Source organism: Azospirillum himalayense (assembly GCF_042657465.1).
GTDB lineage: Bacteria > Pseudomonadota > Alphaproteobacteria > Azospirillales > Azospirillaceae > Azospirillum > Azospirillum himalayense.
In genome coordinates, this window is the sequence record NZ_JBHSLC010000110.1 from 1 (window position 1) to 54263 (window position 54263).

58 protein-coding genes, 1 tRNA gene and 1 pseudogene (1 of these 60 running past the window's edge) are annotated in these 54263 nt (G+C 65.5%); 34 read left to right on the plus strand and 26 right to left on the minus strand.

What is annotated here, in order from left to right; translation table 11 throughout:
* Window positions 1-316 (minus strand): annotated as a pseudogene (locus tag ACFPMG_RS29080) (hypothetical protein); the annotation flags it as partial.
* Window positions 317-647: 331 nt separating this feature from the next.
* Here ACFPMG_RS29080 and ACFPMG_RS29085 point away from each other — a divergent pair.
* The 6 genes from ACFPMG_RS29085 (at window position 648) to ACFPMG_RS29110 (ending at window position 6004) form a co-directional block, all read left to right on the plus strand.
* Window positions 648-1490, plus strand: a complete 843-nt coding sequence (locus ACFPMG_RS29085; protein WP_376998728.1) for an N-acetylmuramidase domain-containing protein — start codon at window positions 648-650, stop codon at window positions 1488-1490.
* Between the two features lie 247 nt (window positions 1491-1737).
* Window positions 1738-2280, plus strand: coding sequence for a Panacea domain-containing protein (locus ACFPMG_RS29090; protein ID WP_376998730.1), 543 nt, complete (start codon window positions 1738-1740; stop codon window positions 2278-2280).
* 1018 nt (window positions 2281-3298) lie between these two features.
* Window positions 3299-3739: a hypothetical protein gene (locus ACFPMG_RS29095; RefSeq protein ID WP_376998732.1), complete on the plus strand. Its 441-nt coding sequence runs from the start codon at window positions 3299-3301 to the stop codon at window positions 3737-3739.
* 434 nt (window positions 3740-4173) lie between these two features.
* Window positions 4174-4707 (plus strand): hypothetical protein, encoded by a 534-nt coding sequence (locus ACFPMG_RS29100; RefSeq protein WP_376998734.1) that lies wholly within the window; start codon window positions 4174-4176, stop codon window positions 4705-4707.
* A gap of 8 nt (window positions 4708-4715) precedes the next feature.
* Window positions 4716-5228 (plus strand): YgjV family protein, encoded by a 513-nt coding sequence (locus ACFPMG_RS29105; protein WP_376998736.1) that lies wholly within the window; start codon window positions 4716-4718, stop codon window positions 5226-5228.
* Between the two features lie 47 nt (window positions 5229-5275).
* The gene (locus ACFPMG_RS29110; RefSeq protein ID WP_376998869.1) at window positions 5276-6004 is read left to right on the plus strand and encodes a hypothetical protein; all 729 of its coding nucleotides are present in this window, start codon (window positions 5276-5278) and stop codon (window positions 6002-6004) included.
* A gap of 17 nt (window positions 6005-6021) precedes the next feature.
* Here ACFPMG_RS29110 and ACFPMG_RS29115 read toward each other — a convergent pair whose 3' ends face one another.
* From ACFPMG_RS29115 to ACFPMG_RS29130, 4 genes are read right to left on the minus strand one after another with little or no spacing between them, the layout of a single operon-like run.
* Entirely contained in the window at window positions 6022-6528 is a 507-nt protein-coding gene (locus ACFPMG_RS29115) for a hypothetical protein (RefSeq protein ID WP_376998738.1), read from the minus strand.
* The gene (locus ACFPMG_RS29120; protein ID WP_376998740.1) at window positions 6528-7403 is read right to left on the minus strand and encodes a hypothetical protein; all 876 of its coding nucleotides are present in this window, start codon (window positions 7401-7403) and stop codon (window positions 6528-6530) included. The genes ACFPMG_RS29115 and ACFPMG_RS29120 overlap by 1 nt, the downstream gene beginning before the upstream one ends.
* The gene (locus tag ACFPMG_RS29125) at window positions 7403-8335 is read right to left on the minus strand and encodes a hypothetical protein (protein WP_376998742.1); all 933 of its coding nucleotides are present in this window, start codon (window positions 8333-8335) and stop codon (window positions 7403-7405) included. Before ACFPMG_RS29125 ends, ACFPMG_RS29120 begins: the two co-directional genes overlap by 1 nt.
* A gap of 16 nt (window positions 8336-8351) precedes the next feature.
* Window positions 8352-9107: a phage antirepressor N-terminal domain-containing protein gene (locus tag ACFPMG_RS29130; protein ID WP_376998744.1), complete on the minus strand. Its 756-nt coding sequence runs from the start codon at window positions 9105-9107 to the stop codon at window positions 8352-8354.
* A gap of 288 nt (window positions 9108-9395) precedes the next feature.
* On the opposite strand from ACFPMG_RS29130, the gene ACFPMG_RS29135 reads away from it, so the two are divergent.
* A complete protein-coding gene (locus tag ACFPMG_RS29135; RefSeq protein WP_376998746.1) occupies window positions 9396-9659 on the plus strand; it encodes a helix-turn-helix domain-containing protein in 264 nt (87 codons plus the stop codon).
* Between the two features lie 43 nt (window positions 9660-9702).
* Here the strand turns inward: ACFPMG_RS29135 and ACFPMG_RS29140 are convergent, their stop codons facing one another.
* The 3 genes from ACFPMG_RS29140 to ACFPMG_RS29150 form a co-directional block, all read right to left on the minus strand.
* The gene (locus ACFPMG_RS29140) at window positions 9703-10173 is read right to left on the minus strand and encodes a glycine-rich domain-containing protein (RefSeq protein WP_376998747.1); all 471 of its coding nucleotides are present in this window, start codon (window positions 10171-10173) and stop codon (window positions 9703-9705) included.
* Window positions 10170-11240 carry a helix-turn-helix transcriptional regulator gene (locus tag ACFPMG_RS29145; protein WP_376998749.1) on the minus strand — a complete coding sequence of 357 codons (1071 nt, stop codon included), beginning with the start codon at window positions 11238-11240 and terminating at the stop codon, window positions 10170-10172. Before ACFPMG_RS29145 ends, ACFPMG_RS29140 begins: the two co-directional genes overlap by 4 nt.
* A gap of 327 nt (window positions 11241-11567) precedes the next feature.
* A complete protein-coding gene (locus ACFPMG_RS29150; protein WP_376998751.1) occupies window positions 11568-12446 on the minus strand; it encodes a DMT family transporter in 879 nt (292 codons plus the stop codon).
* A 173-nt stretch (window positions 12447-12619) separates the two neighbouring features.
* On the opposite strand from ACFPMG_RS29150, the gene ACFPMG_RS29155 reads away from it, so the two are divergent.
* From ACFPMG_RS29155 to ACFPMG_RS29175, 4 genes are all read left to right on the plus strand, one after another.
* Window positions 12620-13126, plus strand: a complete 507-nt coding sequence (locus ACFPMG_RS29155) for a hypothetical protein (RefSeq protein ID WP_376998753.1) — start codon at window positions 12620-12622, stop codon at window positions 13124-13126.
* A gap of 152 nt (window positions 13127-13278) precedes the next feature.
* Window positions 13279-13683, plus strand: a complete 405-nt coding sequence (locus ACFPMG_RS29160; protein ID WP_376998755.1) for a LexA family protein — start codon at window positions 13279-13281, stop codon at window positions 13681-13683.
* A gap of 5 nt (window positions 13684-13688) precedes the next feature.
* Window positions 13689-14600 (plus strand): Y-family DNA polymerase, encoded by a 912-nt coding sequence (locus tag ACFPMG_RS35445; RefSeq protein ID WP_465252039.1) that lies wholly within the window; start codon window positions 13689-13691, stop codon window positions 14598-14600.
* Window positions 14601-15045: 445 nt separating this feature from the next.
* The gene (locus ACFPMG_RS29175; RefSeq protein ID WP_376998757.1) at window positions 15046-16137 is read left to right on the plus strand and encodes an ImmA/IrrE family metallo-endopeptidase; all 1092 of its coding nucleotides are present in this window, start codon (window positions 15046-15048) and stop codon (window positions 16135-16137) included.
* Between the two features lie 84 nt (window positions 16138-16221).
* Here ACFPMG_RS29175 and ACFPMG_RS29180 read toward each other — a convergent pair whose 3' ends face one another.
* From ACFPMG_RS29180 to ACFPMG_RS29210, 7 genes are all read right to left on the minus strand, one after another.
* Complete coding sequence (locus tag ACFPMG_RS29180) at window positions 16222-17157, minus strand: alpha-glutamyl/putrescinyl thymine pyrophosphorylase clade 3 protein (RefSeq protein ID WP_376998759.1); 936 nt, start codon at window positions 17155-17157, stop codon at window positions 16222-16224.
* Window positions 17154-18179, minus strand: a complete 1026-nt coding sequence (locus tag ACFPMG_RS29185) for a thymidylate synthase (RefSeq protein WP_376998761.1) — start codon at window positions 18177-18179, stop codon at window positions 17154-17156. Before ACFPMG_RS29185 ends, ACFPMG_RS29180 begins: the two co-directional genes overlap by 4 nt.
* A 911-nt stretch (window positions 18180-19090) precedes the next feature.
* Window positions 19091-19165 (minus strand) — tRNA-Gln (locus tag ACFPMG_RS29190).
* A 79-nt stretch (window positions 19166-19244) separates the two neighbouring features.
* Window positions 19245-21344 (minus strand): hypothetical protein, encoded by a 2100-nt coding sequence (locus ACFPMG_RS29195; RefSeq protein ID WP_376998763.1) that lies wholly within the window; start codon window positions 21342-21344, stop codon window positions 19245-19247.
* Window positions 21341-24076, minus strand: coding sequence for a DUF4159 domain-containing protein (locus tag ACFPMG_RS29200; RefSeq protein WP_376998765.1), 2736 nt, complete (start codon window positions 24074-24076; stop codon window positions 21341-21343). Before ACFPMG_RS29200 ends, ACFPMG_RS29195 begins: the two co-directional genes overlap by 4 nt.
* Window positions 24077-24244: 168 nt before the next feature.
* Window positions 24245-25144, minus strand: coding sequence for a DUF58 domain-containing protein (locus tag ACFPMG_RS29205; protein WP_014198437.1), 900 nt, complete (start codon window positions 25142-25144; stop codon window positions 24245-24247).
* A gap of 10 nt (window positions 25145-25154) precedes the next feature.
* Window positions 25155-26198 (minus strand): AAA family ATPase, encoded by a 1044-nt coding sequence (locus ACFPMG_RS29210; protein WP_376998767.1) that lies wholly within the window; start codon window positions 26196-26198, stop codon window positions 25155-25157.
* Between the two features lie 189 nt (window positions 26199-26387).
* On the opposite strand from ACFPMG_RS29210, the gene ACFPMG_RS29215 reads away from it, so the two are divergent.
* The 4 genes from ACFPMG_RS29215 to ACFPMG_RS29230 are packed head-to-tail and all read left to right on the plus strand — an operon-like array spanning window position 26388 to window position 29277.
* On the plus strand, window positions 26388-26984 hold the full coding sequence (locus ACFPMG_RS29215; protein WP_376998769.1) for a DUF1285 domain-containing protein: 597 nt from the start codon (window positions 26388-26390) through the stop codon (window positions 26982-26984).
* Entirely contained in the window at window positions 26981-27655 is a 675-nt protein-coding gene (locus tag ACFPMG_RS29220; protein WP_376998771.1) for a CoA pyrophosphatase, read from the plus strand. The genes ACFPMG_RS29215 and ACFPMG_RS29220 overlap by 4 nt, the downstream gene beginning before the upstream one ends.
* Window positions 27656-27668: 13 nt before the next feature.
* The gene (locus tag ACFPMG_RS29225; protein WP_376998773.1) at window positions 27669-27959 is read left to right on the plus strand and encodes a DUF6111 family protein; all 291 of its coding nucleotides are present in this window, start codon (window positions 27669-27671) and stop codon (window positions 27957-27959) included.
* A gap of 25 nt (window positions 27960-27984) precedes the next feature.
* Window positions 27985-29277: a CCA tRNA nucleotidyltransferase gene (locus ACFPMG_RS29230; protein ID WP_376998775.1), complete on the plus strand. Its 1293-nt coding sequence runs from the start codon at window positions 27985-27987 to the stop codon at window positions 29275-29277.
* A 163-nt stretch (window positions 29278-29440) separates the two neighbouring features.
* Here ACFPMG_RS29230 and hemF read toward each other — a convergent pair whose 3' ends face one another.
* Both hemF and ACFPMG_RS29240 read right to left on the minus strand, forming a co-directional pair.
* Complete coding sequence (gene hemF / locus ACFPMG_RS29235) at window positions 29441-30328, minus strand: oxygen-dependent coproporphyrinogen oxidase (protein ID WP_376998777.1); 888 nt, start codon at window positions 30326-30328, stop codon at window positions 29441-29443.
* 20 nt (window positions 30329-30348) lie between these two features.
* Complete coding sequence (locus ACFPMG_RS29240) at window positions 30349-30822, minus strand: tRNA (cytidine(34)-2'-O)-methyltransferase (RefSeq protein ID WP_376998779.1); 474 nt, start codon at window positions 30820-30822, stop codon at window positions 30349-30351.
* Window positions 30823-31078: 256 nt separating this feature from the next.
* On the opposite strand from ACFPMG_RS29240, the gene petA reads away from it, so the two are divergent.
* The 4 genes from petA to ACFPMG_RS29260 all read left to right on the plus strand — a co-directional run bounded on the left by petA (window position 31079) and on the right by ACFPMG_RS29260 (window position 34380).
* On the plus strand, window positions 31079-31648 hold the full coding sequence (petA, locus tag ACFPMG_RS29245) for a ubiquinol-cytochrome c reductase iron-sulfur subunit (RefSeq protein ID WP_014198445.1): 570 nt from the start codon (window positions 31079-31081) through the stop codon (window positions 31646-31648).
* A 29-nt stretch (window positions 31649-31677) separates the two neighbouring features.
* Window positions 31678-32946 (plus strand): cytochrome b, encoded by a 1269-nt coding sequence (locus ACFPMG_RS29250; RefSeq protein ID WP_376998781.1) that lies wholly within the window; start codon window positions 31678-31680, stop codon window positions 32944-32946.
* Window positions 32946-33710, plus strand: a complete 765-nt coding sequence (locus ACFPMG_RS29255) for a cytochrome c1 (RefSeq protein ID WP_035676897.1) — start codon at window positions 32946-32948, stop codon at window positions 33708-33710. The genes ACFPMG_RS29250 and ACFPMG_RS29255 overlap by 1 nt, the downstream gene beginning before the upstream one ends.
* A gap of 118 nt (window positions 33711-33828) precedes the next feature.
* The gene (locus ACFPMG_RS29260) at window positions 33829-34380 is read left to right on the plus strand and encodes a DUF924 family protein (protein WP_376998783.1); all 552 of its coding nucleotides are present in this window, start codon (window positions 33829-33831) and stop codon (window positions 34378-34380) included.
* Here ACFPMG_RS29260 and ACFPMG_RS29265 read toward each other — a convergent pair.
* A complete protein-coding gene (locus tag ACFPMG_RS29265) occupies window positions 34355-34909 on the minus strand; it encodes a response regulator (protein ID WP_376998785.1) in 555 nt (184 codons plus the stop codon). The two genes, ACFPMG_RS29260 and ACFPMG_RS29265, sit on opposite strands and share 26 nt — an antisense overlap.
* Before the next feature lie 183 nt (window positions 34910-35092).
* Between ACFPMG_RS29265 and ACFPMG_RS29270 the strand changes: the two genes are divergently transcribed.
* Window positions 35093-35497, plus strand: coding sequence for a DUF423 domain-containing protein (locus ACFPMG_RS29270; RefSeq protein ID WP_376998787.1), 405 nt, complete (start codon window positions 35093-35095; stop codon window positions 35495-35497).
* Between the two features lie 18 nt (window positions 35498-35515).
* Here the strand turns inward: ACFPMG_RS29270 and ACFPMG_RS29275 are convergent, their stop codons facing one another.
* Window positions 35516-35875 (minus strand): ArsR/SmtB family transcription factor, encoded by a 360-nt coding sequence (locus ACFPMG_RS29275; protein WP_376998789.1) that lies wholly within the window; start codon window positions 35873-35875, stop codon window positions 35516-35518.
* 255 nt (window positions 35876-36130) lie between these two features.
* Here ACFPMG_RS29275 and ACFPMG_RS29280 point away from each other — a divergent pair, with 255 nt between their 5' ends.
* The 7 genes from ACFPMG_RS29280 (at window position 36131) to ACFPMG_RS29310 (ending at window position 42684) form a co-directional block, all read left to right on the plus strand.
* Entirely contained in the window at window positions 36131-36358 is a 228-nt protein-coding gene (locus tag ACFPMG_RS29280; protein WP_376998792.1) for a sulfurtransferase TusA family protein, read from the plus strand.
* Window positions 36359-36526: 168 nt separating this feature from the next.
* Window positions 36527-37456, plus strand: coding sequence for a histone deacetylase family protein (locus ACFPMG_RS29285; RefSeq protein ID WP_376998794.1), 930 nt, complete (start codon window positions 36527-36529; stop codon window positions 37454-37456).
* Between the two features lie 156 nt (window positions 37457-37612).
* The gene (locus ACFPMG_RS29290) at window positions 37613-37867 is read left to right on the plus strand and encodes an exodeoxyribonuclease VII small subunit (protein ID WP_149167076.1); all 255 of its coding nucleotides are present in this window, start codon (window positions 37613-37615) and stop codon (window positions 37865-37867) included.
* A 25-nt stretch (window positions 37868-37892) separates the two neighbouring features.
* The gene (locus tag ACFPMG_RS29295) at window positions 37893-38759 is read left to right on the plus strand and encodes a polyprenyl synthetase family protein (protein ID WP_376998875.1); all 867 of its coding nucleotides are present in this window, start codon (window positions 37893-37895) and stop codon (window positions 38757-38759) included.
* An 18-nt stretch (window positions 38760-38777) separates the two neighbouring features.
* Complete coding sequence (dxs, locus tag ACFPMG_RS29300) at window positions 38778-40694, plus strand: 1-deoxy-D-xylulose-5-phosphate synthase (RefSeq protein WP_376998797.1); 1917 nt, start codon at window positions 38778-38780, stop codon at window positions 40692-40694.
* A gap of 335 nt (window positions 40695-41029) precedes the next feature.
* Window positions 41030-41851 carry a sensor histidine kinase gene (locus ACFPMG_RS29305; protein WP_376998799.1) on the plus strand — a complete coding sequence of 274 codons (822 nt, stop codon included), beginning with the start codon at window positions 41030-41032 and terminating at the stop codon, window positions 41849-41851.
* An 89-nt stretch (window positions 41852-41940) separates the two neighbouring features.
* Window positions 41941-42684 carry a TlyA family RNA methyltransferase gene (locus tag ACFPMG_RS29310; protein ID WP_376998801.1) on the plus strand — a complete coding sequence of 248 codons (744 nt, stop codon included), beginning with the start codon at window positions 41941-41943 and terminating at the stop codon, window positions 42682-42684.
* A 6-nt stretch (window positions 42685-42690) separates the two neighbouring features.
* Here ACFPMG_RS29310 and ACFPMG_RS29315 read toward each other — a convergent pair whose 3' ends face one another.
* The 4 genes from ACFPMG_RS29315 to ACFPMG_RS29330 form a co-directional block, all read right to left on the minus strand.
* Window positions 42691-42939 (minus strand): DUF4167 domain-containing protein, encoded by a 249-nt coding sequence (locus ACFPMG_RS29315; protein ID WP_376998803.1) that lies wholly within the window; start codon window positions 42937-42939, stop codon window positions 42691-42693.
* Between the two features lie 62 nt (window positions 42940-43001).
* Window positions 43002-43310 (minus strand): hypothetical protein, encoded by a 309-nt coding sequence (locus ACFPMG_RS29320; RefSeq protein ID WP_376998805.1) that lies wholly within the window; start codon window positions 43308-43310, stop codon window positions 43002-43004.
* A gap of 153 nt (window positions 43311-43463) precedes the next feature.
* Entirely contained in the window at window positions 43464-44255 is a 792-nt protein-coding gene (locus tag ACFPMG_RS29325) for an SDR family oxidoreductase (RefSeq protein WP_376998807.1), read from the minus strand.
* On the minus strand, window positions 44252-44578 hold the full coding sequence (locus ACFPMG_RS29330) for a nuclear transport factor 2 family protein (RefSeq protein ID WP_376998809.1): 327 nt from the start codon (window positions 44576-44578) through the stop codon (window positions 44252-44254). Before ACFPMG_RS29330 ends, ACFPMG_RS29325 begins: the two co-directional genes overlap by 4 nt.
* Window positions 44579-44633: 55 nt before the next feature.
* Between ACFPMG_RS29330 and ACFPMG_RS29335 the strand changes: the two genes are divergently transcribed.
* Entirely contained in the window at window positions 44634-45071 is a 438-nt protein-coding gene (locus tag ACFPMG_RS29335) for a winged helix-turn-helix transcriptional regulator (RefSeq protein WP_376998812.1), read from the plus strand.
* 44 nt (window positions 45072-45115) lie between these two features.
* Here the strand turns inward: ACFPMG_RS29335 and ACFPMG_RS29340 are convergent, their stop codons facing one another.
* Window positions 45116-45610 carry a hypothetical protein gene (locus ACFPMG_RS29340; RefSeq protein ID WP_376998814.1) on the minus strand — a complete coding sequence of 165 codons (495 nt, stop codon included), beginning with the start codon at window positions 45608-45610 and terminating at the stop codon, window positions 45116-45118.
* A 377-nt stretch (window positions 45611-45987) separates the two neighbouring features.
* Between ACFPMG_RS29340 and ACFPMG_RS29345 the strand changes: the two genes are divergently transcribed.
* The 4 genes from ACFPMG_RS29345 to ACFPMG_RS29360 all read left to right on the plus strand — a co-directional run bounded on the left by ACFPMG_RS29345 (window position 45988) and on the right by ACFPMG_RS29360 (window position 50128).
* On the plus strand, window positions 45988-47487 hold the full coding sequence (locus ACFPMG_RS29345; RefSeq protein ID WP_376998816.1) for a sensor histidine kinase: 1500 nt from the start codon (window positions 45988-45990) through the stop codon (window positions 47485-47487).
* A gap of 22 nt (window positions 47488-47509) precedes the next feature.
* Window positions 47510-47926, plus strand: coding sequence for a response regulator (locus tag ACFPMG_RS29350; protein WP_376998819.1), 417 nt, complete (start codon window positions 47510-47512; stop codon window positions 47924-47926).
* The gene (locus ACFPMG_RS29355; protein ID WP_376998821.1) at window positions 47923-48963 is read left to right on the plus strand and encodes a sensor histidine kinase; all 1041 of its coding nucleotides are present in this window, start codon (window positions 47923-47925) and stop codon (window positions 48961-48963) included. Before ACFPMG_RS29350 ends, ACFPMG_RS29355 begins: the two co-directional genes overlap by 4 nt.
* Before the next feature lie 574 nt (window positions 48964-49537).
* Window positions 49538-50128, plus strand: a complete 591-nt coding sequence (locus ACFPMG_RS29360; RefSeq protein ID WP_376998823.1) for a DUF2087 domain-containing protein — start codon at window positions 49538-49540, stop codon at window positions 50126-50128.
* A 33-nt stretch (window positions 50129-50161) separates the two neighbouring features.
* On the opposite strand, the gene ACFPMG_RS29365 is transcribed toward ACFPMG_RS29360, so the two are convergent.
* Together ACFPMG_RS29365 and ACFPMG_RS29370 are read right to left on the minus strand one after the other, a co-directional pair.
* Window positions 50162-50890 carry an aspartate/glutamate racemase family protein gene (locus ACFPMG_RS29365; protein ID WP_376998825.1) on the minus strand — a complete coding sequence of 243 codons (729 nt, stop codon included), beginning with the start codon at window positions 50888-50890 and terminating at the stop codon, window positions 50162-50164.
* A 61-nt stretch (window positions 50891-50951) separates the two neighbouring features.
* A complete protein-coding gene (locus ACFPMG_RS29370; RefSeq protein ID WP_014198533.1) occupies window positions 50952-52400 on the minus strand; it encodes a helix-turn-helix domain-containing protein in 1449 nt (482 codons plus the stop codon).
* Window positions 52401-52619: 219 nt separating this feature from the next.
* Here ACFPMG_RS29370 and ACFPMG_RS29375 point away from each other — a divergent pair, with 219 nt between their 5' ends.
* Both ACFPMG_RS29375 and ACFPMG_RS29380 read left to right on the plus strand, forming a co-directional pair.
* Window positions 52620-54152 (plus strand): acyl-CoA carboxylase subunit beta, encoded by a 1533-nt coding sequence (locus ACFPMG_RS29375; RefSeq protein WP_376998827.1) that lies wholly within the window; start codon window positions 52620-52622, stop codon window positions 54150-54152.
* Between the two features lie 23 nt (window positions 54153-54175).
* Window positions 54176-54263 carry the 5' end (the start) of an acetyl-CoA carboxylase biotin carboxylase subunit gene (locus ACFPMG_RS29380; RefSeq protein ID WP_376998877.1) on the plus strand. Its footprint extends 1913 nt past the window's final position, so only the first 88 of its 2001 coding nucleotides appear in the window; the start codon lies at window positions 54176-54178; its stop codon lies beyond the right edge, outside the window.

A 54263-nucleotide genomic window follows, 5' to 3' on the forward strand; every position in this document is an offset into this window, starting at 1 on the left:
CATTGCTTTGGCTATCGGAAACCTTGCTAAAATTTATGTTAGCTACATTACTCCAAGCATGAAGAGCATTTTCAGCGAGAGCAATCTGTGAAGTACTTAGTCGGGTCCATTGATTAAACTCTTTACCTGATCCATAATCTTGTGAGTTTGTGGAATAATAGCCTATTCCGCCATTTTCTCCTGGAAAACTGTAGGTTAGATTAACCCCCGTGCCAACCGAGCCCCCCCATTTTGTTCCGCTCAACAGGGCATCAATCCCGATCGCGCCCGAATTATATGTTCTTGACGAAGGGCTATACGAGGTGGGGCTAGGCATCGTCACTCTCCGCCGTATGAGTTTGCGCAAAAAGCATCGCTCATAGCGTCCATTTGATAACTGGAAAATTTCAAATACAATACAGTGTTACTTAATATTGTAGCTTCGAAGCTGACCGTTGCCGAACTAAGATGAAGCTGCGGGGGTGGTATCCCTCTCCTGCTGTGCCGTGAGTCGCTGAACCGCCCCCCTTTCGGAGCCCAGCGCGCCGACAAAAGAATGGCGGCCACAGAGAGCCGCCAAGGTTCAGCTAACTCCCTGCCCTGGAAGGCAGATCGGACAACGCTAAACGCGGCGGTTCCTTAAAACAATTCCAAAGAGGAAGCATCCCATGCCCAACGTGCCCTCCGGCGCGGCTGAAGCCGTGCGCCTGCCCACCGTCGTCGGCGCCGCGCGCCCGCTCGGCCCCACCGACATCGCCACCGCTGCCGCCGCCCTCGGTGTCGAGGAGGCGGCCTATCGCGCCGTCCTGATCGTGGAGACCGGCGGCCGCAGCGCCTACCGGCCCGATGGCCGCATGCCGATCCTGTTCGAGGCCCACGTTGCCTACCGCCTCAACGGCGGCGTGACCGTGCCTGGTCTGGCGGAGATGCGGTGGGACCGCAGCCTCTACTCCAGCACGGCGGCCGGCGAATACGACCGGCTCAACCGGGCCTGCCAGCACCGCGCCATCGGGCCTGCGGTCGCCCTGAAGGCAGCGTCCTGGGGGATGCCGCAGATCCTGGGCAGCAACCACGCCATGTGCGGCTTCGGAGACGTCGAGAGCTTCGTCCGGGCCATGGCGGACAGCGCCGTCGCCCAGCTCGTCGCCTTCAACGCCTTCGTCACCGCCCGCGGGCTGCTGCCGGCCCTGCGGGGCAAGCGCTGGAGCGAGTTCGCCCGCGGCTACAACGGGACGGGCTTCCGGGAGAACGCCTACGACGAGAAGCTGGCCGCCGCCTACCAGCGGGTTCGCGCCACCTCGGGAGACGGCGTGCTCGGGATCGGCGATGTCGGGCCGGACGTGGCCGCCCTACAGCGGGCGCTCCAGCGATGCGGATTCCCGTCCATTGTCGAGGACGGCGACTTCGGCAGGCGGACAGCCAACGCGGTGGAGCAGGTCCAAGCCGTGCACCGGCTGCCGGTCACCGGGCGGGTGGATGTGCGGACGGCTATCGCGCTGGGGCTGGTATGAGGGAGGGGGGGGGGCAGGATCACCTTCGCTCGATTCGCTTGCACTTTCCAGAGAAGCGCCGCCGAAAACGCGAGGGATGCCGTCCCTCGCGTCAATCGAATGTTCTCAAAAGGTTTACTCTGTTGTGGCTGAAATGCCTCATACTCAACACCTTTTCCTCCTTATCAGGGGCGGCGCAACAATATGTGTAGACAAAGCATTCTCGCCATTCCTGGACAGTCTTCCGCTGGTATGCTCAAATTCGGACATGACCGATATGATCCGAGCAGCGACTGATCGCCTGATCCAACTGAGCTACGAGGCGGGGAAACCTCTTTCGCCTCTGCCGCTTCAGAAGTTGCTGTATTTTGTCGAGGGCTGGCATCTCGCGATAACGGGTGCGCCTTTGTTTGATGAAGAGTTTCAGGCGTGGGCGAACGGTCCAGCTCTACCAAGTGTGTATCGAAGGATGAAGCACTTTGGCCAGGGCGACATTCCGGACTCTATAGTAGATACTCAGCCTGAGCATGTTCTTGCGCCACGAGTCATAGATCTGATTGAACAGGTCTATCGTACATATGGCGGAATGGAACCAGGAACGCTGGTCGGAATGACGCACATTCCAGGTGCGCCATGGGAGCAAGTACGCTCTGAAGCCAACGTTCCGCGCCTTCGCTACTGTGACGATCACATTGACGCTGAGCGTATGCAGGCGTGGTTTCGAGCGGTTATGGATGAAGGCCTGCAGCCTGACAATCAAGAGGTCATCGACGCGAGCCCCGAAGAAATTCGAGCTTGGGCGCATGCATAATCGTGGCTGGATCGCACGTTATCAATATTTCTGACGCTCTTCGGCGTGAGCTTAAAGCTGCAGATCAGCAGATTGCCGGTCTTTGGGACATGGTGTCTGCTGCTAAGCGATTCTATGAAGGCGTTAATCTTGGAGAGGATTATACGCGTAGGATTGTTGTGTACGCGCCAAAAGCTCGACGTGGGCCGTTGGAGCCTATTCCATTCGCCACAAGAATGGTTGTGCATTTTGTGCTGTATCCAGCTTACGCAACAATTGTAGGTGTTCATTTCCCTGAGCGAGGGAAGTTGTTCGGTGATCGCCCGCCGGACCCTGATGAATGTGCACTCTTCTGATAGAGCGACCCGCCGCGCATCGCCGCGCGCATATTTCGTGCCCGATTCCGTAAAAACCAGCGCCGTCGGCGTGGGCAAATCCGCCGAAACGTCAACAGCGCGCGGGTTTGTCAACCACGCCTCGAAATGTCAACCAGCCGCCCGGCATCCCGCCCGGCGGCTTTTCCTTTTCCAGAGCCCCCATGACCGAGATCCATAGCCCGAAGCCGCTACAAGCCAATTCTGTCACTAGGTTTACGCCACATTCTACGGTGTCAAGAAGGAGCGGCCGGGGCTGGTGAAATTCCGGAGAGAAAGGGGCAGTCTGCCCGATCAATAGGAAGCCCAGATAGTGATTAATACCACACTCAACTTCGGTGCCCACATCCTCGTCGAGCCAGAAAACATCTAGTCACTGCGCTTCCCAGAATCTGGCTGCCTAGATTAAGGCGCAGCCAGGTTGGCTCGGACCGCTCTGGCTGCGTTACCCAGTTCTGATCCGTCAGTTCTATGGCTTCGGGCCCCTCATCTCGACAAGAGCGTAGCCACTAGTCACGCAGTGAGCCACGTTCTGTTGATTGGGGCGAGCTGTAACACTTATGCAAACTTCACCTTTTTCATTAAACCCAGCGGAAGCAGGCCCAATGTTGCCATATCCTCCGCTGCATGTGTGCTGGGTCATAACGAATTCCGGTGGCTTGTTTGTGAATTTCCATTTGTCGGCAAACTTTTTGACTGGAGATAATTCAGGAGCAGCAAAGCACTGGCTAGAACTCAATGCTATTGTTCGTCCCTGTTCGGCTCTATTGTTTGCATATCTCTCGTTCATATCCGCAGTTATAATCGGGGTTCTAACGGTCTCGATAACTTCTCTTGGTTTCGGCTTTTTAGCTGTTTTGACGGGCTCAGTAGTTGTGCTCGACGGTGCTGGCGGTGTAGTGCTGGGATTTGCAGCCGTTGAAGGAGTGCTCACTATCGTACTGTCCGATGATTGGCCGCTTGGCAGTGGTGCGCAGGCAGTCATACTAATTGCGGCAATCACTCCTGACGCAAAATTTGCCCTGAAGCTCATTGATGCTTCCCTTTCAGGAAAGTTGTGTTTCATGAAGCAAAAACGCCACCTTAGCGAGATTGTGTGGTATTAGCAGCGACAGTAGTGACGTTTCTCTTTGTTTTACAGCTTCGCAAGATAATAATTGCTGAGCAATGTCATTCTTAGGTTGAGTGCGATAAAATGCTCTGCGGCCACTGATATACGGTGGGCCTCTGCCTTGGGCCGCGCCGTCTCCCACCAGGACGCTACACGTATCGGATCTGATCCTGCGTCAGGAAGCCCTGGACCATGAGCCTGCTGCTGTACTGGGGCTTGGGCATGCCGGGCTCCATTGACCTGTGCACCCGGTCAGGATGCGCCTGACGCGCCATCCTGACAATCCGTCCACCCGACCGCCCAATCGGCTTTACCGGTCCAGCCTGTAAAGCGTGTCGTCGATTCCAGCCTGAAAAGTAAAGCGTCACCCACCAGCCGCCCGGCCCCGCCGAGGCGGCTTTTTTCATGCCCGAAGGAGGGGCATCCATCATGCTGCCACTGCTCATCCCCATCATCACCGCCCTGGCCCCGGTGCTGCTGCCCGAGGTCGCCAAGGTCGCTCTCGGCTCCGGCGAGACCGCCCAGAAGGTCGGCGAGGCCGCGGTGTCCGTCGTCTCCGCCGTGACCGGCCTGCCGATCGAGACCCCGGCGGATGCCGAGCGGGCCGTCGCCACGGTGCAGACCGATCCGGCGAAACTGGCCGAACTGTACCGCCAGCAGGGCGATCAGGTCGTGGCGCTGCTGCGGCTGGACAACGAGGACCGGGCCGACGCCCGCGCCCAGACCGTCCAGCTTGCCCAGGCCGGCAGCCGCATCTCCTGGGGCGCACCCATCGTCTCGACCATCGTCCTGGTGACGTTCGGCGCAGTGCTGTACCGGGTGCTAAGCCAGCCGGCCGGCGAGATCGACCAGAACGCCACGCTGATGCTCGGCGCCCTGACCACCATGGCGTCGGCGGTGGTGTCCTATTGGGTCGGCTCGTCCGCCGGCAGTGCGGCGAAGGACAAGCTGCTGCGGAAGTGAGGGGTGCCATGACCGTTCCTCACCTCTCCGACCTCGCCGGGGCCGCCGGGTTCGTCCTGGTGGCCCTCTGGCCCTGGCTGTCCGGTCGGCGCGCTCTGCTGGCCGGACAGGGCGCCTCGGCCGCAGTGTTCGCGCTGCATTACCTACTGATCGGGGCCGGGACCGGTGCGGCGATGTCCGGCCTGTCCGTCGTGCAGGTCGCCACCGCCTGGTCTGATGACCGGCCGCGGTGGTGCCGGGCGCTCTATACCGCCACGGTGCCGGCGCTCGCGGTGCTGGCCTCCTCGACTTGGGCAGGCTGGCCATCGGCCTGCGCGGCGGCTGGGATGGCCCTCGCCACCGCGGCGCGCTGGTGCCGGTCGGCGATCCTGCTGCGCGCGCTGTTCCTAGTGTCCGGGGCCTGCTGGGTCGCGCACGACCTACTGACCGGCTCGACCTTCGGGTTGGCCGCCGACCTGCTGTGCATGGCGGGGCTGGCCTATGGCGCGCTGCGCGACCGCTCGGTGGTTGCGTTACCTTAAAAGATATACCACCCTCATAACGCTACGGAGATTATACCGTGAACGCCATGTTCCCGGCACGCACTGCCGTGCCTGACTTCCGCCTTGTCGAAACCCTGCCGCTGGGCACCGGCCCGCTCGTCCCGGCGCTGGGCTCTGCGCGAGACCGTCTCTGCGGCGATCTGGTCGCCCGCGGCGCGACGCCGATCCTGTGCGAGTCCTGGCCGGACCTGCAGGCGCTGAACGCCCGCCATCGCGAGAGCTGGTTCCCGATGCTGCCCAAGCCGGCCAGTGCTCCAGCCTTCTGGCTTGGGCTGGTCGACAGCGAAGGGGAGGTGGTCGCCACGCACGCCGTGGTGTTGGTCGACTGCGCCTCCTCCAGCTTCGGCGAACGGCTGGGGGACATGTCGGCGCTGCACGATCCCGGATCGGCGCCGGCGGACGAATGGGCCTTCGTCGCCAGCGAGGCCGCGCACGACACCCGCGGGTCGGTGGCCTGGATCGTCGCCGGCTGGACCCGCCCCGACTGGCGCGGCGCCAGCCTGTTCCACCGGCTCGGCGAGCTGGTGCGGCTTGTCGCCCTGGCCCGCTGGAACCCGAAATGGGTGGTTGGGCTGGTCGATCCGGAGACGGTGCCGGTGTGGAGCGGGCGGGGCGGTGGCCGGCGTCGGCTGGAGGAGCGGCCCGGCATCCTCTATCACCAAAACGGCGTCGGGCGGCTCCCGCTGCACTTCATGCGGTTGAGCCGCCACGCCGTGTACATGGATCTCGGTATCTGCGGCGGCCCGTCCTGGTGAGGGAGGCCGCTGCCAGATCAATGTAGGGTCTGCACATCGATGGCCGACAGCACCGCCCGCCGTCCGCGATCCGCCCACCCGAATAGCGCCTGGGTGTAGACGAAGGGCCGCCCCACACCGGACACCGCAATCCTGTTGAACAGGGCCTCGCCCGCACCAATGGCCTCGGCATACTCCAGCCCGATTCGGTGGGCGTAATCGGCATGCGGGTCAGCGGCCTCGGGCTGGCCGATCATGGACCGGCTCCAGCCCATGCCGAGAACCTGCACCGTCGGCGCGCCGATCCGGCGGAACAGCAGCGGCGTCTCCGCCTCCATTGCCGCCAGCACCGTGCAGCGGTCGAACAGGCCACGCCGCTCCAGCCAATCAAACAGGTCGGCGCTGAGGCGGCGCCGGCGCCGGCATTCCGCGGCGATGTCCTGTTGCCAGTCCGCGGCCGCGCGCAGGGTCAAGCGCTCGACGTGGATCTCGGTGTGGATGGGGCGCGGTGCGCCCCGATCCGTGTGGAACTGCAGGATGGACATCACGCAGCCTCCATCATCTTGAGCGCCGCCGTCATCCCGGCCCGGAAAGCGTCGGGAGAGCAGCCGGCCGCGCTGGCTCCCGCCTCCACCATGGCGTCGGTGATGACGGTGGGGACGGAGGGCGCGGTGCGGGGGATGGCCCGATCCGCGAGGCTGGCGATGGCCGTGCCGAATTCGTCCGCCTCGGTCACGACGAGCGCCTCGCCGGTCAGCAGCGCCTTCAGCTCGGGCACCGCCCGCAGCGCATCGGTGACCAGACCGAAGATCAGCGCATCCTCCTCTTTCCTGGCGGACTCCACCGGGGGCGGAACCGGCAGGGCGCCGGGCTTGCTGTCCGGGTGGCAGGCCACCGGGTGTTCGGCCCAGAGCAGCAGCGCCTTGGCGGCCATGCCCAGCGTTGGGTTCCCGTCGTAGGTCGCGATCTTCAGGGCGAGACGGTAAGCCTCCTCGCACGAGTCGATCAGGTCGGCGTCGTCTTGTCCTTCGGTGCCGATGGTCGCTTCCAGCTCCAGCCAGCGGCGGACGTTGGCGAGGAGCTGGTCACGGCCGGCGCCGCCGTCCTGCTGCTCGACCTGCTGCGCCAGCAGGTCCCGGAGGCGTGTAAGCGCCTCAACCTCGATTTCGGTTCCGCCGATGCCGGTATGTGGGCAGAGCAGCCGGTCCAGCACCGCCACGGCATCCGCCAGGGTGGCCGGCTCGGCGGTGAGGATCGTGCACAAAAGATCGCTCCATTCCGCAGACAGTCGGGCGCGCTCGGCATTGGCGTCGGGGCTCTCGCTACCCTTCAGGTTGTTTTGTGCATCGATCAGGGCGGCGGTCCGTGCGGTAGCCTCAGTGAAAGTCAGGCCAATGCCGGGGATCATGGTGGAGTGCATCAGCAATCCTCCCCGGCACTGGTGGTGGGCAGCGGCGAGCCCTTCGGCTTGGAAGCCTGCTTAGTACGGACCGCTTCCACCTCGGCGCCGCGGAAATCTGCCCCCTCCAGCAGCAGCGCTATCTGCCGTTCCGGACCGGCGGTAAACGCGGCGTTGGCTGGGCGGCGCTTCTCCTCGCGCCACCAGTTCAGCACCCGATCAACATCGGCGAGGCGGGTGGCTTTTTCGCGAAGCGCGATGTTCTCCGTCTCAACCTGTGCGGCGCGAGCCTCAGCGGCGGTTCGCTGGGCGGCCAACTCAGCGACGCGCTGCTTCGCGGCTTCGGTGGGATCGACCGGCAACCCCACCCCCGGCTGCACGATGCTCAGCAGCTTCCGCGCCACCTCGATCAGGTCGCCCAGCTCGGCGAGATTCTGTTTCGCCATCGGTCCGACGCTGGAGAAAGCCGGCGTCTCGTCCACGATGCTCTGCATCTTGTCCAGGATGACGGTGATGTCCGTCGCCGCGTTAGCCGCGTGCGTGCCAGCCTGGATCGTCCATGCCGCCTGCGCAGCGGCAAGGGCGATTGCGCTATCTGCCATCCGGTACAGGTCATGTTCCGAGAACATGTCGGCCGGCAGCTTCACCTCCGGCCAAATGGACGGATGCGGCATTCGCATCCAGCAGTGAATCCTCTCGTCTTTATCAAGCGGCTGCAAGCTCGGGAACTGCAACCACTCTCCATCCTTCCGGAACGCGGCGATGGCATTGCACCCGCCCGTCCAGAGGAGAATCACATTGTCCTCGTCGACCGGCGGTTTGCCCTTGATGAAGACGAGGCCGCACCGGGCGAGGAAGTCGATGAGAGGCTTCATCGCGAAGGGCTGGGGTTGCGCATCGGCGTGCGGCGGCATCTCCCCGCGCCCGGCGGGGGTGTTGTCGATCTTGTTCATGGATTCCCCCGCTCGTTCAGTGGAAGGCTTCGCCGGTCTCAGTGCCGGCCCGGTAGGTCTCGCCCTTTACGATCCGCCAGACGCACATGCGGGATAGGACGTGCTTGGCGGCGAGCGCACGGATCGTCGTCTTGCCGGAGTGGTACTCGGCGCGGATGGCCTCCGCCTCAGCGGGGGTGACCGTCCGCCCGACGCCGTTGGCGGGCTTGTCGGTCGTGACCGGGTGCGGCAGCGGGGAGTTGGCCCACAGTTCCTTCGCGGCACTGGCTCCGAAGACGTGCCGGGCTTCGCTGATCAGGGTCAGCCAGAGATGGGCTTCACCCTGGGGGAGGTCGGAAAGGGAGGGGTTGGGGGCGGGAGCCGCGTCATCTTCAGCGACCTTCCCGAAGAAGTGCGCGAACAGCACGTCGGCGCATTCCTCCTGGTAGCGGATGATCCGCGCCCGTGTGTCCGGGTTCGGCACCTTGTTCGGCTGGATCGTCGCCAGCCAGAAGTTTAAGCGGGTGAGGGGCAGGGCGGTCGTAGCCTGGGAGCCGCCTGCGGAAGGTATGGAGATTTCCTCCACACCTTTGCTCAACACGGGGTGCGCCTTCAGCTTGGCGTGCTGGCCCTTCCAGTCCAGCCCCATCCCTTCGACCACCGGCTTCATCACCACTAGCGTGGTGGCCGGGCTGTCTCCTTCTGAGGCGATGAGGGTGGCTCCGTAGAACTCCACGGCGACCAACGGGGCGGCGCGCGATGCACTTTCTCCGCGCGCCTCCGTGAGTATCATGGTATTAACGGGGGTAATCTTCATGGATTGAGAAGTCCCATGGGGGTTGATGCTTGGGTGGTTGCTGCCACCCGGCTGATGAGCGCTCGACCCTTGCCGGGGTCGGGCGCTTTTCGTTTCGACTGTCCATGCGGTGGTGTTGACGCGGTTAGCTCCGCGAGACGCTCCAGTGCTCATTTTCAACCGCTTTCCGCTGGCCCATCTGGCTTTCAGATGATAGAAAAAGTATTACGGGTAGCCGGAATTGTCAACCATTTCGGCTCATTCATATTCTAAAAAGGTTTATGCATGCTTACGGCTTCACAGGTGCGGGCCGCGCGAGGCCTAATTGATTGGTCGCAGAAGCGCCTTCAGGAAGAAACCGGGTTGTCGGCGACAACCATAAAGAGGATGGAAAATGACGTAATCGGACCGGGAAAGAGTACGGCCGATAATGTCGAGAAAGTTATGTCAGTTCTGCGCGCCGCAGGTGTGGAATTTCTTGACGATGGGGAGCCTTCTAAAGCCGGAGGTCCTGGCGTGCGCTTGCGCATGACCTCAAGTTCTACTTAGTTGGAACGGATGCCCCGGCCACTCGCGCAGCCGGGGCGATGCTTCAGGCGCGGGCAGACTGCCGAACCAGCGGCCATTCGGGATCTTCGCCTGGCTCGCGGCGCCAGCAATCGGCACCAGCCATCGGATGATCCGCATAGGGATCGACTGGCATCTCGTGCCCATAGCTGACCAGCTTGCGCGTCATCGCATAGGCCGCCTCATAATCCGGCGTGCCGTAGACGCCCGGCGTGTGGTCTACGATCTGACCCAGCGCGACCATGCAGTCTTCGAAGTACACCCGCGGGCGCAGCATGTGGGCGTGCCACACCTTGTCCACCAGCTTCGATGGGACGATGGTCTCCGTCGGGTAGGCAGCCACGGCGATAAGGAACGACCGATAGCGCTCGACCGCCGCCGCGGCCTCGTCCTTCGCCATGCCGCCGCGCACGAGGTCATCGACCAGAATGTCCAGGTTCATGGCGTTGATTGCCTGGACCTTGCTCAAGGTATCCATCACTTTCACCATTTTCATGATTTGCCGCGCGTCCGGGCGGCTCCGGTGATTGCCGCCAGCACCGCTACCCAGCGGGCAAGACCCGTCTGACTGCGATGGGCGAGCTGTCCGTCATCAAGCTTTCGCAAGATAGACTTGACCTGCATTCGGCCAGTGTTGGGGGCCTTCCCCGATTCCCTAGCGATGTCGTCGTTCGTTAAGCCGTTACCGATCTGTGCCGCGAGGGTTGATTCCGCTGGCGTAAGTCCGAAGTCGCGGCGGAGTACGCTGGCGACGGACCCAACATCGAGGCGGGCGGGCGCTACGATGATGACGGCTGTTTTTGATCCCCTCGCACCATGGGAGATCGAAAATGTGTGGGGGTGTGGAGAGTCCGTCGACCGAAGATGCATGGCCACGGTCGGCGCCTCCAACTTGTTCATGCAGGCAAGTGTGACCAGCCGATTGAATTCACTGCATTCTTCGGCACGAACGGGCGTCAGCCGATCGGCCGCATCCAAGAACACCCCGTCAGCGTTGGCGATCATCTCCGCCATAGCAGCGTTGCGTTGAATGACTTTCCGGTCTGGACCGAGTGTGGCGATGCCGAACGCAAGGCAGTCCAGCGCTGCGGCGCGATGGGCGGCCTCGTCACGCTGGTGGATAGCTTCCATTACCCCCAGCGTTGGCTCGTCTTCGCTGAAGAAATGCAGCAGCCCGGCCTTCTTCGGCTCCAGCCGAAGCTGGGCGTTCATGCCGGACGAAAGCCGGAGGTGGGTACAAATCAAGTTTGTTGGGTAGCGTCGAATGAACTCCAGCCGCTCGCCCTGGCGCCGCATGTTGGCATAAGCGAGCTGAGCTTCAGGATCGCGTGGGGCTGGTATCCCAACCATCTCTCCATGCTCCCAAGACCGACGGAGCATGGATTCAAAGGTTTGAGGAACGCTCAGATCGAACCATGGGTAAAGCCGCCGCACTCCAGCGTTGGCAAAGATCAGGCGATCAGCCGAGTCATAGATCGCCAACGTGCCCTGCAGTTTTCTGGCGGTCACCGCCATCTTGGCGAACGGCGCAGGGATATCCCATGGGAGTTCTGGTGCGCTCATTTATGAAACTTCATTACGCGAGTGGCTTCCAATGCCTTGGACGGTAACAAAGTGGCACCGTTGCCGAACATTACCCGCGTGGGTAACGGCTCCCTACATCACCCCTCATAGGTGTGAATATGCGAACGCCTGACGCGCCGTAAATCCTCTGGATTCAAGGCGCGCAACCGAATCGAGCTGTGGCAGTTGGTGATTCTCGCTTATGAAAATTATTAAGTTGCGTTTTGCAAAGTGCATACACGTATGTGCAGAAGACTGGCTCTGTTGCCCTCTTCGATAACAATCAAAGACTATGCCGGGAGAATCGGGACGCGACTCGGACGAATCTCAGCGCGAATCGGACCGCTCCGCCCGAAACACATAAAGCGCCGCCCCGATGATCATCGCTGACCCGACCGCCTGCATGCCGCCCGGCACCTCGCCGAACAGCACGTAGCCGGCCACCAGGGCGATCGGTACATCGATCAGCGACAAAGGCGCCAGCCGGGCAGGGGAAGCGTAGCTGTAGCCCCGGACGGTGAACCACTGCGCCAGTCCGCTCAGCAGTGCCATGCCGACCAGCAGCGGGATATCGGCAGTCGGCGGCCCAATCGCCACGCTGGACGCGGGCACCGCCACCACGGCGGTCACCAAGATCGCGGAGACGGCTACCACGACGCTCGGCGGGTTGGTCAGGGCCAGCCGACGCATACAGATGTGGCTTCCGGCTCCGGCGAGGGCGGCAAGGGGCAGGATCAGCGCCTCCCAACCGTGCCACACAGCCGCCGGCGTCCCAATGGCGGAGAGGCGAGGCCAGAGCGCGACGACGCCCCCAGCGATACCGAGGCCGACCGCGGCCCACACGTCGGGACCAACCCGCTCCTTCAGGAACAGCCGAGCCAGGGGCACCACCAACGCGGCCCGCACATACATGAAGGCGGTGACCAGAGCGACGGGTAGGGTGGCGTAGGAGTGGACCAGCGCCATCAGCGACATCGCGCCTACAACTGCCCGAACGAGGTGAATGTGCGGGTCACGGAGCTGGCGCAGATGGAGGAAGGCCCGCCACGCAACCAGCACCATGATCAGTCCGCCGGCCGACCGGAACATGGCCATCTCCAGCGGCGGCAGCTTGGCCCCCAGGTGCCGGATTGCGATGTTGGCGGCCATGAAGGCGAGCGCCGACGCGATGATCCACAGGGCGCCGGTGATCGTGGGGCGGGGCATGCTGGGAGGCTCAAGCTGTGATGGGTGTAAAGTGCCTAACAGATGCGACCGCCGATGATCAATTGGCGGAAACCTGATCTGGACTGGCATATCTTCTGTTGCGATACTCGTGCCGGTGGCACGCGTATCGCAGTGCTGCCTACGCTATGCGTGCAACCGGCAGGGAGGAGATTATGAGCGGACGAGCATGGGCTGTCACGCTGACGGCGATGTACCTTTTGATCTCCACGGAGGCTTGGGCGGATTGGGGCTATGCCAAGTGGGGCATGTCCGTTAAAGAAGTTGTTGATGCTAGTGGCGGGGCGGCATTGCCGATATCAGCACAAGAAAAGAACGGAGCAAAATTCTCTACAGATTTATTCGATCCTAGATTGGTTTCAGACACAACGATTGATGCGTTCAAATTTCACGTTGTATTTTATTTTCATTCTTCTTCCGGCGAATTGTCCATGATTGATATGAATTTGATTAATAGGGAATATTACGCTGATGTTTCAAGCGCAGTGCATAGGAAGTATGGGAAGCCGATCTCCGATTCGGAGTCTCAGTATCACTCACGCACAACGTGGCAGACTGACAGCAATCAAGTCGAGCTTTCCGTCATTCCCGGAACTCCCGTCGCGCGGAGTGTTTCTTTACGTTATACCCCCAGGATTTCAAAGGACAATGCGGGCTTGTGAGAGGATGCCGCACCGCAACCTCAGCCGCTATCCCGCGCTCCCAAGTGTCGGTGTCAATCGCTTTTAGTTCTTGAAAAGTTCTCATTTCGCGCCATCCTCGCCTGATGGTCCAGATGGGGGAGGTGGGCATGCAGGCGCCGGTTCCGGTGTTGATGACGTCGTGTCCGGTGGTGGCGGTCGAGGCGGTGGTGTCCGCGGGCTTTCCCAGCCCGGCGGCGGACTATGTCGAGGGCCGAATCGATCTCGCCGAGGTGCTGGTGCCCCACCCCAGCGCCACGTTCACCCTGCGTGTTGCCGGCCACAGCATGACCCGGGCGGGCATCCATGACGGCGACCTGGCCATCGTGGATCGCAGCCTGACCGCCCGGCATGACGACGTCGTGGTGGCGGTGCTGGACGGCGAACTGGTCTGCAAGCGGCTGCTGATCCGGGGCCGGCGGATGTACCTGATGCCGGAAACCGACGATCCGAGCTACCGGCCCACCGAGGTCACCGATCGGCCTGGCTTCGAGGTGTGGGGTGTGGTCACCAGCACCGTGCGTCTGCATCGGCGGTGACGGCCATGGCGCCGCCGCGGGTCTACGGGCTGGTGGACTGCAACAACTTCTATGTCTCCTGCGAGCGGGTCTTCGACCCCCGGCTCGAAGGCGTCCCGGTCGGGGTGCTTTCGAACAACGACGGCTGCTTCGTCGCCCGGTCTGCCGAACTGAAGGCCCTGGGCGTGAAGATGGGGCAGCCGCTGTTCGAGGTGCGCGATCTGGTCCGCAAGCATCGGGTGCGGGTGCTGTCCTCCAACTACTCGCTGTATGGCGATCTGTCGGCCCGGGTGACCGACTGCCTGCGCGGTTTCACGCCTCGGCTGGAGGTCTACAGCATCGACGAGTCCTTCCTGGATCTGTCCGGCTTCGAGGGCCGCGACCTTCAGGCCTACGCCGCAGAGATCCGGTCGACGGTCAGACGGTGGACCGGCATTCCGACCTGCGTCGGGATCGCTGTGACGAAGACGCTGGCCAAGCTGGCGAACCACGCGGCCAAGAAGACGCTGCTGGACGACAGCGGGGTCTGCGATCTGGGCGGCGAATCGGAGCGTGAGCATGTGCTGCGCGTCGTGCCGGTCGAGAACGTCTGGGGCATCGGCCGGCGCCCGCCGGATCTGGCGCGACGGGTTCGCCATGTCCAAGGCCGGGGTGATCCTGACCGGGCTGGTGCCGGTGTCCAAGGTGCAGCCGGACCTGCTGGCCGCTGCCGATCGGGCGCGCGGCGCCCGGCTCATGGCGGCTATGGACGCGATCAACAGCCGGATGGGCCGGGACACGCTGGTGCCGGCGGTCACCATGGGCCGGGCGTGGCGGATGCGGCAGGACAGCCGGTCGCCCAGCTACACGACGGAGCTGGACGACGTGCCGGTGGTGCTGGCGTGAGGGGTGCTGTGCGCAACCCGACCGTTGCTACAGTGACGCGCCCAAGCTCGTAGCCTGCGCTCACACGCCGACATCACAGCCTAGCCCTCTTTCTCGTTGAGAAAGCTCTGTTCAGGACCCGCACCCATTGTCTGTCGCCCCGAATCAGGGTATCGAGAGTAGCCGGACTGTGGATGAGGCAGCTATTGGATATCTCGTTTGCGACGAGCCAGCTACGATCGTTGTGTGAAAACGCCACGAAAGCAAGACGAGAGCTGGGAAAAGGCGCTGCCGATGCACTTCAACGCCGTCTGGCCGACCTATATGCCGCCTATTCAATCGATGATCTCATCGTTGGGGTATCGGCAGAGGTGCCCAGTCCGGTGGAATTGTCAATTGCGCTTGCTGAGGGTTACGTTCTATGCATCCGCCCCGCCCATGTGGTGCCCCCTCTCGATAGGCAGGGGAATATCGTCTGGTCTCGCGTCAGCCGGGTCAAAGTAGTGGAGGTTCGCAAAAATGGCTGAGACCACGGAATTTAAACCTCAGTGGGCGTCTCCTCCCGGAGCAACAATTATTGACATACTTGAACAGAAAGGTATGTCGATTGAAGATTTTTGTTCAGCTATGCAAACCTCTGAGCGATTAGCTTCTAAGATCATCTCAGGGGATGCGGAGATTGATGCGCGCTTGGCCATCAAGCTTGAAAATGTTCTGGGAGGCTCTGCGGCGTTTTGGTTGCGTAGAGAAGCTCAGTTCCGCTCGGACCTTCAGCGGCTTGATGAAGCTGTAGTCGAAATGGAGCCGAAAGCGTGGCTATCCACACTTCCGGTTCGGGATATTACTGCGTTCGGCTGGGTCGAACGAATTGCTGACCGCGCCCTTCAGGCTGAGGCATTGCTTCGTTTCTTCGATACCCAATCGGTACAGGGGTGGCACAATCGCTATCAAAGGACTGTGACAGCTGTCGCCTACCGTACATCTCAAACATACGAATCTAAACTTGGAGCTCTGGCGGCGTGGTTAAGGCAGGGTGAAATTGAAGCCGAAAAGATTGCATGTGCTCCTTGGGACAGGGAGGGGTTGCGTCTCCTTATTCCAAAATTCCGTGCATTGACTCGCGTAAAAGACCCTGCAGTATTTTTACCGGAGCTGCAGAAATTATGCGCATCCTGTGGTGTTGCTGTTGTTATTGTTCGCGCGCCAGCAGGGTGTCGAGCAAGCGGAGCCACAAGATTCGTTTCAGAGGAAAAAGCTGTAATCCAGCTTAGCTTTAGGTACCGTTCAGATGATCATTTCTGGTTTACTCTTTTTCATGAGCTTGGCCACCTCCTCCTGCATGATTGCTCATCTATTTTTCTAGAAGATCTGGACCTGATTGCGACACATGAAGAGGATGAAGCCAACGACTTTGCCGCTAACACGCTAGTGCCACCCGAGTATCGAGCGGAAATGTTGCGTCTTCCGGCCGATCACCGGGTGATTATGCGCTTTGCGAAACGCATCGGAGTTAGCCATGGCATCGTCGTTGGGCAAATGCAACACTTGAGGGTCCTTGCACCGAACAGGCTTAATGCGCTCAAAGTTCGTTATACCTGGACGGCGGAATAAGAGCGCAGATCAAAGCCTCGCCTCCATAGGGTCAACCCATTGATCTTGCTTGGGTCGGCGGGCTTTTTTGATCTGCGCTCCAAACTATCCCCGAAATGCTAGGTATGCGTCAGGGCTTTTCTGCCAATTACACAGTGAGTCTTCCATAATCTGCATTCCTAACCCTAAGTGATCTCCAAGCTCGACAACCCATTGGTTCAATTTTTGAGGCGACAAATTGGCACTGTGATTTCCACCGAATAAGAGTCGCGCCCCCGCTAGTGGCCCGGTTGCACCAACGAGATATGGGATTCCAGGTTCTATGTTGGCGAGGCCTAGCTTTCCTACCATTGTAAGGAAATCAAACCGACCTGTGCGACCGAATGACGTCACCGCAGCCATAGCATGGTAGAGGTGGTCAAACATTTTTTTTGGGTCTCCTCCGCATTCTTGCTCTGCTTCATCTATCAACAATGCATGACCTCGATTTGCACCGACCCAAGAGACATAAGAACTAAAAATTTTACTAGTTCCCCTATGGGAATCTGGTCTAAGTGTTTCGTATTTTCTATGATTACCGAAGCGGCGTGAGATTCCATCCGTTCTTAATTCTCGATAAGAGCGAGTTATCCAAGTGTGGAAATCCTCGGGATTTGCGCTAATGGATGCCCAATTCCAGAAATTACCCGCACCGTTTCTGCCATAGAGGGTCCGTGCAAGGCTCCATTGATCTAAAATATGCTTTCCGCAATGAGTTGCTAAGAACACCAGCCAGTAGGCCTCATCAATATTTCCTTCTCTATGCTTGATCGCTGCTGCACGTAGCGGGTCAAACATAGAATGTTCTTTCGGATCACATCGCGATGGATGTAATTCAGCCTCTCGTAAGCGATTTACAAAGTCAATTCGTCTTATGCTATCTATAAACTGCTCAACCAATGCTTCTCGTCGCTCTGGAGTTCTCGCCCCTGGAAGTGGACGATAAGTATAATTTTGGAGGCCTTCTATAAGAAGCAAGCGGCGTTCGGTCCCAAATCTCATCGTTCAATGTCCTCTTCGTTCAGCGTTTTAAGATCAAGAACCAGCTGCTGAGGAGAATGGAGTCTCTCCGACCGATTTCTGATGTATTGGTCATAGAACTTCGATTTCATACGCTGCCTTACCCGAACTACTTCTTTGAGATTTTCACGGTCTGTTTTCTTTTTTGTTAAGTGAAATATACGAAAAAGTCTTGATATATCTTTCCAGTAGTCATCTATTTGCAATTCTTCAATTTGTACATTTTCGCCCCCTCTTATTCTATCTTCGACTTCTAAAACTGTTTCGATTGATGACCATTGTTCTCCCGAGGGCATGGGAGGCATCTTCAAGTTGGCTTGCCAGTCCTCCTCCATAAATTTGTTAACTTTATCGTGATCGCAATCATATAAATGCAAACTTCCAATCGCATGCTTATATTGGCCTAGATGAACCCCTAGATCTCTTGCAATAAGTTCTTGTATCATTGTAAAAGCAAATATATCATGAGGAAGCCCTAAATAAGCATCATTAGAGCGCATATTCACATACATGTGAAGAAAGCCCTTTCTCACGACAAATTGCATCGTGCATGTGCATGGGACATCTTTGTATGATCCAAATAGATCATCAGAACCATAAATTTGCGCGACGGCCCTTCGTGAAGACGACTTTTTTTTCAATAAAGATATAACTTCTTTAATTTGATTTGGTCCACTCCTGTTAAATATTCTTTCTCCATACCCACTCCATACATGGTCTGTATTTTCTTCAGGCTCATATGCTTTTGGTATATAATATTTAATGAATGAGTGATTGTTGGATCCGGATAAGTACCAGAACAACTCTCCAAGCGCGCTGAAAATTGTCCCGCGGCTTTCTGTCCTGCTCACTCGAGCTAAGGGTTGGGTGAGTTCGAGCACAACACCAAAAAGTTCCTTGTTAGGGCCTTTCGTCGGGTAAGGCTCAACTTGAACGCCGTAACGGCGAATCTGTGTGAAAACCACCCGTAAGAGGTCATCAAGCGTTTTCCTGCGAATATGCATATCGTCCCGTCCCGCAGATTAATGTCTATTTATGACATATTGCGGCCAAAACTTGAAGGGATAATGGTTGTCAATGGCGTTGTGTGCACGCTATGCGCTACCCAGGGAGTGCTCCTGCCCTTTAAACGGTGATTGATGCTTAAGAGCGTCTCACGAGGAATTTGACTTTCGTGTGGCTCTGACTTCGTGAGACTAAGTTCACAACCTTAGATTAATTTGAAAAATCAACGACTTATGTCTACGGGGAGCGGCTATTGATTCGTGCTCTTATGCCGAGATGTCTGTCAGGTAGGCTCTGATGGGGCAGGGGCTGACGCAGTTCTCACGAAAATCGAATTGGGTGACGCCACGACTCCCACCTTGATTCACTCGTCACATCGGTTCAGTTCCGCCTGATCAGCAAAGCGCCAGCCAGCACAAGGAGCGTGCCGACCGGTCCGTTCGAAGTCAGGGTGACGGTGGTGGGAGACGCCCCAGAGAAACGGCAGAGGGCGGAGTGGCAGGCGTTGTTCGCCCCTGCCATGTCGGTGCACATGTCGCGGCGCCCCAAGGGACAGGAAAAGCCGGCTTGGCGGGAGCGGTTCTTCGCGCTGTACCCGGAGGCGAAGGCACATCCGGGCTGTCCGCCGGAACTGCTGAAGTAGGTGGAGCGCTCTGGGCTTCGTCCCGGCCTGCGACCTGTGAGGAGGCGGCAAAACGCGCCCCCTCCGATTCGCGACACGTGATCCGAAAGGCTCTAGAGAGCCAACGACGGGCTCCCCCGTGTGCACATGATGTGCACCGGAAACTTTCGTACAAAATTGGAAAGTGAGGATTTCCAACGGGTTCGATTACCATGTGTGCACAGTCTGGTGCACACGGAAAAGGACCCCAACCAACCCAAAAACGAGAACAAAAACAGTGGGTTAGGTTGGCTGGGGCGCCAGGATTCGAACCTGGGAATGGCGGTACCAAAAACCGCTGCCTTACCGCTTGGCGACGCCCCAACCGAACGGCGCGATCAGCGCCGGAAGGGTCGGGACCATAAGCGGAAACCCGACCCGATTGCAACAGCTTCGTTGACCCTTACCGTCCCTCGCGACGCCACGCCATCAACAGCGCGCCCAGCGCCAGGGCCAGCACTGCGCCCACCGGCAGCAAGGGCACCTCGGACACCCCCGTCACCGTGAAATCGCCGTTGGCGCGCAGGCCGATCCAGTCGTTGCCGGTCTGCGTCCGGTCGGGACGGGTGCGGCGCACGTCGATGCCGGGGCGCACGCCGCTCTCCGTATCGGAAATCCAATGCACACCGCCGCCGGTCTCGTCCGCGACGCCCGTCAGGCGGTCGCCGGTGGAGCGCACGTCGGCCAGTTCCGGCGGGTTGACGGCCCCGACCACGGCCAAGGCCGTGCGCTCGCCGTCGGTGATGCGGTAGATGCCCGGCTCGCCGGCGACCACGGTGGCGCTGGCGCGGCCGGTGCGGTCCTCGGTCATCTCCAGCGTCCGGGTCTCGTCGGAGGGGGTGGTGAGGGTGATGCTGCGCGGGTCGGGCTCCAGGGAGCGACGCTCCACCGTGATGCGGTTGCCGTCCACATGGGCGCGCAGATCGTTCTCCTCCAGCTCCGGCTCCTTCATCAGCCAGTGGGCGAGGCGGCGCAGAAGCTCGGCTTGCGGACCGCCGCCCTCGAAGCCGCGGCTCCACAGCCACATCTGGTCGGACGCCAGCTGCGCCACCCGGCCCTTGCCGACGCGGTCGAGGATCAGCAGCGGCCGGTCGTCCGCCCCGTTCATCACCACCGCGCCGTTGCCCGGCACGACCTCCACCTGATGGAACCAGCGGCCCCAGCTCGGTTCGCCGTCCGGGCGGTCGCCGGGCAGGCCGGCGGTCACCGGGTGGCGGCGGCCGACCTCCGTCACGGTCGGCTTGAAGGGGCGGTCGATGGCCTGTCCGGTCGGCTCCGCCGGCATCACCTGGCCGAGCGGCGTGCGGAACAGCGACAGCGGCGTGGCGTAGCCCTGGCCGGACGCTTCCAGCAGGGCGCCGCCCTTTTGGACATATTCGGCGATGTTCTCCAGATACATCTGCGGCAGCACGCCGCGCCGGCGGTAGCGGTCGAAGATGATCAGGTCGAACTCGTCCAGCTTGATCTCGAACAGCTCGCGGATCGGGAAGGCGATCAGCGACAGCTCGCGGATCGGCGTGCCGTCCTGCTTCTCCGGCGGGCGCAGGATGGTGAAGTGGACGAGATCGACCGAGGGATCGGCCTTCAGCAGATTGCGCCACGTCCGCTCGCCGGCGTGCGGTTCGCCGGAGACCAGAAGGACGCGCAGGCGGTCGCGCACCCCGTTCACCACCACGGCGGTGCGGTTGTTGGCGAGCGTCAGCTCCTGCCGCGCCGCCTCAACCTCCATTTCCAACACGTTCTGGCCGCCGTGGTTGACCGGCAGTTCCATGTGGAAGTCCTGGCCCACGGGCACGCGGATGGTGCGCGGCGGCCCGCCGTCCTGGCGCAGCGTCACCGCCGCGTCGGCCGATTGGCGGCGCGGCATGTCGTCGACGCGGATGGTCAGCTCCACCGGCTTGCCGACGAGGCCGTAGGCCGGCGCCTGGACGATGGCCAGACGGCGGTCGCCCTCGTCGCGGTTGCCGGTCAGCAGCGTGTGCACCGGGCCGATCTCGGCCAGCCGGGCGAGGTTCTCCGGAACGTCGTGGACCTGCCCGTCGGTGATCAGCACCGCCCCGGCCATGCGGCGGCGCGGCACGTCGGCCATGGCCCGGTTCAGCGCGTCGAACAGGTGCGTTTCGTTGATGGCGGAAGCGCCGGATTCCGCGTCCCCGGCGCGGACCACCCGCAACTCCAGATCGTCGAAGGCCTTCAGCCGCTCGGTCAGGCGCTCCAGCTCGGCCTCGGCGCGGGCGCGGCGGTCGCCGATGTTCTGGCTGGGCGATGCGTCGAGCACGACGACGGCCACGTCCTTGATCGGCTCCCGCTTCTCCTGCACCAGCGACGGGTTGATCAGCGCGAGGGCGAGCACCGCCACCGCCAGCGCGCGCAGCCAGACGCCGCGCGCCCGGCGGAAGACGGCCAGCGCCAGGATCGCCAGCGCCACCACGAACAGCGGCACGAGGAAGACCCAGGGCAGCAGCGGCGCCAGAGCGATGGAGGTTCCGTCAAGCAGGGTCACTGGCCGAGCCTCTCAAGGATCGCGGGCACATGGACCTGATCGGCCTTGTAGTTGCCGGTCAGCGCGTACATGACGAGGTTGACGCCGAAGCGGTAGGCCATCTCGCGCTGCCGCTCCCCGCCGGGGACGACGGCGTACAGGGGCTGGCCGTTGCGGTTCGCCGCCCAGGCGGCGGCCCAGTCGTTGCCGCCGATCAGCACGGGGGACACGCCGTCGTTGGCGCGGCCCTCGCGCGCCTCGATCCACAGATTGCCGCCGTTGTAGCGGCCGGGGAAGTCGTTCAGCAGGTAGAAGGACTTGGTCAGCACATGGTCGGGCGGCACCAGGGCCAGCGGCGGGATGTCCAGCCCCTGCACCATGCCCTGGAGCGCCTGGTTGCCGCCGACGGCGCCCGCCGACTGGTCGCGCGTGTCGAACAGGATGGTGCCGCCGTTGCGCATGTACTCGTTCAGCCGGGCGCGGGCGTGGTCGCTCAGCGCGCGCTGTCCGCCGGACACCGGCCAGTAGAGCAGGGGGTAGAAGGCCAGCTCGTCGCTTTCCGGGTCGACGCCCACCGCCCCGGCGGCCTCCACCGCGGTGCGGCGGGTCAGCACGTCCACGAGGCTTTCAAGCCCGGCGCGCGAGGTGTCGTCCACGGTGCCGTTGCCGGTGCGGACATAGGCGAGGTAGGTTTCCGCCGTCACCTTGGTCGACTGCGTGTCGTCGGCGCGGGCGGGGGACCAGGGCGCCGCGGCCATGGGGAGCGCCGCGCCCAGCGTCAGCAGGACCGCGGCGGCGGCCCCGGCGCGGCGGCGCTTGCCGCCGAACCGCAAGCCGCCGAGCAGGCCGCGCAGCATCAGGGCGATCAGCAGGTCGATCATGGCGAGCGACAGGGCGATGCCGAGCAGCGCCGGCTTCAGCGCCACCTCGCCCCGCGTGCCGTAGGGGCCGCGGGCGACCCCGCCGGGCATGGCGCCCAACGGCTCGATCCGCGTCAGCGTGGCGGTCAGGTTCAGGGCGCGGCGGGCTTCCTCCGTGCCGTAGAAGCCCGGCGGGTGGCGTGGGCCGAGCACGTCGGCCCCGGCGTCCCCGGCGATGGGGAAGGCGGCGGCCGGCGGCGGCACCAGCCGGCCGAAGCCGTCCAGCACCTCCAGCGGCTCCAGCGTGCCGCCATGGGCGCCCCCGGCGACGCCGCCGCTCAGCGTCACCAGACGGCGCAGCATGTCGACGAACAGGCCGGACATCGGCAGGTTGGACCATTCCGGGCTGGCGGTGGTGTGGACGAGCACGATGTAGCCGTCTCCGCGCTTATCCGAGGTGACCAGGGGCGTGCCGTCCTGGAGCCGCGCCCAGGTGCGGTCGGCGAGGTCTAGCGCCGGCTCGGCCAGCACCTGCCGCGAGACGGCGACGTCATCGGGAATGTGCAGGCCGGCGAAGGGGCTGCGTCCGTCGAAGGGCTGGAGCTTCGCCGGCTCCGACCAGGACAGGGCGCCGCCCAGGGCACGGTCGCCCAGACGCAGCCGCACCGGGACCAGACGGTCGGGATTCTGGGCCAGCCGCGGCCCGGCGAAGCGCAGCAGCACACCGCCCTTGCGCACCCAGTCCTCGATGGTCTGGGCCTCCTGCCCGGTCAGGGCGCCGATGTCCGACAGCACGAGCACGGCGAGGTCGCGCTTGAGAAGCTCGTCCGGCTCGCCGCGCCGCACCTCGTTGTAGGGGGCCAGCGCCCGTTCCAGATAGTGCAGATCGGACAGCAGCGGCTGGTTCTCGCCGTTGGCGCGGCCCGAGGCCAGCCCGACCGGGCGGCGGCGCCAGCGTTCATCGAGCAGGACGGTGGCCCCGGCGGTGGTGTCGTTCTCCACGCGGAGGCTGGCGGCGTCGTTGCGCAGTTCCGCCGGTACCTCCAACTGCACCTCGCGGGTGAGCTGTCCCGCGTCGAAGGCGACGGGCTGGCGGGTCAGCAGGCGGCCGTCGGCGCCGGACAGGCGCACGGTGACGCTTTCCGGGCGGGAGGCGTCGGCGCGCACCACGCGGGCCGTCAGACCGGCGCCCTCCGACGAGGGGGGGAGCAGCAGGTGGGGCGGCTTCTCCGTGGAATCGTCGAGGATCTCCAGGGAGCCCATGCGCTGCAGCGTCTCGGCGAGGCCGCGGGCGGTGCGGTCGCCGATGCCGTCCGATAGCCAGACGGTGTGGGCGGAGCCCCGCGCGGCGAGTCCGCGCACCGCCTCCAGCGCGCCGGCGCGGTCGGTCGGCCAGGGATGCGGCTCCAGCGCCTGGATCAGGCGGCGGGCTTCCGAGGCGGGCAGGGGCGGGCTGGCCTTCACCGCCTCGCCCCCGGCGGGCCGGGCGGTCGGCAGCAGGACGACCGGGCGGTTCTGCCGCTCCGCCTGCGACACCAGCTCCTCCATGGCGGCGCGGCGGCTCGTCCAGTCGCGGCCCGACGCCCAGCCGTTGTCGACCAGCAGCAGCAGCGGCCCGCTGCCCGGCAGGGCGGCGCGTGGGTTCAGCAGTGGCCCGGCCAGCGCCAGGATCAGCAGCGCGGCGACGATCAGGCGCAGGATCAGCAGCCACAGCGGGGTGCGGGCGGGAGTCTCCTCCCGCGCCGTCAGGTCGCGCAGCAGCCGGATGGCGGGAAAGCGCACCACCCGCGGGGCCGGCGGCGTGACGCGCAGCAGCCACCACAGCACCGGCAGGACGGCCAGGGCGGCCAGCACCCACGGAACGGCAAAGGCGATCGGTCCGAAACCCAGCATCGGCGTCTACGCTGTTGGAGGATGGGGAGTGGCGGGCGAGGGCCTTGCCCCCTCCCTAACCCTCCCCCGCTTTGCAGGGGAGGGGATTTGGCAATTGGGCCCTCCCCTGCGAAGCGGGGGAGGGAGGGACCCGCGAAGCGGGAGGGTGGGGGCAACGCGCCGTCCCACCTAAACCGCCTCGCGCGCCAGGGCGCCCCACAGACCGAGCAGGGCGGTCTGGGGCGGCCGGTCGGTGCGGTGGACGGCGTAGGTCCAGCCGGCGGTGCGGGCGAGCGCGTCCAAGCCGTCCTGGTGGGCGCGCAACCGCTCCAGATAGGTTTCGCGCACCGCCTCGACCCGCGGCACCAGCAGTTCCTCCTCGCCTTCGAAGCCTTCGAACTCGACGCGGCCCTCGTAGGGCAGGGTCTCCTCCGCCGGATCGAGGATCTGCAGCAGATGGCCGCGCACGCCGCGTCCGGTGAGCGCCGACACGGTGGCGTGGATCTCCGGCAGCGGCGACAGCAGGTCGCCCACCAGGACCACCTGGGCGTGCCGGGGCAGCGGTTCGGGCTGCGGCAGCGCGTCGGGGGAATGGGCGTTGCGCGGGTCGGTCATCTGCCCGGCCATGCGGTTCAGGGCGAACTTGCCATGGTCCGGGCGCTGGCCGGAGTTGAGCAGGCCGACCCGCTCGCCGCCGCGCACCAGCAGCACCGCGGCGGCGAGGGTCAGCAGGTCGGCGCGCTCCCGCTTGGTCGGCAGGCCGTTGACCGAGCGGTAGTCCATGGAGGGCGAGCGGTCGCGCCACAGCCAGACGGTCTGGGCAGCCTCCCACTCGTTCTCGCGCACATAGACGGGCTGGGTCTTGCCGGACTGCCGCCAGTCGATCATCTGCGGCGAGTCGCCGGGCTGGTAGCGGCGGAACTGCCAGAAGGTCTCGCCCAGCCCGACGCGGCGCCGTCCGTGCACGCCCTGCGCCACCGTGGAGGCCACGCGCTCCGCCGCGACCAGAAGCGGCGGCAGGGTGGCGGCCAGCCCCTCCGCGCGCTGCTGCGCCCGCAGGGTGGTGGCGCCTAGGGTGGGACTGGCCATCGGCGGGTCCTTACGACAGCGGGGCGCAGAGGCGGTTGATGATGTCGTCCAGCGTGATCCCGTCCGCCCGCGCCGCGAAGTTCAGCGCCATGCGGTGGCGCAGCACGGGCTTCGCCAGGGCCACCACGTCGTCGAGCGACGGGGCCAGCCGCCCGTCCAGCACCGCGCGGGCGCGGGCGGCGAGCATCAGCGCCTGGCTGGCGCGCGGGCCGGGACCCCAGGCGACATGGCGCTGCACCTCCGGCAGGTCGGTCGCCTCCGGGCGGCCGCGCCGCACGAGGTCGAGGATGCCGTCGACCACGCCTTCGCTGACCGGCACGCGGCGGACCAGCCGTTGCGCCACCTGGAGGTCGGCGGGGGAGAGCACCGTCACCGCCTGCTCGTCCAGCGAACCGGTGGTGGCGATCATCATCCGCCGCTCGGCGTCGCGGTCGGGGTAGTCGACGTCGATCTGCATCAGGAAGCGGTCGAGCTGGGCTTCCGGCAGCGGGTAGGTGCCTTCCTGCTCCAGCGGGTTCTGGGTGGCCAGCACGTGGAAGGGCTGGGGCAGGGCGTGGTAGTGGCCGGCGACCGACACGCGCCGCTCCTGCATCGCCTGGAGCAGCGCAGACTGGGTGCGCGGGCTGGCGCGGTTGATCTCGTCCGCCATGAGGAGCTGGCTGAACACCGGCCCCGGAATGAAGCGGAAGGAGCGGCGGCCCTGCTCGTTCTCCTCCAGCACCTCCGACCCCAGGATGTCGGCGGGCATCAGGTCGGGCGTGCACTGGATGCGCTTCTCGGCGAGGCCCAGCACGGTGCCCAGCGTCTCGACCAGCCGCGTCTTGGCGAGGCCCGGCACGCCGATCAGCAGCACGTGGCCGCCGGCCAGGAGCGTGATCAGCGTGAGGTCGATGACCTCCTGCTGGCCGAAGATGATCCGGCCGATGCGGTCGCGGACGTGGGTCAGCCGGCCGCCCAGCGCCTCGATCTCCGCCATGAGCTGGTGCGGGTTCTCGCCGGCGGGAAAGTTCTGGCCCGGATTGGCCCCCGGATTGACGGCATCGGTTGCGCTCACGTCTCTGCTCCCGTTTAAGACCATGCACTCGGTGGGCAATCATGACCGCTCAATCATGACCGCTGGGGTCGAAACGGCCATCGTGGCAAATCCGCCAGTTCGGACCTATGTGACGAGTATGGCGAAATTACGTTGCGCGGCCAGTTCCCTCTGTGCCCCTCAGGCCCGAAAAAGACGAGAAGGCTAGCGATGAAGGTCGGCAATGACGGGGCGAATGACAAGCGCCCAAATGAAACGCGCCCCGGTGAGGTGACCGGCGGGGAAAACGTCGAAAGCCTGCCCCCCGCTCTGCCCCTGACCGCGAGGGAGCAGCGGTTCGACATCCGCATCGCACGGGACGGCACTTGGTTCCACGAGGGCGACCCGATCCGGCGGATCGAACTGGTCAAGCTGTTCGCCACCGTCTTGCGGCGGGACGAGGCGGGCGACTTCTGGCTGGTCACCCCGGTCGAGCGCGGGCGGATCGTGGTCGAGGACACGCCGTTCGTCGCCGTGGAAATGGCCGCAAGCGGACATGGAGACGAACAGGTCCTGTCGTTCCGTACAAATTTGGACGAATGGGTCGAATGTGGGCCGGATCATCCGATCAGGGTCGTCCACAATCCTGAAAATGGCGAACCGACGCCCTATATCCTCATAAGAAACGGGCTCGAAGCGCGAATTCTCCGGCCGGTCTACTACGAAATGGTGGACCGGGCCGATACGCGCGGCCATGATGGTGAGGCTGAGGTGGGGGTATGGAGCAAGAAGGTCTTCTTCGCGCTGGGCAGGCTGCCTGGCGGGTGAGTCTCGATGAGGTCCGCAAGCGCTTTCCGCGAAGCGCCGCCGCCGGCCTGCGACCGGCCAAGGTGCGCGGCGATCACGATCTGAATCCCGGTTTCGAGCCCTCCCAGGGCAAGCTGCGGGAGGCCGCCGTCCTGGTGCCGCTGGTCGACCGTCCGGAGGAGCTGACGGTCATCTTCACCCAGCGCACCGCCAACCTGACCGCCCATGCCGGGCAGATCAGCTTCCCCGGCGGGCGGATGGAGAGCGACGACCGCGGCCCGGAAGACACCGCCCTGCGCGAGACCGAGGAGGAGATCGGGCTGGGGCGTGACCGCATCGAGGTGCTGGGGCGGCTCGACACCTACGTGACGCGCACCGGCTTCCGGGTGACCCCGGTGGTCGGGCTGGTGCGCCCGCCCTTCCAGGTGACTCCCGACCCGACCGAGGTGGCCGAGGTGTTCGAGGTGCCGCTGGCCGCCATTCTCGACCCGACCAACCCGCAGCGCCACAGCCGCGAGTTCCAGGGGGCTCAGCGCTATTTCTACGCCTTCCCCTACCAGCAGCGCTTCATCTGGGGGGCGACGGCGGGGATGCTGGTCAATCTCTGCGATGTCCTGCGCGCCGAGGGGCTGGGGTGCGACGGCCTGAAGAGCGATCGCCTGGGCGACCTGCCCGCCGGCGGACCATCGTAGGGCGGGCGGCGCGGTGCTGCGGATTTTCCTGACGGTCATCCTGCCTCTGGTCCTGCCCACGGCCGGTTACGCCCTGTATGTGCTGGTGGTCGAGCGCCGCCGCCGCGAGGCGGAGGAGGCGCACAGCCCGGCACCGTGGTGGGCGACGGCGCCCTGGCCCTGGCTGGTCTTCGCCGGGGTGGCGGCGATGGCGGCGACGCTGGGGTCCGTCGCCCTGACCAGCGGGGTGGCGCCGCACACGCCCTACACCCCGGCCCATGTCGAAGACGGGAGGGTGATCGGCGGCGGGGCGTCTGGAAATTGAGCGTTCCGCGGGCTAGCCTGCCGCCATGACCTTCAACGCCCGCATCGCTCCCCAGCCCTGGATGACCGCGCCCGAGACGCGCGCCGTGTTCGACGCCCTGGCCGCCGGAGGGGCGGACGCCCGCTTCGTCGGCGGCTGCGTGCGTGACGCGTGGCTGGGCCGCAAGGTCAAGGACATCGACATCGCCACCCACGCCCCGCCGGAACGGGTGATGGACTTGCTGAAGGCCGGGGGCATCGGCGCCATCCCCACCGGGATCGAGCACGGCACCATCACCGCCGTGGTCGGGAAGGCCCATTACGAGATCACCACGCTGCGCCGCGACGTGGAGACCTTCGGGCGCCACGCCCGTGTGGAGTTCACCGACGACTGGCGGGAGGACGCGGCCCGGCGCGACCTGACCATGAACGCGCTGAGCTGCACGCTGGACGGCTGCGTCTACGATCCCTTCGGGGGATTGGCCGACATGGCCGCCGGGCGGGTGCGCTTCGTCGGCGACCCGCGCCAGCGCATCGAGGAGGACGTGCTGCGCCTGCTGCGCTTCTTCCGCTTCCACGCCCATTACGGGCGTGGCGCTCCGGACGCGGCGGCGCTGGTCGCCTGCGCGGAGATGGCCCCCCGCCTGCCCAGTTTGTCCGGCGAGCGGGTGCGGGGCGAACTGTCCCGCCTGCTGGCGGCGCCCGACCCGGCGTCGGCCTGGGATCTGATGATCCGGTTCGGCGTGATGGCCCATCTGCTGCCGGACGCGGTCCGCACCGCCCGGCTGGACGGTCTGGTCCGGCTGGAACACGATCTGCACGAGCCGCCCGAGGCGGTGCGCCGCTTCGCCGCCGTGCTGGACACCGACCGGGCGGGGGCGCTGGCCGTGGCCCAGACCCTGCGCCTGTCCAACGCCGACCGCGACCGCCTCGCCGCCCTGATCGAACCGCCGATGGCCGTAGCTCCCTCCGACGGTCCGGTGAAGCGGCGGCAGGCGCTCTACCGGCTGGGCGACGCCGGGCTGTATCGCGACTTGGTGCTGCTGGCGGCGGTGGACGCCCCCGGTCCGATGGCGCTCGACGCGATCAAGGCGGCGCTGGCGACCGCCGAGGACCTGCCGTCCCTGGTCCTTCCCATCGCCGGGCGCGACCTGCTGGCCATGGGGATGCCGCGCGGCCCGGCGGTGGGCGCGCTGCTGAAGCAGGTCGAGGCGTGGTGGATCGCCGAGGATTTCCGGCCGGGACGGGACGAGTGCTTGGCGGAGGCAAAAAGGCGGTTGGACAAACCCTCTCCTGTCCCGGGAGAGGGTGCCCGCGCAGCGGCCTCTCGCGCTGGCTGAAAGCCAGCGCTGACGGCGACAGGCGGATGCCATTGGCATCCGTCGAGAGCGGGGTGAGGGTGCCGGCAAGGATCAACGCACCATTCTCGCCAGTACCCTCACCCTCCCGCCGCTCTGCGGCGGGTCCCTCCCTCTCCCGGGGCGGGAGAGGGGATTATAAAGGCTACGGCCACTTCACCTCGGGTGGCATGCTCATCAGGATGGCTTCGGTGTTGCCGCCGGTCTTCAGGCCGAAGGTCGTCCCGCGGTCGTAGAGCAGGTTGAACTCGACGTAGCGGCCGCGGCGGATCAGCTGGTGCTCGCGCTGCTCCGGGGTCCAGGGCCGGTTCATGTGGCGGCGGACCAGGGCGGGGAAGACCTCCAGGAAGGCCAGCCCGACGTCGCGGGTGAAGGCGAAGTCGGCCTCCCAGTTCCCGGAATCCAGGTTGTCGTAGAAGATGCCGCCGACGCCGCGCGCCTCGCCCCGGTGCGGCAGGAAGAAGTAGCGGTCGCACCACTCCTTGTAGCGCGCGTAGCAGGTCGGGTCGTGGCGGTCGCAGGCGCCGCGGAAGGCGGCGTGGAAATCGGCGGTGTCCCGATCGTCGGGCACCATCGGGGTCAGGTCGGCGCCGCCGCCGAACCAGCCGAGGCTGGTCACGATGTGGCGCGTGTTCATGTGGGTGGCCGGCACCAGGGGCGAGCGCATGTGCGCGACGAGGCTGATCCCCGACGCCCAGAACCGCCCGTCCTCCGCGGCGCCGGGGATGTTGGCGCGGAACTCCGGGCTGAAGGTGCCGTGCACCGTGGAGACGTTGACCCCCACCTTCTCGAACACGCGGCCGCGCATCACCGACATGACGCCGCCGCCGCCCTCGCCGCCGCCATGGTCGGGGCGCTGCCAGGGCTTGCGCTCGAAGCGGCCCGGCGGCAGGTCGGCATGGGTGCCGGTCAGCTCGTCCTCGATCCGTTCGAACTCGGCGCAGATGCGGTCGCGCAGCTCGGCGAACCAGGCGCTGGCCCGGGCCTGACGGGCGGTTCTGATGTCCATGGCGTCGGCGGGGGAGGTGGTCATGGGCGGGCGTCCGGCGTCGGTCAGGGCAAGGGGAGGGGCGAGGGTCTGGGCAATGCGGCCGTCTGCCGCAGGGCTTCACCCAACACCATCGCGGCACTCAGCGCAACATTCAGCGACCGGGCGGGCGGCTTCAAGGGAATGACCAGACGGGCGTCGGCCGCCGCGTGCACCTCGTCGGGCACCCCGGCGCTCTCGCGCCCCACCATGATGCGGTCGTCCGGGGCGAAGGCGAACCCGGTGTAGGGAACGGCGCCGCGGGTGGTCAGCAGGACCAGCCGCCCGGCCTGCGGCAGCGCCCGATAGGCCGCCCAGGAGCTGTGCCGGACCAGGGCCAGCTGGTCGATGTAGTCCATCCCGGCCCGCCGCAGCTTGCGGTCATCCAGAACGAAGCCGCAGGGCTCGATCAGGTCCAGAGGCACCCCGAGTCCCGCCGCCAGACGCATCAGAGTCCCGGCGTTCTGGGGGATGTCCGGTTCGAAGAGAACGAGGCGCATGAAATTCCCTTTTGGTTCAGCGACGTCTAATGGTGCACCGCAAAGCGCGACAAGTTGTCCCGATGACAAAACCTTTTCAAGGCGTTGCCGCGACTGTATACCGCACCCCGGATACCCGGGAGATACAACCCCGGTCGACGCGGCGCGCACCCACCCACCCAGTGAGCGGACATGCCCGTCAAGTCGTGATAAACACTGGTCCACGTGTCATAGGGCGCTTCGGCGCGCCGCGTATGCCTTGAGGAGATTAACGCTTATGGCTCAGACCACGCATCCGCCCGGGACGGGTGGCCACGCGGCCCCCGGCGGCGAGGGGGCTTCCCGCCGTGATTTTCTCTACCTCGCCACCGGGGCCGTGGGTGCCATTGGTGTCGCGTCGGCCGTCTGGCCGTTCATCGACAGCATGAACCCGGCCGCCGACACCCTCGCGCTGGCTTCGATCGACGTGGATCTGGCCCCGGTCCAGGAAGGCCAGGCGATCACCGTCACCTGGCGCGGCAAGCCGGTCTTCGTCCGCCACCGCACGGCGAAGGAGATCGAGGAGGCGCGCACCGTCAACCTCGGCGAGCTGCGCGACCCGGCCGCCGACGACGCCCGCGTCAAGAAGCCGGAATGGCTGATCGTCGTCGGCATCTGTACGCACTTGGGCTGCGTGCCGCTGGGGCAGAAGCCGACCGATCCGCGCGGCGACTACGACGGCTGGTTCTGCCCCTGCCACGGCTCGCACTACGACACCGCAGGGCGCATCCGCAAGGGTCCCGCCCCGGCCAACCTCGTCGTTCCGCAGTACGCTTTCACGAGCGACACCGCGGTCCGGCTCGGCTAAGCGGCCCTTAAGGTTCTGGAGACCCCAAGATGGCTCAGGCTCACGCCCCCCAGTTCAAAAATCCCGTCGTGAAGTGGATCGACAGCCGCCTGCCGATCTTCACGATGCTGGACCATGAGTACAACCAGTATCCGATGCCCCGGAACGTCAACTATCTGTGGGCGTTCGGTGCCATCGCCGGCATCATGCTGGTCATCATGATCGCCACCGGCCTCGTGCTGGCGATGCAGTATGCGGCCAACACGCACATCGCCTTCGAGTCGGTCGAGCGCATCATGCGCGACGTCAACTACGGCTGGCTGCTGCGCTACGTCCACGCCAACGGCGCGTCGATGTTCTTCATCGCCGTCTACATCCACATGTTCCGCGGTCTCTACTACGGCTCCTACAAGGCGCCGCGCGAGATCCTGTGGATCCTCGGCGTGCTGATCCTGCTGGCCATGATGGCGACCGCCTTCATGGGCTACGTGCTGCCGTGGGGCCAGATGAGCTTCTGGGGCGCCACCGTCATCACGAACCTGTTCTCGGCCTTCCCGCTGGTCGGCGACCCGATCGTGACCTGGCTGTGGGGCGGCTTCTCGGTCGACAACCCGACGCTGAACCGCTTCTTCGCGCTGCACTTCCTGCTGCCGTTCGTGCTGCTGGGCCTGGTCGTCCTCCACACCGCCGCCCTGCACGTCTCCGGCTCGAACAACCCGCTGGGCATCGATGCCAAGGGCCCGCAGGACACCGTGCCGTTCAACCCGTACGTCACGGTCAAGGACGGCTTCGCGGTCGTCGTGTTCCTGATCTTCTACGCGGGCTTCGTCTTCTTCGCCCCGAACTACCTCGGCCACCCGGACAACTACATCCCGGCCAACCCGCTGGTCACCCCGGCGCATATCGTTCCGGAATGGTACTTCCTGCCGTTCTACGCGATCCTGCGCGCGATCCCGGACAAGCTGGGCGGCGTGCTCGCCATGTTCGGCGCCATCGCGGTGCTGGCGGCCCTGCCGTGGCTCGACACCTCCAAGGTGCGCAGCTGCAAGTTCCGCCCGATCTACCGCCAGTTCTTCTGGATCCTGGCCATCGACGCCCTGGTGCTGGGCTACGCCGGCGCGATGCCCGCGGAAGGTGTGTGGCTGCTGGTCGCCCGCATCGGCACGGCCTACTACTTCTTCCACTTCCTGATCCTGCTGCCGCTGCTGGGCAAGCTGGAGCGTCCGCTGCCGCTCCCCGCCAGCATCTGCGAACCGGTTCTGAAGGGCGGTGGCCGCGTTGCCGCCGGCGCCCACGCCAAGCCCATGGAGAAGGCATAATGCGCTCTCTGAAGTCTGCCATCCTCTCCGCGGCCGTCGCCCTGGGTCTGGCCGGCGCCGCGCAGGCGTCGGAAGCGGTGCACATTCCCAAGCAGGAGTGGTCGCACAGCGGCGTCTTCGGCACCATCGACAAGGCCTCGGCGCAGCGCGGCTTCCAGATCTACAAGGAAGTCTGCTCGACCTGCCACTCGGCCAAGCTGGTCCCGATCCGCACGCTCGCCGGCATCGGTTTCAACGAGGACGAGCTGAAGGCGATCGCCGCCGGCTATGAGGTCCAGGCCGGTCCGAACGACGCGGGCGAGATGTTCATGCGTCCGGGCATCCCGGCCGACCGCTTCCCCTCGCCGTTCCCCAACGACAACGCTGCCCGCGCCGCCAACAACGGCGCCCTGCCGCCGGACCTGTCGCTGATGGCGAAGGCCCGCGTCGGCGGCGAGGACTATCTCTACGCCTTCCTGACCGGCTTCGAGGAGAACCCGCCGGAAGGCGTCACCCTGATGCCGGGCATGAACTACAACAAGTACTTCCCGGGTCATCAGGTGGGCATGCCCAACATCCTGATGCCGGACGGCGTGACCTACGCCGACGGCACCCCGGCGACGGTGCAGCAGCAGGCCCACGACATCAGCACCTTCCTGACCTTCATCGCCGAGCCGCACATGGATGCGCGCAAGCAGATGGGCGTGAAGGTGATCCTGTTCCTGATCGTGCTGGCCGGCCTGATGTACGCCACCAAGCGCAAGCTGTGGAGCACCCTGCACTGAGCCGTTGTCCGGCCCTGTGCGGAGACTTGAGACTGGACAGGGCGCCTTCGGGCGCCCTGTTCTTTTGTGGCCGAGGTTCTTTTCCCGACGACCCCATTCCCAGGCGAAGGTGGTGCAGATGACCGACAGGCTGATCGACGAGATCGTGGATTTCTGGTTCGACGAGGCGATGAAGCCCTACTGGTTCCGCCAGTCCGACAGTTTCGACCGGACGGTGCGCGACACGCTGCTTCCCCATTACGAGGCGGCGGCGGAGGGGCGGTACGATCATTGGCTGGAGGATGTGGACGGCTGCCTGGCGCTCTGCGTCCTGCTCGATCAGGTCCCGCGCAACGTCTTCCGCGGTTCGCCACGGGCCTTCGCGACCGACGGCAAGGCGCTGGCGGTGGCCCGCCATGTGGTGGAGCAGGGTTACGACCTCGAATGCACCGAGGATGAGCGGATCTTCCTCTATCTGCCGTTCGAGCATCAGGAGGACATGGACTGTCAGGAGCTGTCCTGCACCCTGTTCCGGGAGCGGGTCAGCGATCCGGAGGTCGTGGATTACGCCGAACGTCACCGCAAGGTCATCGCGCGCTTCGGGCGGTTTCCCCACCGCAACGCGGCCCTCGGCCGCGAGACGACGCCGGAGGAGGCGGAGTTCCTCAAGGAACCGGGTTCGTCCTTTTGACGGTCTCGCCCTCCGGCATCCCGGGCTCCAGCCAGCGCTTCAGGGCGGCCAGCAATTCAGGGCGGCGGACCGGCTTGGGCACGTAATCGTTCATGCCGGCGAACACGCAGCGGTCGCGGTCCTCGGCGAAGCCGTGGGCGGTGACCGCGATGATCGGCACCATGGCGCGGGCCCCGGTCATCGCCCGGATCGCCAGGGTCGCGGCGATCCCGTCCACCTCCGGCATGGCGACGTCCATCAGCACCGCGTCGTAGGGGGGCTCCGCCCCGGCGACGGAGGCGACGGCCTCCGCTCCGCCGTCCGCGGTGTCCACGGTGAAGCCGACCTTGCGCATCAGCGCCGCGGTCAGCAGCCGGTTGGTCGGGCTGTCGTCCACCACCAGCAGGCGTCCGCCGCGGGCCATGGCCCAGGCGACCAAGCGCTCCTCGCCGGACGGCGGCGGCGTGCCCAAGGATACCGGCGAACTGCAGGGCGCCGGCTCGGTGGGGGAGGTGTCTAGCGGCTGTCGGTGCAGAATGATGTGGTTCACGACGAGCCTTTGGCATTTTGCAAATCAATTTGCGCCGGACCGCCGCAGACTCCCGGTTTCCCGAGGGGGTAGGATGGCCCGCCTGCCCATGCCAAGCAAAGGGCGGGCCAGTTGGTTACGAGATCGAACCTTTCCCCCGCCCACTACGGGAGGGGTGTGGGATGCTCAGCGTGGAGAGGGATTATGGGACTGGTTGATCGGCTCTGGGTGGCCTTCGCGGCCTTGAACGGCGCCATCGCGGTGGGGGCCGGGGCCTATGCCAGCCACGGGCTCGCCGGTGACCCGCGCGGGCAGGAGCTGTTCCGGCTGGCCGGGCAATACCAGATGTGGCACGCGCTGGCCCTGGTCGTCCTGGTTGCGTTGCTGCGCAACGCCCACGGCCCGGCGCGCCTGGCGCTGCGCCTGTCGGGGTGGCTGTTCGTGGCCGGCATCCTGCTCTTCAGCGGAACGCTCTACGCGACCGCGACCAGCGGCCCGCTGCCCTTCGCGATGACGGCGCCGACCGGGGGCAGCGCCTTCATCCTGGGTTGGCTCGTCCTGGCCCTGGCGGTCCTGCTGTTCGGGCGGCGCTTCTTCGGAAAAGCCTGAGCCGAGCAGGGGCGGCGCTCAGGCGGGTGCGCTGCTCGGCTCCTCGGCGGAGGCCGGGGAGCCTTCGTCCTTCTTGCGGGCGACGGGCGCGCAGAACAGCTCGTGGAGCGTCGCCATGATGGTCTGCGCCTCGTGCCCGTTCAGCGAGTAGTAGATGTTCTGGGCGGCGCGGCGCGTCCGCACCAGCTTGTCGCGGCGCAGGCGGGCCAGATGCTGGGACAGGGCCGACTGGCTGAGGTCGACCAGCTCCTCCAACTCGCCGACCGACTTCTCGCCCTCGGTCAGGTAGCACAGGATGAGCAGGCGGCGTTCGTTGCTCATGGCCTTGAGCAGCGTGCTGGCCCGCCGTGCGTTGCTCTGCAGATCGGCAATGTTCATGAAACGACCGTTTCTGTCGACGCCAAGCAACAGCGACCCGTTGCGCCCAACCTTGCGCCGCAGCACCGCCGTTTATCGTTCGTGTTCAATCATATGGAAGAGTGTACCGCGCTGTCTACCCGTGGATGTCCCGTAGTCGAAAGAATGTTCCCCGTTCCGCGAAACCACCGTTCAACGGGTTGAGGCGCGCGCGCCGCCGTTCTAGACTCGCCGTCTGGACGTGTTGCGGCGGTGCCCGAAGGAGTGCAAGGAACGATGGCCGACCAGACGCTCGACGCCAAGGGGCTGCAATGCCCGCTGCCGGTGCTGCGCGCGCGCAAGGCGCTGAAGACGGTGCCGCCCGGATCGACGCTGACCGTCGAGGCGACCGACCCCAGTGCGCCCAAGGATTTCGCCGCCTTCTGCGAAGCCACCGGCAACCGGCTGGCCTCCAGCGTCGAGGACGGAGGCGTCTACCGCTTCGTGATCGAACGCTGCGCCTGACGGCGCCGCAAAGCAGGGTGGCGTGCACGTTCGCCGCGCAAAGGGGGTGGGGGCGGCGGTTGGGGGATGTGACGATAAGCCCCGCAATCATCCTGTACTTTCATTAGCGATGCAGGAAGAATGGGCGCAGGGAAATGCCTCGAACACGAACGAAAAAGACAGAAAAGCATGTTCACCACCCTGTTCACCCACGCCGCCTGCCTGGACCACGACACAGGGCTGGGCCATCCGGAATGCGCCGACCGGCTTCGTGCGGTGCTGGCGGCCCTTGAGACCGAAGAATTCTACATGCTCGAACGCCAGGAGGCGCCGCTCGCCACCCTCGAGCAACTCTCCCGCGCGCACCCGCGGGAGCATGTCGAGCGCATCCTGGCCCTGGTGCCGGAGCAGGAGCACGCCGGCATCGACGCTGACACGGTGATGTCCCCCGGCTCGGGCGAGGCCGCGCTGCGCGCCGCCGGGGCGGTGGTCGCGGCGGTCGATGCGGTGGCGTCGGGCCATTCGCGCAACGCCTTCTGCGCCGTGCGCCCTCCGGGGCATCACGCCGAATACGAAAAGGCCATGGGCTTCTGCCTGTTCAACAACGCCGCGGTCGGCGCCTACCACGCGCGGGCGGCGCATGGACTGCAGCGGGTGGCGGTGATGGATTTCGACGTCCATCACGGCAACGGCACGCAGGACATCTTCCAGCGCGACCCGGATCTGCTCTATTGCTCCACCCACCAGTCACCGCTCTATCCGGGGACGGGCGACGCGGGGGAGAAGGGAGATTTCGGCAACTGTGTCAACGCGCCGCTCGCCGCCATGTCGGGCTCGCCGGAATTCCGGCACGCGATGACTCACATCATCCTGCCGGCCATCGACCATTTCAAACCGGACCTGCTGATCATCTCCGCCGGATTCGACGCCCATTCCCGCGATCCGCTGGCCGGCCTGCACCTGACCGACGACGATTTCGCCTGGGCCACCCGCAAGCTGGGCGATCTGGCCCGCACCCACTGCGGCGCCCGCATCGTCTCGGTGCTGGAGGGCGGCTACAATCTGCGCGCCCTGGCGTCGGCCACCGCGGCGCATGTGCGCGAATTGATGTATTGCTGAGCTTTCCGACTCTTCCGGCCGATTCTTCCGGCTAGGCCCGTGGTGGGAGCGTGATACGCCCGCCGCGGGCCTTGCGCATTTGGGGGCTGAGCCATAATTTCGGTTTTCGGTCCCATCGCGGGCACCCCATCGTATGGATCATTGGCCGGATGGATCATGGCTGACCTCGCTCACATTCCCCCCGACATCGCCGCCCTCAGCTTCGAGGACGCGCTGGCCGAGCTTGAGCGCATCGTGCGCCAGCTTGAGGACGGGCGCGGCAAGCTCGACGATGCGATTTCCTCTTACGAGCGCGGCACCGCGCTGAAGCGGCATTGCGAGGCGAAGCTGCGCGAGGCCCAGGCCAAGATCGACCGCATCACCGTTGCCGCCGACGGCACCCTCGGCACCGAACCCGCCCGGATCGACTGACGTGCAGACCGACCTCAAGACAGCCATGGCCGACATGGCGGCGGATGTGGAGCGTGCGATCCTGCACCTCCTGCCGACCACCGACCTCCCCGAATCGCGTGTGCTGGAGGCGATGCGCTACGGCTGCCTGAACGGCGGCAAGCGGCTCCGTCCCTTCCTGGTGTGCCAGTCCGCGGCGCTGTTCGGCGTCAACCCGGACTGCGCGCTGCGCGTCGCCGTGGCGGTGGAGTTCGTCCACAGCTACTCGCTGGTCCATGACGACCTGCCGGCGATGGACGACAGTGACCTGCGCCGCGGCAAGCCGACCGTGCACCACGCGTTCGACGAGGCGACCGCCATCCTGGCCGGGGATGGGCTGCTGACCTACGCCTTCGAGGTGCTGGCCGACCCGGCGACCCACGAGGACCCGAACGTGCGCTGCCAGCTCGTGGCGGCGCTCGCCAAGGCGGCCGGGCCGCACGGCATGGTCGGCGGCCAGATGCTCGACCTGATCGCCGAGCATGAGACCTTCGACCTCGGCACGACGACGCGGCTCCAGCGCATGAAGACCGGCGACATGATCGCCTTCTCCTGCGAGGCCGGCGGCATCCTGGGCAAGGCCCCGCCGCCGCAGCGCCTCGCGCTGCGCGCCTACGCCCATGACCTCGGGCTGGCCTTCCAGATCGTCGACGACCTGCTGGACATCGAGGGGACGGAAGCGGAGACCGGCAAGTCGGTCGGGCGCGACGCGGAGGCCGGAAAGGCGACCTTCGTGTCCATCCTCGGGCAGGATCGCGCCCGCTCGCAGGCCGCGATGCTGGCCGTCCAGGCCAAGGCGCACCTGGAGATCTTCGACGGGCGCGCCGATATCCTCAAAGCGGTCGCCGACTTCGTCGTCGCGCGGCGGACCTGAACGGAGGACGTTTCCAACGTGACCCCCAACGACAAGACGCCGCTTCTCGACCTCGTCCGCACCCCCGCCGACCTGCGCGCGCTCAAGCCCGAACAGCTCCGGCAGGTGGCCGACGAGCTGCGGACCGAAACCATCAGCGCGGTGTCGGTGACCGGCGGGCATCTGGGTGCCGGGCTGGGGGTGGTCGAATTGACCGTCGCGCTGCACTACGTGTTCCAGACTCCGGCCGACCGGCTGATCTGGGACGTCGGGCACCAGTGCTACCCGCACAAGATCCTGACCGGGCGCCGCGACCGCATCCGCACCCTGCGCACCGGCGGCGGGCTGTCGGGTTTCACCAACCGGTCGGAGAGCGAATACGACCCGTTCGGCGCCGGCCACAGCTCCACCTCCATCTCCGCGGGGCTGGGCATGGCGGTGGCGCGCGACCAGCTCGGCCGCGACAACCATGTGGTCGCCGTGATCGGCGACGGCGCGATGAGCGCCGGCATGGCCTACGAGGCGATGAACAACGCCGGGTCGGCGAACAGCAAGCTGATCGTCATCCTGAACGACAACGACATGTCCATCGCCCCGCCGGTCGGCGCGATGAGCGCGTACCTGTCGCGGCTGATCTCGTCGAAGCCCTACCTCAGCCTGCGCCATCTGGCCAAGGACATCGCGGAGCAGCTGCCGCGGCCGTTGCGCACGGCGGCGCGGCGGGCGGAGGAGTACGCCCGCGGCATGGTCACCGGCGGCACGCTGTTCGAGGAGATGGGCTTCTACTACATCGGCCCGATCGACGGGCACAATCTGGACCATCTGCTGCCGGTCCTGCAGAACGTGCGTGACGCCGACGACGACAAGCCGGTCCTGATCCACGTCGTCACCAAGAAGGGCAAGGGCTACGGCCCCGCCGAGGCCTCGGCCGACAAGCTGCACGCGGTGGCCAAGTTCGACGTCGTCACCGGCGCCCAGTCCAAGCCGAAGTCCAACGCCCCGACCTTCACCCGCGTCTTCGCCAACGCCCTGATCGCCGAGGCCGAACGCGACAACAGAGTCCTCGGCATCACCGCGGCCATGCCGTCGGGCACCGGGCTCGACCTGTTCGGCCAGCGCTTCCCCGACCGCTGCTTCGACGTCGGCATCGCCGAGCAGCACGCCGTGACCTTCGCCGCCGGGCTGGCGACGGAGGGGTTCAAGCCCTTCTGCGCGATCTACTCGACCTTCCTGCAGCGCGCCTACGACCAGGTGGTGCACGACGTGGTGCTGCAGCGGCTGCCGGTGCGCTTCGCGCTCGACCGCGCCGGTCTGGTCGGGGCGGACGGGGCAACCCACGCCGGGGCTTTCGACGTCGCCTATCTGGGCTGCCTGCCCGACATCGTGCTGATGGCGGCGGCGGACGAGTTGGAACTGATGCACATGGTGGCGACCAGCGCCGCCATCGACGACCGCGCCTCGGCGCTGCGCTACCCGCGTGGCGAGGGGGTGGGGCTGGAGCTGCCGGAGCGCGGCGAGGTTCTGCCCATCGGCAAGGGCCGCATTCTCCAGGAAGGCACCAAGGTCGCGATCCTCAGCTACGGCACGCGTCTGGCCGAGGCGCGCAAGGCGGCGGCGGAGCTGGGCACGCGCGGCCTGTCGACGACCGTGGCCGACGCGCGCTTCGCCAAGCCGCTGGACGAGGAACTGGTGCGCCGTCTGGCGCTGGAGCATGAGGTGCTGATCACCATCGAGGAGGGCTCGGTCGGCGGCTTTGGCAGCTTCGTGCTGCAGCATCTGGCGATGGCCGGGTTGTTGGACGGCGGGCTTAAGATCCGCCCGATGGTGCTGCCCGACCGCTTCCTCGACCATGACAGCCCGGCCAAGCAGTATGAAGAGGCCGGTCTCGCCGCCCGCCACATCGTCGCCACCGTCTTGCAGGCGCTGGGGATCGAGGCGGCGGCGGTGCGGGCCTGAATCCGGATGGAAAGCGTCGTCGTTCGGCCCTGACTCCGACCCTGGACGAAGGAGCTAATGCCATTAGCCTAAGGTTGGGCGCGGCGCTTTCTCTGGTGCGGCTGGGACCGCTGTCTTACAATTCGAAAACAATAGATAATTAACGTATCCGGCGGGACTGGGTGTTGTCGAACATGCCTCAGGTGTTTGCAGCGGGTGCTGGGCGCGCATCCGACGAAAACGGCGCTTCGGCGCAGGATGGTCCGGGGATTTTCCGGTCCATCGTTGAGTCGTCTCCGACGCCCACCGCCGTGGTCGACAGAGCGTCCTTCCGTTGTCTTTACGCCAATGCCACCATGCGCGTCTTGGGGTTGGAAACGGGGCATCCCCTGGCCGACTGTTTCCCGGAGGCCTCCGCCGAGCGCATCGCCGAGGCGCTGGGCAAGGGCGAGGGCACCCGCCTGCGGATCACCCGGCCGGACGAGGTGTGCTGGAATCTGGATCTGGCCGCCCTGGACGGTGGGAGTTCGCTGCTGGCCACCCTGCGTCCCGCCGAAGCCGAATCGACCGAGACCGCCCATCACCACGCACGGGAGGTCAGCCACCGGGTCAAGAACACGCTTCAACTCGTATCCAGCCTGCTGACGCTTCAGACCCTGTCGGCCAAGGACCCCGACATGCGCCGCGCCTTCCAGGAGGCGTGCAGCCGCATCGGCACGGTGACCCAGGCGCACCAGCGCGTCCACGCCGCCGCCCGCGGCAGCCTCGTGGATTTCGGGGCCTATCTGAGCGACGCCTGCCGGGAGATGGAAAGCCACTTTGCGGTGGGGGGGCCGGAACGTCGCATCGCCGTGACGGTGGAGCAGGCGATGTTGCCGGTGGATTCGGTGATTCCGCTCGCCCTCATCGTCAACGAGCTGGTCGGCAACGCCACCAAATACGCTTACGCGGCGGGTAGCCCGGGGGACATCGAGGTCAGTCTGGCGCCGCGCGATGAGGGGGGGCTCCGCTTGACCGTTGCCGATCATGGGCGTGGTTTGCCGCCGGGATTCGAGGTCGCGCGCGCCGACTCGCTGGGCATGAAGGTGGCACGGGCCTTCGCCGGCCAGTTGAAAGGGAAGCTGCGCGCGGAGCCGAACGGTCCCGGCACGCGCTTCGTTCTCGATCTGCCTTTCTGACCGCCCATCGCCGTTGACGGTTCATCGCCTCTTGCCGAACGCCGCGTCCTGCGCCATGCATCCACCCTTGTCGACGGGGGAGCTGTGAGATGGCGCGGGTGCGTGCGGATGTGGCGCTGGTGGAGCGCGGGCTCGCTGAGAGCCGGGCCAAGGCGCAGGCGCTGATCCTGGCCGGGCTGGTCTATTCCGACACCAAGCGCATCGACAAGGCCGGAGACGCGATCGCCGAGGACGCTCCGCTGTCGGTGAAGGGGCAGGACCATCCCTGGGTGTCGCGCGGCGGGCTGAAGCTGGTCAAAGGGCTGGATGTCTTCGGCATCGACCCCACCGGCCTAACCGCCATCGACGTGGGCGCCTCGACCGGCGGATTCACCGACGTGTTGCTGACCCGCGGCGCGGCGAAGGTTTATGCGGTGGATGTGGGGCACGGTCAACTGGCTTGGAAGCTGCGCAACGACCCGCGCGTGGTGGTTCTGGAGAAGACCAACGCCCGCCACCTGACCAGGGCGGAGATTCCCGACCCCGTGGACATCGTGGTGTGCGACGCCAGTTTCATCGGATTGGAGGTGGTGCTTCCCGCCGCCCTCGCTCTGGTCGTGCCGGGCGGGCGGCTCGTCGCCCTCATCAAGCCGCAGTTCGAGGTTGGCAAGGGCCGTGTCGGCAAGGGCGGGGTGGTGCGCGAGCCGGAGCTGCACCAGGAGGTTTGCGACCGCATCCGCGGGTGGCTCGATGCCTTGCCGGGTTGGCGCGTGCTGGACATCACCGAAAGCCCGATCACCGGCCCCGAGGGGAACAAGGAGTTCCTGATCGGAGCGGTGAGGGATCGGGTCTGAGCGGACCTATATGCGGTCGTGGGCCACACGGAACCAATGCTCGGCGTGCTGACGACAGGTCTCGGCTTCGACGGAATCGCCGGATCGCTCGGCGTCGTCGGCGCGGGCCAGCCATTGGACATGCTTCTGCTGGGCGGAGCCGTTCACCTTTGGGTGTGCAAGTGCCGGGATTCCCTGAGTGGCCGGCCCTCGGGCCGTCTTACCGATCCGCGGTTGCCGACGGGTTCGATCACCCGCCGGATTGTCGAAAGGCATGAACGTCGATCCTCGTTTGGTCGGTGGTCCGCGAACAGGAGCGAAGGATCACTCCCGAACGGTCAATCCTGGTGGTCTTTGGTCACGCTGGAAAACGCTCGAAAGGCTTCGGTCACGTCATTCATGACCTGCGGGAAGAACGCGACGCGGCCGGCGAGCGGACCTTCGCTGATCGCGCTGGGACGGGGGAGCGGGCGCGGCAAAGGAAGTGGCTTGCCGGGGTCCCGCTCATCGGCGCGGGGAGGCTCGTAGAAGTGAAGGGCGAGTTGGCCGTCGGGCTCGGCGGCGTAGGGGAGGCCGGGCTCGGTCCGGCGTTCCGCGCCGGGAAGGACATACTGATCGCCCTGAGCGGTCCTTTCCGTCAGCGGCATCCAAGACACCCCTTCGCCCGTTGAAGCCCCGCCCAACCTATCAGCTTTCCGGCGATCCGCTCCAGCGAATACGGCGGACTGCCGATTGCACAGGGGCGTCGAACCGCGGTGGAGGGACTGTCCGCCCAGCCGTCGCCGCGGGGAGAGAACGGGTCAGACCGTCGGGATCGTCCCGCCGTCGATGACATGCTCCGCGCCGTGGATCGCTGACGCGCGGTCCGAGGCCAGGAAGGCGATGAGTTCCGCCACCTCCTCAGGCTGGGCCGGGCGTCCCAGCGGGATGCCTCCAAGCGCATTCAGAACGCTTTGCCGCGCCGTCTCAGGCGTTCCGCCGGTGCTGGCCGCGATGCGGGCCATCAGCGCGTCGGCGGCCTCCGTGTAGATCCACCCGGGCGAGACCACGTTGACCCGCACACCCTTGGGTCCGATTTCCTTCGACAGCGCCTTGCTGTAGGTTGTCAGCGCCGCTTTGGCGGCCGCATAGGCGGTCGTGGAGTCGTGCAGCGGCAGCCGGCGCTGGATCGATGAGACGTGGATGACCGCGCCGTTGCCACGGCTGATCATCTGCGGCAGCAGGGCTCGATCGAGCCGAACCGCGGCAAACAGGTTCAGGTCAAGCTCGGCGCGCCAATGATCGTCCGTCAGAGCGGCGAAGCCGCCGCCGGGAGAAGCGGAGCCCCCCAGGACATGCACGAGCACGTCCACGCCGCCAAGGATCTCCATGGCCGCCTCGGCGAGCCTCAGGACGCCTTCCGAAGTGGTCAGGTCTGCCTCCACCAACCGGGCGCCCGCCGGATTGCCGACGCCGTTGCGCGCCGCCGTCAGGACCCGGGCACCGCCCGCCACGAATCTCTCGACGGTCGCCCGGCCGGCGCCCTTGGTTCCGCCGGTGACGACGACGCGGCGCCCCTGGAACTCGAGGGGATCGATGCGGGCGGGCATCATGCGATCGCCAGAGCGACGATCGCCCCGTCCTCAAGCTGGAAGCGGAAGGTGAAGCGGATCGGGCTGCCGTTGAAATCGCCGGAGGTCAAGCCGTCCACCGCGATCCGGCCATCCTCGTCGCGCCAAGCCTCGGGGATGAAGATCGCCCGGCTGTCGAGGGTCGCCGTCCGAATCCAGGCCTTGAGCTGTTCGCGCCCTTCATGTCGTCCGCCATCGTCGAGGACGACCGCGTGTGGTGCGAAGGCCGCAAGCATGCCTTCGGCGTCGAGACGGGCGTTGGCCTTGACATAGGCGGCGACCGCTGGAGGAAGATCATGGGCCATGGGCTCTCTCCGGGAATGTGTTGCGATGGGGAGAGGGTGCAATTAAGCTTTCCAGATGACAAGAACCGACGAAAAAGTAAGGTACTTACCAGAAGGTAAGCGTGCGTCCTACACGGCGCGATCGGCGGCCCAGAGCGTGCAGAACGTGCTCCGGGTCCTGGAGGGCCGGTGGAAGCTCGTGATCCTGTTCCAGCTGTTCGGCGGGCAGGTGCGGCGCTTTTCCGATCTTGAGCGGGCCATTCCCGGCATTTCCCAGAAGATGCTGATCCAGCAGCTTCGCCAGCTCGAAAACGATGGCGTGGTCGCGCGCATCGTTCATCATCAGGTTCCGCCGAAGGTGGAATATCACCTGACGGAATGGGGCCAGTCTTTGTGCCCGGCTCTTGACGCTCTGCTGATCTGGGCGGAGGGCGCGCCCGCCGACGTTCGGTCTCAGCTTATCCAGGAGGGGCAAGAGGACGCCGCGCAAAAGCCGGAGGCCGACGCCACGTAGCCGGCAGGCCGCAGACGTCGCCTCATCCGGCCGAAGCCTCTGCATCAGACGCTCGATGCCGTCCAGGCGGTGCTGCCGTGCCGGGCGGATCGCTGGCTTCCCGTTGCCACGGCCCGGCTGACGATCTCACCATCGAGATTGACGAAGTACGCCGCGGTGCGCGCGAGCTGGTCCGGTGTCAGGCCGTTGGCCCTCAGCTCCTCCCACATCTTCTCCATCTCGTGCTCCGGCCGGCCAAGATAGGAGTCGGTGATGCGGTCCATCAGCTTCTGCTGATCGGCCGTCACGTAGGGCATGTAGCCGCGGTCGTTGACGGGGAGCGCGATCTGGAACGCCGGTGGGTCGATCGTTCGGTTCTGGACGATCTTGTCCCGTTCGCGCTTGTACGCGTCCATTTCCTTCCTCATGCGGGCGATCTCATCGTTCCCGGTCTGCGCGGCCGATGCGGGGGCCGCCAGGGGCGTCGGCGAGTCAGAAGCGCTTGCCGACAACAGGTCCGAGAAGTTGGGCGTTCCCGTGGAGTGGCCGGCACCCGGCATCCTGCTCCGATCCGGGACGACAGCAGGACCGGCGGTTGGATGAGTTCCAAGGATTTGCACGTTCCCCTCCATTGCGGTTCGTGGCTCTGGCCACGTCTCGACGGAAAAGCAAAGGTTGTGCCATGCCTGTGTGATGACGAAAAACCACAACGGCCTTCCATGGAATGTCCATCGAGCACCCATGACGCGGATTTGCTCGCCTTGCGCGTGACCGGACTCTGCCTATGGGCACAAATTGCCCGGCGGAAGGCCGCTGGAGTGTGATCCGGCCGATCGGCAACGCACCAGTCGGCAACGTTCTGGTGCAGCCCAAATTGCCAAGCTGCGTTGACTTGCTATAGGATCCCACCTCCTCCCGCTGGGGTCGGTCGTCCGCGATGCACACGTTCAGCACCACCGTCACCCGGCGAGCCCTCCTGATGCTGCTCGCCGCCGCGTTGACGCTGCTGGGAATCGTCACGATGTCGGGATGGCTGGCTGAAAGCACGCGGCAATTCTCAGGGTCCGTCGGCCGCACAACCTCTTTGCGGGTCGCCGCCGGGACGCTGCTCAGCCAGTTGCAGGACGCCGAGATCGGGCAGCGGGGGTATCTGCTCACCGAGGATCGCCAGTATCTCAAGCCCTATGAGGCTGCCATCACCGCGGTCGACACCACGATCGCCCGGCTGCACAATCTTGCCGAAGGAGATGCCGACGGGTTGCGCATCGTCGATCGCCTTGCCGTCCTCGCCGCCGCCAAACGGGAGGAGTTGGCGCAGACCATCGCGCTGATGGAAGCCGGTCGCCGGGACGAGGCCCTGGCCGTCGTGCGCACTGGTTACGGCATGATGCTGATGGACAACGCCCGGCGCTCCTTCGCCGACCTGATCACCCCCGCCGATGCGCAACTCGACACCCAACTCGCCGCCTTGATCGGGCAGGCCCGTGCATCGGGTTGGGTGGCCAATCTGGGCGGCCTGTTCATTGTGCTGGTCGTTGGCGGCGCTGTCTGGATCGCGATCCGCTACACGCGCGACCTCATGCGGGCGCAGCACGCGATCCAGTCGCTCAACGATTCCCTGGAGCAACGCGTTTTCGAACGCACGATGGAGCTGCGACGCGCCAATGACGAAATCCAGCGCTTCGCCTACATCGTCAGCCACGACCTGCGTGCGCCGCTGGTGAACGTGATGGGCTTCACCGGCGAGTTCGAGGCGGGGCTGGCGAGCGTGCGCGCCCATCTGGACCGACTGCCGTGGGACGGCGGCGATGCTCTGGCGTCGGAGGCGCGCCGGGCGGTGGAGGAGGACCTGCCGGAGGCCATCGGCTTCATCAGCGCGTCGACGACGAAGATGGACCGGCTGATCAACGCCATCCTCGCCCTGGCGCGCCAGGGTGGCCGGGCGATGAACCCGGAGCCCGTCTCGATGCAGTCCCTGCTGGAGAGCGTGGCCGCCAGCCTCCGCCATCAGGCCAGCGAACAGCACTGCACCATCGACATCGAGGGTCCCTTGCCGTTCCTGGTGGCGGATCGGCTCGCCCTGGAGCAGGTGTTCGGAAACCTGCTCGACAACGCGATCAAGTATCTCGATCCGGCGAGAACGGGCCGGATCGCCATTCGCGGACGGCTCGAGGAGGAGCGTCTGGTCTTTGACGTCGTGGACAACGGACGCGGAATCGCGCCGCAGGATCACGAACGGATCTTCGAGCTGTTTCGCCGTTCCGGCGTGCAGGACCGACCCGGAGAGGGAATCGGGCTGGCCTATGTCCGGACGCTGGTCCGGCGCCTGCAGGGCGAGGTCACCATCGAATCGGTTCCTGGACAGGGGAGCGTCTTTCGCATAAGCCTTCCCAAAGCTCTTGCCCTGTCTTCGGAGATGCCGGCTCATGGCGCATGACACTCAGTCGGTGCGCATCGTCATGATCGAGGACGACGAGGGGCATGCCCGGCTGATCGAAAAGAACATCCGGCGGACCGGCCTCACCAACGACATCGTTCCCTTCGCCGACGGCACAAGCGCGCTCGCCTACCTGTTCGGTCCGGACGGATCCGGGCGGGCAAGCATGGGGCGGGCTCTTCTCATCCTTCTGGATTTGAATCTTCCCGACATGACGGGGATCGACATCCTGGCCAGACTCAAGGCCAACCCCCACACGAGGCGCTTTCCCGTCGTCGTGCTGACGACCACCGACGACCGTCAGGACATCCGGCGCTGCTACGACATCGGTGCCAATGTCTACATCACCAAACCGGTGAATTACGACAGCTTCGCCGCCGCGATCCGGAAATTGGAGCTGCTTTTTTCCGTCATGCAGATCCCCGAGGCGGAGGCATGACCGATCCGACCGTCCGCATCCTCTACATCGACGACGACGTCGCCATGGCGCGGCTGGTGCAGCGGAAGCTCGAGCGGCGTGGCTACGCCGTGGAGTGCGCAAAGAACGGTCGGGAAGGGTTGGAGCGGTTGGAACGGGGCGGTATCACGGTGGTCGGCCTGGATCACGAGATGCCGGGGGCGACCGGGCTGGACATCCTGCCCGATCTGCTGTCGCGCGAGGATGCGCCGCCGGTCGTCTACGTCACGGGCGCCGGCGACACGCGGGTGGCCGTCGCGGCGCTGAAGGCCGGCGCGGACGATTACGTTCCCAAGGAGGCCGGGGAAGGATTCTTCGACCTGCTGGTGGCGGCCATCGAGCAGGCCCGTGAGAAGGCTCATCTGCGTCGGGAAAGGGAACGGGCGGAACGGGAAGTGCGCGCCGCGCGGGACCGTGCGGAGTTGCTGCTGCGGGAGGTCAATCACCGGGTTGCCAACAGCCTGGCTCTGGTGGGCGCCTTCATCCAGATGCAGAAATCCAACCTGTCCGACCCTGAGGCCCGCGCCGCGCTGGCAGAAACCCAGGCGCGCATCATCGCGATCGCCGGCATCCACCGAAGCCTCTACACCTCCGACGATGTGCGCTCCGTCCGGATCGACCTGTACCTGGAAACGCTTCTCGCCGGGATGCACACCGCGATGGCGTCCCGGCACCCGGACCGCTTCGTCGTTGCCGCCGACGCGGTGTCGGTGCCGACCGATCAGGCCGTATCCCTGGCGGTGATCGTGACCGAACTGGTCACGAACGCCTGCAAATACGCCTATCCGGACGGACGGACCGGCAGCATCCGCGTGCGGGCCAAGGCCGCCGACGGGACTCTCTCGGTCAGCGTGGAGGATGACGGTGTCGGTTTCTCCGATGACGATGCTCCGCGGGGAACCGGTCTTGGAAGCCGGATCGTCCAGGCAATGGCGACCAGCCTGGGAGCGCGGTTGACGTACGACCGCCGGCACGCCGGCACCTGGGTGACGCTGACGATGCCGCTGCAACCGCCGTGACGGCGCCCACCGAAGCCACTGCCTTGCGGACCGCCGACACGGTCGCCGGGGCCTCTCCGGCATTTTTTCTTGCGTTTATCCTTGTGCGGCTCCGATGCCGGTGAGGAGACGCCCGGCGAGGAAACGGTTGATGCCGCCGCCGTTCCGGTCTTTCACCAGCGGCAAGGGCTGGTCGGCGCCCTGACCCCCTGTCGAGCTCGCTGAGCCGGTTTGCCGAGGGACGCGTGGTGGTAACGGCGCCCCTGCCGTAGGCGGCCGGCCGGCGACTGTCGGAGACCCTGGGCGGGCAATATGCGAGCTGACATTTCGCCGTTTCGGTTTTGCTGGGGCGCGCGGACGGGGATCGGAGTTTGGACGCCGTTGGGTCCGGTCGTTCCGTCATGCGACTTGCCGGTGCCGCCGCCTTGCGGTAGAAAACACATCTGGTCGGCAGTTCACCAAGGCGTCGCCGCCCCGTCGAGGGGAGCTAAACCTGCCACGACACCCTCTCGACCGACACCTCATCGCGTGCCGCGTCGGAAGTCGGCGACCACCGGCATCCCTTCGCGGATTGGCGCGTTGTGAGGATGATTCCATGTCAAGGACACCGCTCCCCTACAGCGCGGGCGATATTTCCGCGCTTGCGCGCTCGTTGCGCGCGCAACTCGCCGGCCGGACCGATCCGCCCGGCCATGTCGAATGGCTCAACATGCTGGCCAAGGCGGTTGGATGCCGGAACTTCCAGCATTTCCGGGTCCAGACCCAGACCCAGGTCGAGACGACGGAAGGGGTGACGGCGCAGGACCCTCCCGGCGTGGTGGTGGACGCGCCGCCGCCGGTCGATCCGGTGCGGGTCCTGAAGGTGGCCCGCTGCTTCGACGCCGCCGGCGCCCTGCTGCGCTGGCCGCCGAAGCGGAGCGAGCGGGACCTGTGCCTGTGGGTCCTGTGGTCGCGGATCGACGCCGGCCGGGCGATGAGCGAGGGCGAGGTGAACGACGTTCTGCGCGGCGCCAACCGGTTCGGCGACCATGTCCTGCTGCGCCGGGAACTGTGCGACTTCGGTCTGCTCGACCGGACGCGCGACGGGCGTGTCTACCGGCGTGTCGAGCGCCGGCCGCCGCCGGAAGCGCTCGCCATGATCCGCCGCCTGAAGGCGGCGCCCGCCGCCGGACGGGCGCCGTCCTGAGGCGCCACGTGCCTGGAAGAGGCGGGCGGTGGCCTAGTCGCCCAGCGCGAAGGCCACCGCGGCGTCGGTGTGGAGCGCCGTCGTGTTGAACATCGGGACATCCGGCCGGTCGGCCTGATCGACCAGCAGGAAGATCTCCGTGCAGCCGAGGATCACCCCCTGCGCCCCGTCGGCGGCCATCCGGTCGATGATCTCCAGGTATTGGGCCTTGGACTCCGGGCGCAGGTCGCGCCGCACCAGCTCGTCGAAGATGATGCGGTCGACCGCCGCCTTGTCGGCGTCCGACGGCACCATGATCTCGACCCCGAAGCGCTCCTCGTAGCGGCGGCGCAGGTCCTCGGAGAGCATCGTCGCCATCGTGCCGAGCAGTGCGACCCGCGACAGGCCGGCGGCCCGCATCGCCGCACCGGTCGGGTCGGCGATGTGGATGAAGGGGGTGGTGCGCTCCGCCATGATCGGCTCGACCACGCGGTGCATGGTGTTCGACACGCACAGGATCACGTCGGCCCCGGCGCGCTCCAGCGCGTCGACCTTGCCGGACAGATAGCGCTGCGCGGCGTCCCATTCGTTCCGGCGGACGAAATGCTCGATGTTGCCGAAATTGACGCTGACGATGACGATCTCGCCGTTGTCCCAGCCGCCGAAGCGGGCGTTCAGCCCCTCGTTCAGCAGGCGGTAATATTCGGCGGTGGCCTGGTTGCTCATGCCGCCGAGGACGCCGATGGTCTTCTGGGGCAGGGGCCGGGCGGTGGGCGTCGTCATGTCGTGATCCTATCGGTTGGGCCGCGGATGATAGAGTGGCGGTAACGGAATCGCCAACCGTTCAGGCCTTCTCCACGGTCCGCCCTTCCTGGGTGAACAGGTAGGGGACGAAGCTGCGGTGGTGCTCGTCCACCGAGAGCTGGCTGCCGATGGGCGGGAAGGCGCGCTGCTGGCAGTCGGTGCGCTCGCAGATTCGGCAGTTCACGCCGATCGGCACCGCGGCGGCCTCGTTGGAGGTGTCGATGCCGGCGGCGTAGACGATCTCGTTGGCGTGGGTCGCCTCGCAGCCGAGCCCGACGGCGAACTGGCGCGACGGCTTCAGATAGGCGCCGCCGCGCTTGGTCACGGTGCGGGCGATGCCGATGTAGGTGGTGCGGTCGGGCATGGTGGCGAACTGCACCAGGATCTTGCCGGGCTGGGCGAAGGCCTCGTGCACGTTCCACAGAGGGCAGGCGCCACCGAAGCGCGCGAAGTGGAAGCGCGTGGCCGAATGGCGTTTGGTGATGTTGCCGGCCATGTCCACCCGCACGAAGTAGAAGGGCAACCCCCGCGCGCCCGGCCGCTGCAGGGTGGACAGACGGTGGCAGACCTGCTCGAAGCTGGCGCCGAAGCGGCTCTGCAACTGCTCCACGTCGTGGCGCAGCGCGCGGGCCTGGGCGGCGAAGGCGCGATAGGGCAGGACCAAGGCGCCCGCGAAATAGTTGGCGAGCCCGACGCGGCAGATCGACCGCGCGTCCTCGCTGGAGAATTTCGCCTGGACGACGAGATCCTCGATCACGTCGCCGAAGCCGAGCAGGGCGATCTGGTGGGCCATGTGGAAGGCGCGGCTGGGGCCGTTCAGCAGGGCCGACAGGCGCAGCGTGCCGGTGCTGCCGTCGTAGCTGCGCATGGCCGTCTCGCCATCGTCGGCGACGATCTTGACCCGCACGTCGTGACGCCGTTTCAGATAGGCGGCCAACTCGTTCAGCAGGGCGCCGGAGTGGATCTTCTCCGTGTCCCACAGCGTTTCCGCCGCCTCGTCCAGCGGGCCAATGTAGTTGTTGCAGTAGTGGAAGTAGTCGCGGACCTCCTCGTAGGGGAACTGCGGCCCGGCGAAGGCGTCGCTCGGTTCCTGGTTGGACAGGCTGTCGGCCAGCGACTGCACCCGCTCGTGAAGCTTCTGATAGGCCTGATGCAGGCTCAGTACGCGGCGGGCCAACTCCGGGCTGGAGCCGACGGCGCTGCGCAGCTCGGCGTTGGTCAGCGGCGCCCCGGCGAACAGCGGGTCGGCCAGGGCCTCGCGCAGGTCGGCGACCAGACGGCTGTCCTCGTCCTCGACGAAGTTGGACAGGTCCACCTCGAACACGGCGGAGATCTTCAGCAGCACCGGCAGGGTCAGCGGACGCTGGTTGTTTTCGATCTGGTTCAGGTAGCTTGGCGACAGGTCCAGCGTCTTGGCCAGCGCCGCCTGGGTCAGCCCGCGCTGCTCGCGCAGGCGGCGGAGCTTGTAGCCGAGGAAGAGCTTCTGCATGGACCCGCCTATCACCCGAAGATTATGCCGAAGTGCATATTCGCAATCTTGGCAAACCGCGCGCTGCGTTTGCAAAGATATTCGCAACTTCGCACATTTTTCCCGCCCGGCCAATTGCCCTGTTGCAAATCTTGTGAATAATCCAGGCGTTCCGGTGAGGGGACCGCTGCCACAAGGTTCGCAAGGTCCTCCGCCGCTTGCCAAAGTGGGAAACGCCTGATGCAAGAAATTCTGGCCAAGTTGGACGCCATGCGCTCCGGTGCGCGGCTGGGCGGCGGCGAAAAGCGCGTCGCCTCGCAGCACGCCAAGGGCAAGCTGACCGCGCGGGAGCGCATCGAACTTTTCCTCGACGAAGGCTCGTTCGAGGAGTTCGACATGTTCGTGCAGCACCGCTGCAACGACTTCGGCATGGAAGGCCAGAAGGTTCCCGGCGACGGCGTGGTCACCGGTCACGGCACGGTGAACGGGCGTCTCGTCTTCGTCTTCAGCCAGGACTTCACCGTCTTCGGCGGCTCGCTGTCGGAAGCCCACGCCGAGAAGATCTGCAAGATCATGGATCAGGCGATGAAGGTCGGCGCGCCGGTCATCGGCCTGAACGATTCCGGCGGCGCCCGCATCCAGGAGGGCGTGGCCTCGCTCGGCGGCTACGCCGAGGTGTTCCAGCGCAACGTCAACGCCTCGGGCGTCATCCCGCAGATATCCCTGATCATGGGGCCGTGCGCCGGCGGTGCGGTGTACTCGCCGGCCATGACCGACTTCATCTTCATGGTGAAGGACAGCTCCTACATGTTCGTGACCGGCCCGGACGTGGTGAAGACGGTCACCCATGAGGTGGTGACGGCGGAGGAGCTAGGCGGGGCGATCACCCATTCCAGCAAGTCCGGCGTCGCCGACATGGCCTTCGAGAACGACGTCGAGGCGTTGCTCCAGCTCCGCCGCTTCATCGACTTCCTGCCGGCCTCCAACCGCGAGAAGGCGCCGGAGCGCCCGACCGCCGACCCGATCGACCGCGACGACCTGTCGCTCGACACGCTGGTGCCGGAGAACCCGAACAAGCCCTACGACATGAAGGAGCTGATCCTCAAGACGGTCGACGAGGGCGACTTCTTCGAGCTTCAGCCGGACTATGCCAAGAACATCATCATCGGCTTCGGCCGCATGAACGGCAGCACGGTCGGCATCGTCGCCAACCAGCCGATGGTTCTGGCCGGCTGCCTGGACATCGACAGCTCCAAGAAGGCCGCGCGCTTCGTGCGCTTCTGCGACGCCTTCGAGATTCCGATCCTGACCCTGGTGGACGTCCCCGGCTTCATGCCGGGCACCTCGCAGGAGTACGGCGGTATCATCAAGCACGGCGCCAAGCTGCTGTTCGCCTACGCCGAGGCCACCGTGCCGAAGATCACCGTCATCACGCGCAAGGCCTACGGCGGCGCCTATGACGTGATGGCGTCCAAGCACCTGCGCGGCGACATCAACTACGCCTGGCCGTCGGCGGAGATCGCGGTGATGGGGCCGAAGGGTGCCGTGGAGATCATCTTCCGCGGCGACATCGGCGACACCGCCAAGATCGAGGCGCGCACCGAGGAGTACCGGCAGAAGTTCGCCAACCCGTTCGTGGCGGCGTCGCGCGGCTACATCGACGACGTCATCATGCCGCACGGCACCCGCCGGCGCGTCATCAAGGCGCTGTCCATGCTGAAGAACAAGCAGCTCCAGAACCCCTGGCGCAAGCACGACAACATCCCGCTCTGAAGGCGCGCCGCCCCATGACGACCCTGTTCTCAAAGATCCTGATCGCGAACCGCGGCGAGATCGCCTGCCGCGTCATCCGCACGGCGCGCCGCCTGGGCATCAAGACGGTCG

Bases quoted from the DNA above. Each gene is read 5' to 3' on its own strand.
- ACFPMG_RS29135 (WP_376998746.1), top strand. From the start codon at position 9,396: ATGCTTACGGCTTCACAGGTGCGGGCCGCGCGAGGCCTAATTGATTGG.
- ACFPMG_RS29370 (WP_014198533.1), bottom strand. From the start codon at position 52,400: ATGCAGAAGCTCTTCCTCGGCTACAAGCTCCGCCGCCTGCGCGAGCAG.
- ACFPMG_RS29355 (WP_376998821.1), top strand. From the start codon at position 47,923: ATGACCGATCCGACCGTCCGCATCCTCTACATCGACGACGACGTCGCC.
- ACFPMG_RS29260 (WP_376998783.1), top strand. From the start codon at position 33,829: ATGACCGACAGGCTGATCGACGAGATCGTGGATTTCTGGTTCGACGAG.
- ACFPMG_RS29310 (WP_376998801.1), top strand. From the start codon at position 41,941: ATGGCGCGGGTGCGTGCGGATGTGGCGCTGGTGGAGCGCGGGCTCGCT.
- ACFPMG_RS29100 (WP_376998734.1), top strand. From the start codon at position 4,174: ATGCTGCCACTGCTCATCCCCATCATCACCGCCCTGGCCCCGGTGCTG.
- ACFPMG_RS29350 (WP_376998819.1), top strand. From the start codon at position 47,510: ATGATCGAGGACGACGAGGGGCATGCCCGGCTGATCGAAAAGAACATC.
- ACFPMG_RS29125 (WP_376998742.1), bottom strand. From the start codon at position 8,335: ATGAACAAGATCGACAACACCCCCGCCGGGCGCGGGGAGATGCCGCCG.
- ACFPMG_RS29285 (WP_376998794.1), top strand. From the start codon at position 36,527: ATGTTCACCACCCTGTTCACCCACGCCGCCTGCCTGGACCACGACACA.
- ACFPMG_RS29090 (WP_376998730.1), top strand. From the start codon at position 1,738: ATGACCGATATGATCCGAGCAGCGACTGATCGCCTGATCCAACTGAGC.
- ACFPMG_RS29275 (WP_376998789.1), bottom strand. From the start codon at position 35,875: ATGAACATTGCCGATCTGCAGAGCAACGCACGGCGGGCCAGCACGCTG.
- ACFPMG_RS29150 (WP_376998751.1), bottom strand. From the start codon at position 12,446: ATGCCCCGCCCCACGATCACCGGCGCCCTGTGGATCATCGCGTCGGCG.
- ACFPMG_RS29160 (WP_376998755.1), top strand. From the start codon at position 13,279: ATGACGTCGTGTCCGGTGGTGGCGGTCGAGGCGGTGGTGTCCGCGGGC.
- ACFPMG_RS29330 (WP_376998809.1), bottom strand. From the start codon at position 44,578: ATGGCCCATGATCTTCCTCCAGCGGTCGCCGCCTATGTCAAGGCCAAC.
- ACFPMG_RS29270 (WP_376998787.1), top strand. From the start codon at position 35,093: ATGGGACTGGTTGATCGGCTCTGGGTGGCCTTCGCGGCCTTGAACGGC.
- ACFPMG_RS29315 (WP_376998803.1), bottom strand. From the start codon at position 42,939: ATGCCTTTCGACAATCCGGCGGGTGATCGAACCCGTCGGCAACCGCGG.
- ACFPMG_RS29365 (WP_376998825.1), bottom strand. From the start codon at position 50,890: ATGACGACGCCCACCGCCCGGCCCCTGCCCCAGAAGACCATCGGCGTC.
- ACFPMG_RS29205 (WP_014198437.1), bottom strand. From the start codon at position 25,144: ATGGCCAGTCCCACCCTAGGCGCCACCACCCTGCGGGCGCAGCAGCGC.
- ACFPMG_RS29305 (WP_376998799.1), top strand. From the start codon at position 41,030: ATGCGCGTCTTGGGGTTGGAAACGGGGCATCCCCTGGCCGACTGTTTC.
- ACFPMG_RS29180 (WP_376998759.1), bottom strand. From the start codon at position 17,157: ATGAGATTTGGGACCGAACGCCGCTTGCTTCTTATAGAAGGCCTCCAA.
- ACFPMG_RS29325 (WP_376998807.1), bottom strand. From the start codon at position 44,255: ATGATGCCCGCCCGCATCGATCCCCTCGAGTTCCAGGGGCGCCGCGTC.
- ACFPMG_RS29320 (WP_376998805.1), bottom strand. From the start codon at position 43,310: ATGCCGCTGACGGAAAGGACCGCTCAGGGCGATCAGTATGTCCTTCCC.
- ACFPMG_RS29185 (WP_376998761.1), bottom strand. From the start codon at position 18,179: ATGCATATTCGCAGGAAAACGCTTGATGACCTCTTACGGGTGGTTTTC.
- ACFPMG_RS35445 (WP_465252039.1), top strand. From the start codon at position 13,689: ATGGCGCCGCCGCGGGTCTACGGGCTGGTGGACTGCAACAACTTCTAT.
- ACFPMG_RS29215 (WP_376998769.1), top strand. From the start codon at position 26,388: ATGAAGGTCGGCAATGACGGGGCGAATGACAAGCGCCCAAATGAAACG.
- ACFPMG_RS29295 (WP_376998875.1), top strand. From the start codon at position 37,893: ATGGCCGACATGGCGGCGGATGTGGAGCGTGCGATCCTGCACCTCCTG.
- ACFPMG_RS29145 (WP_376998749.1), bottom strand. From the start codon at position 11,240: ATGAGCGCACCAGAACTCCCATGGGATATCCCTGCGCCGTTCGCCAAG.
- ACFPMG_RS29155 (WP_376998753.1), top strand. From the start codon at position 12,620: ATGAGCGGACGAGCATGGGCTGTCACGCTGACGGCGATGTACCTTTTG.
- ACFPMG_RS29105 (WP_376998736.1), top strand. From the start codon at position 4,716: ATGACCGTTCCTCACCTCTCCGACCTCGCCGGGGCCGCCGGGTTCGTC.
- ACFPMG_RS29290 (WP_149167076.1), top strand. From the start codon at position 37,613: ATGGCTGACCTCGCTCACATTCCCCCCGACATCGCCGCCCTCAGCTTC.
- ACFPMG_RS29115 (WP_376998738.1), bottom strand. From the start codon at position 6,528: ATGTCCATCCTGCAGTTCCACACGGATCGGGGCGCACCGCGCCCCATC.
- ACFPMG_RS29250 (WP_376998781.1), top strand. From the start codon at position 31,678: ATGGCTCAGGCTCACGCCCCCCAGTTCAAAAATCCCGTCGTGAAGTGG.
- ACFPMG_RS29345 (WP_376998816.1), top strand. From the start codon at position 45,988: ATGCACACGTTCAGCACCACCGTCACCCGGCGAGCCCTCCTGATGCTG.
- ACFPMG_RS29375 (WP_376998827.1), top strand. From the start codon at position 52,620: ATGCAAGAAATTCTGGCCAAGTTGGACGCCATGCGCTCCGGTGCGCGG.
- ACFPMG_RS29230 (WP_376998775.1), top strand. From the start codon at position 27,985: ATGACCTTCAACGCCCGCATCGCTCCCCAGCCCTGGATGACCGCGCCC.
- ACFPMG_RS29130 (WP_376998744.1), bottom strand. From the start codon at position 9,107: ATGATACTCACGGAGGCGCGCGGAGAAAGTGCATCGCGCGCCGCCCCG.
- ACFPMG_RS29175 (WP_376998757.1), top strand. From the start codon at position 15,046: ATGGCTGAGACCACGGAATTTAAACCTCAGTGGGCGTCTCCTCCCGGA.
- ACFPMG_RS29140 (WP_376998747.1), bottom strand. From the start codon at position 10,173: ATGAAAATGGTGAAAGTGATGGATACCTTGAGCAAGGTCCAGGCAATC.
- ACFPMG_RS29120 (WP_376998740.1), bottom strand. From the start codon at position 7,403: ATGCACTCCACCATGATCCCCGGCATTGGCCTGACTTTCACTGAGGCT.
- hemF (WP_376998777.1), bottom strand. From the start codon at position 30,328: ATGACCACCTCCCCCGCCGACGCCATGGACATCAGAACCGCCCGTCAG.
- ACFPMG_RS29255 (WP_035676897.1), top strand. From the start codon at position 32,946: ATGCGCTCTCTGAAGTCTGCCATCCTCTCCGCGGCCGTCGCCCTGGGT.
- ACFPMG_RS29335 (WP_376998812.1), top strand. From the start codon at position 44,634: ATGACAAGAACCGACGAAAAAGTAAGGTACTTACCAGAAGGTAAGCGT.
- ACFPMG_RS29085 (WP_376998728.1), top strand. From the start codon at position 648: ATGCCCAACGTGCCCTCCGGCGCGGCTGAAGCCGTGCGCCTGCCCACC.
- ACFPMG_RS29110 (WP_376998869.1), top strand. From the start codon at position 5,276: ATGTTCCCGGCACGCACTGCCGTGCCTGACTTCCGCCTTGTCGAAACC.
- petA (WP_014198445.1), top strand. From the start codon at position 31,079: ATGGCTCAGACCACGCATCCGCCCGGGACGGGTGGCCACGCGGCCCCC.
- ACFPMG_RS29240 (WP_376998779.1), bottom strand. From the start codon at position 30,822: ATGCGCCTCGTTCTCTTCGAACCGGACATCCCCCAGAACGCCGGGACT.
- ACFPMG_RS29280 (WP_376998792.1), top strand. From the start codon at position 36,131: ATGGCCGACCAGACGCTCGACGCCAAGGGGCTGCAATGCCCGCTGCCG.
- ACFPMG_RS29200 (WP_376998765.1), bottom strand. From the start codon at position 24,076: ATGCTGGGTTTCGGACCGATCGCCTTTGCCGTTCCGTGGGTGCTGGCC.
- ACFPMG_RS29360 (WP_376998823.1), top strand. From the start codon at position 49,538: ATGTCAAGGACACCGCTCCCCTACAGCGCGGGCGATATTTCCGCGCTT.
- ACFPMG_RS29340 (WP_376998814.1), bottom strand. From the start codon at position 45,610: ATGCCGGGTGCCGGCCACTCCACGGGAACGCCCAACTTCTCGGACCTG.